This window comes from Flavobacterium wongokense (genome assembly GCF_021608265.1).
In the GTDB taxonomy this organism is placed as follows: domain Bacteria; phylum Bacteroidota; class Bacteroidia; order Flavobacteriales; family Flavobacteriaceae; genus Flavobacterium; species Flavobacterium wongokense.
Window position 1 is genome coordinate 576,714 of record NZ_JAKIHP010000001.1, and the last position, 57,671, is coordinate 634,384.

Annotated in this window: 52 protein-coding genes and 2 tRNA genes (2 of these 54 cut by a window edge); 27 read left to right on the forward strand and 27 right to left on the reverse strand. The window is 37.7% G+C overall.

The annotated features are described in order from the left end of the window. The 10 genes from L1S31_RS02325 to L1S31_RS02370 form a co-directional block, all read left to right on the forward strand. A protein-coding gene (locus tag L1S31_RS02325) for a hypothetical protein (RefSeq protein WP_236461539.1) crosses the window boundary here: on the forward strand, positions 1-531 show its 3' portion. Its footprint begins 486 nt before the window's first position; only the last 531 of its 1,017 coding nucleotides appear in the window; the start codon falls outside the window, past its left edge; the stop codon is at positions 529-531. Between the two features lie 73 nt (positions 532-604). Continuing rightward, the gene (locus tag L1S31_RS02330) at positions 605-3,643 is read left to right on the forward strand and encodes an Eco57I restriction-modification methylase domain-containing protein (RefSeq protein ID WP_236461543.1); all 3,039 of its coding nucleotides are present in this window, start codon (positions 605-607) and stop codon (positions 3,641-3,643) included. A gap of 2 nt (positions 3,644-3,645) precedes the next feature. Next, positions 3,646-4,461: a hypothetical protein gene (locus L1S31_RS02335; RefSeq protein WP_236461546.1), complete on the forward strand. Its 816-nt coding sequence runs from the start codon at positions 3,646-3,648 to the stop codon at positions 4,459-4,461. Between the two features lie 10 nt (positions 4,462-4,471). After that, a complete protein-coding gene (locus L1S31_RS02340) occupies positions 4,472-5,344 on the forward strand; it encodes a phospholipase D-like domain-containing protein (RefSeq protein WP_236461549.1) in 873 nt (290 codons plus the stop codon). Positions 5,345-5,350: 6 nt separating this feature from the next. Then, complete coding sequence (locus L1S31_RS02345) at positions 5,351-5,656, forward strand: hypothetical protein (RefSeq protein ID WP_236461552.1); 306 nt, start codon at positions 5,351-5,353, stop codon at positions 5,654-5,656. Between the two features lie 4 nt (positions 5,657-5,660). Then, a complete protein-coding gene (locus tag L1S31_RS02350) occupies positions 5,661-6,071 on the forward strand; it encodes a hypothetical protein (RefSeq protein WP_236461554.1) in 411 nt (136 codons plus the stop codon). Next, positions 6,034-6,450 (forward strand): hypothetical protein, encoded by a 417-nt coding sequence (locus L1S31_RS02355; RefSeq protein WP_236461557.1) that lies wholly within the window; start codon positions 6,034-6,036, stop codon positions 6,448-6,450. The genes L1S31_RS02350 and L1S31_RS02355 overlap by 38 nt, the downstream gene beginning before the upstream one ends. Positions 6,451-6,647: 197 nt before the next feature. Then, the gene (locus L1S31_RS02360) at positions 6,648-8,093 is read left to right on the forward strand and encodes a competence protein CoiA family protein (RefSeq protein ID WP_236461560.1); all 1,446 of its coding nucleotides are present in this window, start codon (positions 6,648-6,650) and stop codon (positions 8,091-8,093) included. 4 nt (positions 8,094-8,097) lie between these two features. After that, positions 8,098-8,868 carry a hypothetical protein gene (locus tag L1S31_RS02365; RefSeq protein WP_236461563.1) on the forward strand — a complete coding sequence of 257 codons (771 nt, stop codon included), beginning with the start codon at positions 8,098-8,100 and terminating at the stop codon, positions 8,866-8,868. Then, the gene (locus L1S31_RS02370) at positions 8,852-10,627 is read left to right on the forward strand and encodes a hypothetical protein (protein ID WP_236461565.1); all 1,776 of its coding nucleotides are present in this window, start codon (positions 8,852-8,854) and stop codon (positions 10,625-10,627) included. The genes L1S31_RS02365 and L1S31_RS02370 overlap by 17 nt, the downstream gene beginning before the upstream one ends. A 168-nt stretch (positions 10,628-10,795) precedes the next feature. Here L1S31_RS02370 and L1S31_RS02375 read toward each other — a convergent pair. After that, positions 10,796-10,877: transfer RNA gene (locus L1S31_RS02375), tRNA-Leu, on the reverse strand. A 139-nt stretch (positions 10,878-11,016) separates the two neighbouring features. Between L1S31_RS02375 and L1S31_RS02380 the strand changes: the two genes are divergently transcribed. After that, a complete protein-coding gene (locus L1S31_RS02380; protein ID WP_236461569.1) occupies positions 11,017-12,405 on the forward strand; it encodes a dipeptidase in 1,389 nt (462 codons plus the stop codon). A gap of 32 nt (positions 12,406-12,437) precedes the next feature. Here the strand turns inward: L1S31_RS02380 and L1S31_RS02385 are convergent, their stop codons facing one another. Continuing rightward, entirely contained in the window at positions 12,438-13,733 is a 1,296-nt protein-coding gene (locus tag L1S31_RS02385; RefSeq protein ID WP_236461572.1) for a T9SS type A sorting domain-containing protein, read from the reverse strand. 136 nt (positions 13,734-13,869) lie between these two features. Here L1S31_RS02385 and L1S31_RS02390 point away from each other — a divergent pair, with 136 nt between their 5' ends. Next, complete coding sequence (locus L1S31_RS02390; RefSeq protein ID WP_236461575.1) at positions 13,870-14,970, forward strand: DUF4407 domain-containing protein; 1,101 nt, start codon at positions 13,870-13,872, stop codon at positions 14,968-14,970. 12 nt (positions 14,971-14,982) lie between these two features. Here the strand turns inward: L1S31_RS02390 and L1S31_RS02395 are convergent, their stop codons facing one another. The 5 genes from L1S31_RS02395 to ruvC are packed head-to-tail and all read right to left on the reverse strand — an operon-like array spanning position 14,983 to position 18,263. Further along, on the reverse strand, positions 14,983-15,354 hold the full coding sequence (locus L1S31_RS02395) for an MmcQ/YjbR family DNA-binding protein (RefSeq protein WP_236461578.1): 372 nt from the start codon (positions 15,352-15,354) through the stop codon (positions 14,983-14,985). A 2-nt stretch (positions 15,355-15,356) separates the two neighbouring features. Further along, positions 15,357-15,758: a GNAT family N-acetyltransferase gene (locus L1S31_RS02400; RefSeq protein ID WP_236461581.1), complete on the reverse strand. Its 402-nt coding sequence runs from the start codon at positions 15,756-15,758 to the stop codon at positions 15,357-15,359. 50 nt (positions 15,759-15,808) lie between these two features. Then, positions 15,809-16,576, reverse strand: a complete 768-nt coding sequence (locus tag L1S31_RS02405) for a cyclase family protein (protein WP_236461584.1) — start codon at positions 16,574-16,576, stop codon at positions 15,809-15,811. Then, positions 16,576-17,709, reverse strand: coding sequence for a radical SAM family heme chaperone HemW (gene hemW, locus L1S31_RS02410; RefSeq protein WP_236461586.1), 1,134 nt, complete (start codon positions 17,707-17,709; stop codon positions 16,576-16,578). Before hemW ends, L1S31_RS02405 begins: the two co-directional genes overlap by 1 nt. Further along, positions 17,709-18,263 (reverse strand): crossover junction endodeoxyribonuclease RuvC, encoded by a 555-nt coding sequence (ruvC, locus tag L1S31_RS02415; protein ID WP_236461591.1) that lies wholly within the window; start codon positions 18,261-18,263, stop codon positions 17,709-17,711. Before ruvC ends, hemW begins: the two co-directional genes overlap by 1 nt. A 25-nt stretch (positions 18,264-18,288) precedes the next feature. Between ruvC and L1S31_RS02420 the strand changes: the two genes are divergently transcribed. Together L1S31_RS02420 and L1S31_RS02425 are read left to right on the forward strand one after the other, a co-directional pair. After that, positions 18,289-19,212 (forward strand): hypothetical protein, encoded by a 924-nt coding sequence (locus L1S31_RS02420; RefSeq protein ID WP_236461595.1) that lies wholly within the window; start codon positions 18,289-18,291, stop codon positions 19,210-19,212. Continuing rightward, positions 19,203-20,336, forward strand: coding sequence for a glycosyltransferase (locus L1S31_RS02425; protein ID WP_236461597.1), 1,134 nt, complete (start codon positions 19,203-19,205; stop codon positions 20,334-20,336). The genes L1S31_RS02420 and L1S31_RS02425 overlap by 10 nt, the downstream gene beginning before the upstream one ends. Positions 20,337-20,393: 57 nt before the next feature. On the opposite strand, the gene L1S31_RS02430 is transcribed toward L1S31_RS02425, so the two are convergent. From L1S31_RS02430 to L1S31_RS02455, 6 genes are all read right to left on the reverse strand, one after another. Further along, on the reverse strand, positions 20,394-20,870 hold the full coding sequence (locus L1S31_RS02430; RefSeq protein WP_236461600.1) for a hypothetical protein: 477 nt from the start codon (positions 20,868-20,870) through the stop codon (positions 20,394-20,396). 4 nt (positions 20,871-20,874) lie between these two features. Continuing rightward, positions 20,875-21,252 (reverse strand): hypothetical protein, encoded by a 378-nt coding sequence (locus L1S31_RS02435; RefSeq protein WP_236461603.1) that lies wholly within the window; start codon positions 21,250-21,252, stop codon positions 20,875-20,877. 22 nt (positions 21,253-21,274) lie between these two features. After that, positions 21,275-22,651 carry an alpha/beta hydrolase-fold protein gene (locus tag L1S31_RS02440; protein WP_236461606.1) on the reverse strand — a complete coding sequence of 459 codons (1,377 nt, stop codon included), beginning with the start codon at positions 22,649-22,651 and terminating at the stop codon, positions 21,275-21,277. Between the two features lie 328 nt (positions 22,652-22,979). Beyond that, positions 22,980-23,053 (reverse strand) — tRNA-Asp (locus L1S31_RS02445). 85 nt (positions 23,054-23,138) lie between these two features. Next, positions 23,139-24,065 carry a DUF58 domain-containing protein gene (locus L1S31_RS02450; protein WP_236461608.1) on the reverse strand — a complete coding sequence of 309 codons (927 nt, stop codon included), beginning with the start codon at positions 24,063-24,065 and terminating at the stop codon, positions 23,139-23,141. A gap of 228 nt (positions 24,066-24,293) precedes the next feature. Next, positions 24,294-27,524 (reverse strand): tail fiber domain-containing protein, encoded by a 3,231-nt coding sequence (locus L1S31_RS02455; protein WP_236461611.1) that lies wholly within the window; start codon positions 27,522-27,524, stop codon positions 24,294-24,296. Positions 27,525-27,667: 143 nt separating this feature from the next. On the opposite strand from L1S31_RS02455, the gene L1S31_RS02460 reads away from it, so the two are divergent. After that, positions 27,668-28,372 carry a LytR/AlgR family response regulator transcription factor gene (locus L1S31_RS02460; protein WP_236461614.1) on the forward strand — a complete coding sequence of 235 codons (705 nt, stop codon included), beginning with the start codon at positions 27,668-27,670 and terminating at the stop codon, positions 28,370-28,372. Continuing rightward, positions 28,369-30,366, forward strand: coding sequence for a sensor histidine kinase (locus tag L1S31_RS02465; protein WP_236461617.1), 1,998 nt, complete (start codon positions 28,369-28,371; stop codon positions 30,364-30,366). Before L1S31_RS02460 ends, L1S31_RS02465 begins: the two co-directional genes overlap by 4 nt. A 56-nt stretch (positions 30,367-30,422) precedes the next feature. Here the strand turns inward: L1S31_RS02465 and trxA are convergent, their stop codons facing one another. Then, positions 30,423-30,743, reverse strand: coding sequence for a thioredoxin (gene trxA, locus L1S31_RS02470; protein ID WP_236461620.1), 321 nt, complete (start codon positions 30,741-30,743; stop codon positions 30,423-30,425). A 186-nt stretch (positions 30,744-30,929) separates the two neighbouring features. Between trxA and L1S31_RS02475 the strand changes: the two genes are divergently transcribed. Further along, positions 30,930-32,270: an O-antigen ligase family protein gene (locus tag L1S31_RS02475; protein ID WP_236461622.1), complete on the forward strand. Its 1,341-nt coding sequence runs from the start codon at positions 30,930-30,932 to the stop codon at positions 32,268-32,270. On the opposite strand, the gene dnaE is transcribed toward L1S31_RS02475, so the two are convergent. From dnaE to L1S31_RS02490, 3 genes are all read right to left on the reverse strand, one after another. Then, positions 32,257-36,768 (reverse strand): DNA polymerase III subunit alpha, encoded by a 4,512-nt coding sequence (dnaE, locus tag L1S31_RS02480; RefSeq protein WP_236461625.1) that lies wholly within the window; start codon positions 36,766-36,768, stop codon positions 32,257-32,259. The two genes, L1S31_RS02475 and dnaE, sit on opposite strands and share 14 nt — an antisense overlap. Positions 36,769-36,924: 156 nt before the next feature. After that, complete coding sequence (rbp, locus tag L1S31_RS02485) at positions 36,925-37,263, reverse strand: RNA-binding regulator (protein ID WP_236461628.1); 339 nt, start codon at positions 37,261-37,263, stop codon at positions 36,925-36,927. A 133-nt stretch (positions 37,264-37,396) separates the two neighbouring features. After that, entirely contained in the window at positions 37,397-38,113 is a 717-nt protein-coding gene (locus L1S31_RS02490; RefSeq protein WP_236461631.1) for a DUF6252 domain-containing protein, read from the reverse strand. Between the two features lie 198 nt (positions 38,114-38,311). Here L1S31_RS02490 and L1S31_RS02495 point away from each other — a divergent pair, with 198 nt between their 5' ends. The 3 genes from L1S31_RS02495 to L1S31_RS02505 all read left to right on the forward strand — a co-directional run bounded on the left by L1S31_RS02495 (position 38,312) and on the right by L1S31_RS02505 (position 40,332). Next, on the forward strand, positions 38,312-39,007 hold the full coding sequence (locus tag L1S31_RS02495; protein ID WP_236461634.1) for a 30S ribosomal protein S16: 696 nt from the start codon (positions 38,312-38,314) through the stop codon (positions 39,005-39,007). A gap of 15 nt (positions 39,008-39,022) precedes the next feature. Next, positions 39,023-39,547 (forward strand): ribosome maturation factor RimM, encoded by a 525-nt coding sequence (gene rimM, locus L1S31_RS02500; protein ID WP_236461636.1) that lies wholly within the window; start codon positions 39,023-39,025, stop codon positions 39,545-39,547. A 122-nt stretch (positions 39,548-39,669) separates the two neighbouring features. Then, positions 39,670-40,332, forward strand: coding sequence for a tRNA1(Val) (adenine(37)-N6)-methyltransferase (locus L1S31_RS02505; RefSeq protein ID WP_236461639.1), 663 nt, complete (start codon positions 39,670-39,672; stop codon positions 40,330-40,332). Here the strand turns inward: L1S31_RS02505 and L1S31_RS02510 are convergent, their stop codons facing one another. From L1S31_RS02510 to L1S31_RS02520, 3 genes are all read right to left on the reverse strand, one after another. Beyond that, on the reverse strand, positions 40,333-43,758 hold the full coding sequence (locus L1S31_RS02510; protein ID WP_236461641.1) for a tail fiber domain-containing protein: 3,426 nt from the start codon (positions 43,756-43,758) through the stop codon (positions 40,333-40,335). It abuts the gene before it with no gap. A gap of 168 nt (positions 43,759-43,926) precedes the next feature. After that, positions 43,927-45,684 carry an ATP-binding protein gene (locus L1S31_RS02515; protein ID WP_236461644.1) on the reverse strand — a complete coding sequence of 586 codons (1,758 nt, stop codon included), beginning with the start codon at positions 45,682-45,684 and terminating at the stop codon, positions 43,927-43,929. Further along, positions 45,681-46,307 (reverse strand): response regulator transcription factor, encoded by a 627-nt coding sequence (locus L1S31_RS02520; RefSeq protein ID WP_236461647.1) that lies wholly within the window; start codon positions 46,305-46,307, stop codon positions 45,681-45,683. Before L1S31_RS02520 ends, L1S31_RS02515 begins: the two co-directional genes overlap by 4 nt. Before the next feature lie 156 nt (positions 46,308-46,463). Here L1S31_RS02520 and L1S31_RS02525 point away from each other — a divergent pair, with 156 nt between their 5' ends. The 7 genes from L1S31_RS02525 (at position 46,464) to L1S31_RS02555 (ending at position 53,139) form a co-directional block, all read left to right on the forward strand. Beyond that, the gene (locus tag L1S31_RS02525; protein ID WP_236461650.1) at positions 46,464-47,192 is read left to right on the forward strand and encodes a BamP family beta-assembly machinery protein; all 729 of its coding nucleotides are present in this window, start codon (positions 46,464-46,466) and stop codon (positions 47,190-47,192) included. 210 nt (positions 47,193-47,402) lie between these two features. Continuing rightward, the gene (locus L1S31_RS02530; protein WP_236461653.1) at positions 47,403-48,581 is read left to right on the forward strand and encodes an acyl-CoA dehydrogenase family protein; all 1,179 of its coding nucleotides are present in this window, start codon (positions 47,403-47,405) and stop codon (positions 48,579-48,581) included. A 115-nt stretch (positions 48,582-48,696) separates the two neighbouring features. Beyond that, positions 48,697-49,479, forward strand: a complete 783-nt coding sequence (locus tag L1S31_RS02535; RefSeq protein WP_236461656.1) for a DUF3050 domain-containing protein — start codon at positions 48,697-48,699, stop codon at positions 49,477-49,479. A 78-nt stretch (positions 49,480-49,557) separates the two neighbouring features. Next, positions 49,558-50,250, forward strand: coding sequence for an SGNH/GDSL hydrolase family protein (locus L1S31_RS02540; RefSeq protein ID WP_236461659.1), 693 nt, complete (start codon positions 49,558-49,560; stop codon positions 50,248-50,250). A gap of 124 nt (positions 50,251-50,374) precedes the next feature. Next, positions 50,375-51,364 (forward strand): sensor histidine kinase, encoded by a 990-nt coding sequence (locus tag L1S31_RS02545; protein ID WP_236461662.1) that lies wholly within the window; start codon positions 50,375-50,377, stop codon positions 51,362-51,364. After that, the gene (locus tag L1S31_RS02550) at positions 51,361-52,044 is read left to right on the forward strand and encodes a LytR/AlgR family response regulator transcription factor (protein WP_236461664.1); all 684 of its coding nucleotides are present in this window, start codon (positions 51,361-51,363) and stop codon (positions 52,042-52,044) included. The genes L1S31_RS02545 and L1S31_RS02550 overlap by 4 nt, the downstream gene beginning before the upstream one ends. Positions 52,045-52,131: 87 nt before the next feature. Continuing rightward, positions 52,132-53,139 (forward strand): T9SS type A sorting domain-containing protein, encoded by a 1,008-nt coding sequence (locus L1S31_RS02555; protein WP_236461668.1) that lies wholly within the window; start codon positions 52,132-52,134, stop codon positions 53,137-53,139. Between the two features lie 240 nt (positions 53,140-53,379). Here the strand turns inward: L1S31_RS02555 and L1S31_RS02560 are convergent, their stop codons facing one another. The 7 genes from L1S31_RS02560 to L1S31_RS02590 all read right to left on the reverse strand — a co-directional run. Next, entirely contained in the window at positions 53,380-53,709 is a 330-nt protein-coding gene (locus L1S31_RS02560; protein WP_236461671.1) for a 2Fe-2S iron-sulfur cluster-binding family protein, read from the reverse strand. Further along, positions 53,710-54,273 carry a ferritin family protein gene (locus L1S31_RS02565; protein WP_236461674.1) on the reverse strand — a complete coding sequence of 188 codons (564 nt, stop codon included), beginning with the start codon at positions 54,271-54,273 and terminating at the stop codon, positions 53,710-53,712. Beyond that, positions 54,273-55,325, reverse strand: a complete 1,053-nt coding sequence (locus L1S31_RS02570) for an NAD(P)/FAD-dependent oxidoreductase (RefSeq protein WP_236461676.1) — start codon at positions 55,323-55,325, stop codon at positions 54,273-54,275. Before L1S31_RS02570 ends, L1S31_RS02565 begins: the two co-directional genes overlap by 1 nt. Positions 55,326-55,474: 149 nt before the next feature. Next, on the reverse strand, positions 55,475-55,714 hold the full coding sequence (locus tag L1S31_RS02575; RefSeq protein ID WP_236461679.1) for a NifU family protein: 240 nt from the start codon (positions 55,712-55,714) through the stop codon (positions 55,475-55,477). A gap of 1 nt (position 55,715) precedes the next feature. Beyond that, positions 55,716-56,852, reverse strand: a complete 1,137-nt coding sequence (locus L1S31_RS02580) for an Mrp/NBP35 family ATP-binding protein (protein ID WP_236461682.1) — start codon at positions 56,850-56,852, stop codon at positions 55,716-55,718. A 130-nt stretch (positions 56,853-56,982) separates the two neighbouring features. Continuing rightward, positions 56,983-57,309 carry an MGMT family protein gene (locus L1S31_RS02585; RefSeq protein WP_236463494.1) on the reverse strand — a complete coding sequence of 109 codons (327 nt, stop codon included), beginning with the start codon at positions 57,307-57,309 and terminating at the stop codon, positions 56,983-56,985. Beyond that, on the reverse strand, positions 57,306-57,671 hold the 3' portion of the coding sequence (locus tag L1S31_RS02590; protein ID WP_236461684.1) for a lysine transporter LysE. It continues 186 nt past the right edge of the window; only the last 366 of its 552 coding nucleotides appear in the window; its start codon lies off the right edge, out of view; its stop codon occupies positions 57,306-57,308. Before L1S31_RS02590 ends, L1S31_RS02585 begins: the two co-directional genes overlap by 4 nt.

Genomic DNA, 57,671 nt, shown 5'->3' on the forward strand with positions numbered 1-57,671 from the left:
GTACAACATCAAAACACAATTTTCAAGATTTATAATAAGTCCTACCAGTTCAAAATGAACGAAAACGTTTTGAGGGTTGAACTAAAGATTATGAAAATGATTGAGTTGAAATTTTTAGACATTAGAACCTTTTCCGATATCGATGAAATCATTTTGGCAAATGTTCAAAAAATGCTTTTAAAACGATTTGATGAGGTTATGCACTATGATTATTCAATTGACAAAAAGAAGCTCACAAAAAGAGAATTAGAGGCCATAAAAAGCTATTCAAATCCCCGTTATTGGATTGAAGACTTAAAACCGATTCATAGAGATCGACACAAAAAGAAATTAGGCAAAATAACCCAACTCTATTCAAAACAATTACATCAAAAAATCAAGACAGAAATTCTCGAAAAGTGTGTAATGATTAACCAACTATCTCAAAAAGCAAAGTGTGTAACGGTTAACCGTTCAAGTATAGTGATAAACATTACACAAAAGCAACCCTATAATTCACTCACATTGAATTCAATATTAGTACAAGGTTAGTACAAGGATAAATACTACTTTTCATTCAACTTTCTTTTTTACTATCTTGGTACTTTCAAAACCGTTTCCTCTTATGCCATTATTCCAAAATTCAGTTGTTGCAAAGCAGTTACAAAGTCAGGACAAGCCAAAAATGGTTGCTCAATGGAACGTCTTTAAAAATCATTTTCATAATTCAACTATTCAGGACAATATTCGCAACAGCAAAGAGGAACAATATCAAGGCGAATTCCTAATTGATTTATTTGTGAATGTTTTGGGATATACAAAAAACCCAACTCCAAATTTCAATATCACAACAGAATACAAGAATGTAAAGGACAGCAAAAAGGCCGACGGAGCTATTTTAATAAATGACAAGGTTAAAGCCGTTATAGAGCTAAAAGGAACAAAAACAACCGATCTAAACAAGATTGAGGCTCAAGCTTTCGGATATAAAAACAATCAACCGGAGTGTGTTTATGTTATTACCTCAAACTTTGAGAAATTACACTTCTATATTGACAACGCAACGGAATATTTAGAATTCAATCTTTTCAAACTTACCGAAAAGGAATTTGAATTGTTGTATTTGTGTTTGGCCTATGATAACATTTCAAATGATATTCCTAAGAAAATAAAAGAACAGTCTATTAGTCAGGAAAAAGAAATTACTAAAAAACTTTATTCTGATTACTCTATTTTCAAAAGAGAATTGCATCAAAATTTGGTTGCGCTCAATCCTGGTTTTGATGCTTTGGAACTATTCAGGAAATCTCAAAAACTGTTAGACCGCTTTTTGTTTATTTTCTTTGCTGAAGATAGAAACTTGTTACCAACCAATTTGATTTTTAGGATTAACAAGGAATGGCGACAGCTACAAGAAATGCGAATGGATGTTTCGCTTTATGACCGCTATAAAATCTATTTCAAAGACTTAAATCAAGGCGCAAAAGTGGTTTTACCCGCTTTTACAGAAACAATGTCTTCACAAAAAGAAGAACATCAAATATTTGCCTACAATGGTGGATTGTTTCAACCGGATAACGTTTTAGACAGCATCAAAATTGATGACGAGTTGTTATATAAATACACTCAAAAATTAAGTCATTATGATTTTCAGAGTGAGATTGACGTAAACATTCTTGGTCATATTTTTGAAAATTCCTTGAACGAATTGGATGAGGTCAAAGCGCAATTAGAGGGCGAAACAGTTAACAAACAAAGTACCAAAAGAAAAAAGGATGGTGTTTTTTACACTCCAAAATATATTACAAAATACATAGTTGACAACACCATTGGAAAGCTTTGCACCGATAAGAAGACAGAGCTTAAAATTGTAGAGGAAGATTATTTTACGGATAAGAAAAGAACAAAAACCACTAAACAACCGCTATTAGAGAAACTAACGATTTATCGAAATTGGTTACTACACATTACAATTTGTGATCCGGCTTGTGGTAGTGGTGCATTTCTTAATCAAGCTTTGGAATTTTTAATTGATGAGCATAGATATATTGATGAGCTTCAGGCCAAACTTTTTGGCGATGCCTTAATTCTAAGCGATGTTGAAAAGAGCATTTTAGAAAACAATCTTTACGGTGTTGACTTGAATGAGGAAAGTGTTGAAATTGCTAAATTGTCTTTATGGCTAAGAACAGCACAACCAAACCGGAAACTAAATGACCTCAACAACAATATTAAATGCGGAAACTCATTAATTGATGATAGTAGCATTGCCGGAGAAAGTGCTTTTAACTGGAAAAATGAATTTCCTAAAGTATTTGAAAAGGGTGGTTTTGATGTGGTAATTGGAAACCCGCCTTATGTATTAATTCAACCTAACAATACTACAAATCAAGAGCTGTTATATTATAAAAATAAGTTTGCTTTTGCTGACTTTAAGATTGACTTATTTCATTTGTTTTTTCAGTTAGGAGTCAACATTTTAAAAGATGAGTCTTATCTAAGCTACATAACACCAAGTACCCTTTTATATAATTTCTATGCTGAAAATTTGAGAGGTTGGATCAACAAAAAGTGTGAAATACTAAAAATTGCAGTAGCGAAAGAAAAGGTTTTTGAAGATGCTGACGTTCACACCGCTATTTATATTTTAAAGAAAACTTCAGATCAGAAAAGAAGCAATTATACAGAGTTCACAACAGAGCTTGAAAATGTTTTAAATAATGGTGTGAAGTATAATCGAATATCTCAGTCGGATTTAGATTTAACACCGGGCAAAGTTTGGAATTTGCTCATTGAAGAAAAAAACATAAAAGTTTTACGCAAAATTGGTTCAAAGCCAAACTTGGGAACGCTTTCAAAAATTAATCGTGGATTGATAACTGGAGATAGAACTAAATATTTTAGCACTACTAAGATTTCAGATAAATATATTCCAATATTAACCGGAAGTGATGTTGGTAGATATAGTTCAAACACTCCCATTGAATATGTTCTCTTTGAAAAACCTAAAACCGCTGGTGGTTGTTGGGATGCAGAAGTTCATTTAGCAAAGCACAAACTATGTATTAGACAAATTGGCTTTCAACCAACGGCAAGTTTAATTCTTAAGCCTTATGCAATAACTGGAAATTTGTTTTCAATCATTGGTAATAGTTTAGAGTTTGATAAATATTTACTCGCTTTAATCAATTCAAAGGCTATAAAATACTATTGGCAGATAATGTTCAATGATTTTAAAACGAGCTTTCCACAAGTTACATTGTTTAATTTGAGTAATATCCCAATACCAAAAGCCAACACTAAGCAACAAAAACCTTTATCAGTTCTAACCGATAAAATGTTGTCGTTAAATAATGATTTGCAACAACTATCTCAAAGATTTCAAAGAACGTTAGAACGTAAATTTGACTTAACTGATTTACCAAAAAAACTACAAGATTGGTATTTACTAACCTATTCCGATTTTATAAAGGAACTGGGCAAACTAAAAATCAAATTAACGCTATCACAAGAGGCCGAGTGGGAAGACTATTTTAATGATGAAAAATCCAAATTGATCGCACTTAAAACACAAATTGAAGATACTGACAAAGAAATTGATAGATTGGTTTATCAATTATATGGTCTGACAAATGCAGAAATTGAAATAGTTGAGAATAGTTAATTATGGGTTGTGATATTACCATTTTAAGTAAACACAATTTAGACATTACCAATGTTGAAACATTGGCCGTTGATATATCCAATAAGTTTGGATTTTCCATTGAGTTTGGATATAATGCCTTTAAGGAATATAATGACCTTTTGGGAAACGATTTAGATGAAGATTTTATTTCTTTAGGAGTGATTGATAAAAAACCGTACATCAAGAAATATAAGCTCATTGATGAGAAGTTTCAGCAAAAGCAATTATATCAAAAATATGGCGATGAGGTTTTTGGAATGAGAGATTATTGGTACTGGTTTGATTTTGACAGATACAATAACGAAATGCCGAATAGTAAACAGATTGAGCAAGAGAAAAAGGATCTTCAGATTGCTGAATTTTTTTTAGATAATCATTCCGAAACTGGAGAAAGTAGTTATATGTACATTCATAACGAAATAGCGGTAAATGATTTACATTATTATACAAGGTGGTGGAGTTTTTGCGATACGATACAAAAGAAGCATAATTTCAACGATGAGTATTTTCAGAAATATCGATTGGCAGTAATGAAAGATACTCTTTTACTTGGTGGAGATAAGGCTTATTTTGTTAACGATCAATGTAAACATCTTAAAGGCGTTGGTCAGGGAAACGAAATGTATTTCAATTGGCAACAGCTCGAAAGTTATATTAATGATTGTGCCGGCCTTGAAGTAATTTCAATTTCAAAAACGGTTTTAAATAAAGAATATCAACGAGAAGTAGAAAATAAAAAATCAGATACACTCGCCTTTTATGATGACTTTCAAGATTTAAAAGGAATTGAGAATTAAAAAGTGAATTATGGAATTTATAGCTCCTTTAGAGATTTCGTCTAAGATAATGACATTGATTGAACAAGCGGATAAAGAGTTAATAATCGTTTCGCCCTATGTTGATGTTTCCAAATGGGAAAAGATGCGGAAATGCCTTGAAAGAGCGGTTAAACGAGGTGTTAAAATCAAATTCATTGCAAGAAAAAATGCAAAGCAAGATTTATCATTTTTAACCAGTATTAATATCCGGCCAATTCTGATTGATGATTTACACGCTAAATTTTATGTAAATGAAAATTATGGAATTGTAACCTCTCAAAATATGGTTCACTATTCAGATGTAAACTCTATTGATATAGGTTATATAACAGAAACAAAAGATGAGAAAAAAGAGCTTATTCACTTTGCAAACAATTATATTTTAAAAGGGATTGAAAACACCCGGATTTCTTTTACTAAGGTTGAAAAAAGGTATTATGATGATAAAAACCAATTCAAAGACCGTCAAATTCAAAAGCTACTGGACGGCCTAAATTCAAAATATAGAAATGCTTCTTTCACTTTGGCAACTTCAAATTATATTTTTACTGGAGATCTTTTCCCTTTTGCCGATGTAATGTTTGATACTTACCTCACAATCAAAATTGATAAATCAACTCCCAATTGTGAAAAGATTATAGAAACTATTGAGAATACTGATTTTGATTTAACTTATAAATACAAAGTTTACTTACTTACAACACATAAAACTCATTATTACATTGAGTTTGTCCCGGCAGAAAGATTTCAGGATGACAAGTTATTTGTTGATTATTATGCTATTTCAGACAGCATTTTAAACATCGATACAAAAACAGACCTGAAAATCGAAAAGAAATTTAAATGGTGGAAATCTAATTAAAAAGTTATGGATGATAAGATAAAAGAGCTTTCAGACAAGCTTGACAAGGTTTTAGAAAATCAAGAGCTTATTTTAAAACAATTAGCTCAAAGCACAATACTCACAAAAGAGCCGGTTCAAATTCCGAAAAAGAAGACCTCTAAAAAAGAATTGGTCAGTCAAAAAATCGAGGAGTTCAAACTTACCATTGAACACGGCCATAGATTACAAGCTAAATATAATTTGGCGGTTGTTCCTCACACCAATAGAATCTTAGCTTATTTGAGAACTAATGATGACAGCGTTTTTGACGGTTTAAAAAGAAATAATTAAAGATATGGAACCACAGCAAACACAATCAATTTTAAATTATAAAAGAAACGGAATTTCAATTGTTGAAGTTGAAGTTGATACCATTTTAGTAAAACAAGAAAGCTTGGTAATTGGATACATTTTAAATCAAAAACAGCTGGTTAGAATTGGTAAGCACATTTTCCCTAAAAGTAAAGTAAAACCAGTTGCTTACAGCCTCAACCTTGATACCATTACCATTGAATGGATTAATGATAAAATAAAAGAATTGGGAATAAAAACAAATGATTTAATAAAACAATTAGCAATAGACAAAGCTACTTTGAGTTTAATCTTAAACAGTAAAAAAGAACTCCCAAAAATTGTAAAGCCATTGTTTTATTATTATTTCCTCTCTTATGAAATCAATAAAGATTTTAGGAAATTTTCTTTGTAAATTATTTTCAACATTTAAAGGAAAGTTTTTTCAAAAAGGAGATTTACAGTTTAATGTATCATTTGCAATTTGTTTAATAATAAGTTGCCTGATTTTCTTAAATCCTAAAGCTGTAAAAGTATTTTTTGACCTTGGGGTTATCTTGGGGTTGTTTTTGACCTTGATTACCATTTTTGGCGTTGCCGTTTTCTTAACTTTTGCAACAATCATAGGGTTTTTATCGATAAAATTTCTGATTGAAGAAATTAAAGAAACCATAGCTAAAAAAGAATATTTGATGCTCATTGCAATTGCTTTTGGCACAACACTTTTTATTCTGATGATTAGACCTTTTTTAGAATTATTTGGGAAGTTATTTTATTTCTATCTATTGAAATGATAGCGGGTATTTTATGGTAATTTAAGTCCTGTAAGAAAATCTATTAAGGATTTTATTAAATCATTACGCACACACGACATCGAGATTTTTCCTTAGTCATTACAGCTGTAATGACGGGTAGGTAACGGTAAGGTAAAAAGTAAATGGTTGAGGTTTTGCGAGTCCATAAAAAAGAACTAATTTCATAGCTTAGTATTATGCTAACAGCGGTAAATATACACGGAAAGAGAATAACACCTTACTCAGATGAGCAAGGCTATTGTCCTTTGTGTAGAAGCGAGGTTATAAATATACTTGGAGAAATTAATATTGCACATTTCAGACATAGAGCTTTAAAAGATTGCGATTCCTGGAGTGAGGGAGAAACGGAATGGCATTACAATTGGAAACAAAAATTCCCCCTCAGTTGGCAAGAAAATACAATTGACAAATTTGGAGAAATACATAGAGCTGATATTCAAACGCCTAACGGTTTGGTTTTAGAGTTGCAAAACTCATCTATTTCAACCACAACAATTAAAATCAGAGAGCAGTTTTATGGGAATATGATTTGGTTAGTCAACGCTCAAGGCTTTAAAGATAATTTCAAAATTATAAGTATTGTAAATGCAAAACTTAGAGATTCTAATAGCGATTATTATCGATATTCAAATTCAATTTCTGACGGTAAAAGCAAAAAAATAACCAAACTTGAGGGAAAGTTAAGTGATTGTGAATTTAGTTACAAGCAGACTTCAAGGGAAATAGAGTATTTGCTAAACGATCTAAAGTCATTGGTAAAAGATGAGGATGATTTTGAAAATACATTTTCAAATTATTTAGAGTGGAGTTATGTCTCTTCAATGTTTTTCGATTTCAAATCAGAAGAACGAAAATCGATTAAGTCCTTAAAAGAAAAGATTGTGGATTCTGAAAAAGAGTTGGAGAAAAGTCATAAACTTGTTGACTATATCAACGCACTTCCAAACTGTTCAATCAAAGAATTTGCTAATTGGAAAATTGTAGATTTTGGGTTAATCAATCCGGCAAATCACACCAATTGCAAAGTAATTTTTAGAGACAGTATTGATACATTTTTTCCTGAAATAATAGACATTCATACCTCAACACAGTTTTCGAGTTATAGTAGAACGCCGGATAAATACGTTTTGATTATTGATTTGACTAAAAGAGTTAGTGATGAAGAAAAAAAAATAAAAGATATTGAAAACGGAATCGAGGCAAATGAAGGAGAAATTGAAAATCTAACTAAAGTTATTGGTAAAAAACTTTTTAATTGGATAACCGAAAAAAAACAAGAAATCCTATCCAAAATTGAAAAGAAAAAACAAACGCAAAACGAATTGGAAAATAGTATTTTGTTTTTCGGAAATGAAATTGACAAGGAAACTGAGATTGAGAACAATCGACAGATTGAAGAATCTAAAAGTGCTTTTCAATCCTATGAAAAAGAGCAAATCAGGATTAAATCTCAACACAAAGGAAAATACGCTTATTATTGGAAAAATAAACGCAAAACTTGGGATTTTGCTGAGAAACCAATTTACTTTGACTTTGGAGATTGTATTTTTAAAATTACGGGAGATTACGATTTAATTAAAATGAAAACGGAAGATTTTATAAAATTTGTAAAAAGCAATTGAAAATATGGAACTAAATCATTTTTCTTTCGAAAGTAAGTTTTGGTTTAGTTTTAAACCTCATCTAATAACTTTTGGTTTTGAGTCACTCCCAAAAGATATTCATTTTACATTGGTCTTTGACGAAAGGCAACCGGACATTAATTTTCACGTTACAAAAAACGCATCTAATCCAAAGAACAAACCACAAATTAAAATTGCAATTATTGATAAAAAAGTTTTTGAAGAAGTAATTTCAGAAATTGGAATAGAGATAATTAAATCTGTACTTGAACCCATATCATTTGAGCAAATAAATATGGAGGAAACTGGATATCTCTCTTTTGACAGATTAGAGGAAATTGAAGAATATTCACTTAGTAATCTACACGAAATATTCAAAGAGATAATTCATATCAAAAGAAAAAAGCGTTTAAAAATACAAGGCGATATTGATAGTAATGTAATAAAATTTACCTCATCAAAATTTATGGAAACAGTTGTTTACAATAACATTATAGATTTTCCAATAGAATATGATAAACCAGTTGACGGGGGATTAATGATAACAAATGAAAATGTAATTCAAGTAATTAGAATCAATGAAAATTGGTATAAATTTAATCTCAATTCAAACCCACTTGAAGCGTTGAAATCTTTTGTCGAACCTGAGCTCATTAACCATTTAATTAAAACAACAAAAGACTCAATTGAAATATTAACTTCTTGTGAAACTTTTTCAGATTCACAAATTCATAACAACCCCGTTAGATTAATTTGGGATGAAAAAACAAAATAAAACAACAGCAAAAGTTCTTTTTAACTTAGATGATTACAAAAAAAGCGTTTGGGATTTAGACAGATTTAGAAAAGATTTCTTAGCACATTTAGGCAATAATAAACTTTTTGAATACGATAATTTAGACGAAATAATTTATCACTCGTTAGAGATGTTGCACCCTATCAATAAAAAATTAAAGAATACCGAAAAATCTATTGAACAAATGGCGGGAGTTGTCCTTGATCATTTTAGACACAAAAACATAAAAGAGGCCTCAATTTATAGGATTGGCGATGGAGTTAAAGAACTTGTTAGCACATCTAAAGATATAATGGCGCAACCGTATAAAAAACGCTATTTAGAGCATATTCTAAGGTTGAAAAAAGTTCCTAAACCAATATATGAAGACTTAAAAAATGATGCTGAAACTCATTTACTGAATATTAATCAAAATATTCAATACTATACTAATCTAAAGTTTATCAAAGAGTTCAAGGAAAAAGATAAAAAGCCGTCCAATCATTCGGAAAGAACTTGTTTAGATTATTACTTCAGATGCAATGAAGAACAACAAAAAATTATTGATTTTATTTTTGGAGGAGGCTTAAAGGAAAGAGCAATTGCTAAGTCAACCCTTTATCCCATATCAATTCCTACCAGTTTTATATTGGGGCATTATGATTTTCCCTATTATTCAGCGTATGAATATAGTAGAGGTTACTTTAATCACAATTTAATTGATAAATGTGGACATAGGCTAACCGAGTTTCCGATGGACAACGAAAATTCGATGGAAAAATTATATGAAAGTGATAAGAGGAAGTTTTATAAGTTGTATTTTAGGAAATACGACAAAAATGAAGTCTTTAGGGAAATTGATTATCATTTAAGCTTACTGCCTTTATCAACAGATAGAAAAGCAATTATAGAAGAACTAAAGTATTTAATAAATAGAAAAAGATGGATTAGCTTTTATGGTTTAGCATTATCTCAAATTGAGGGTATCTTTTCCGAAATGCTGAAATACATAAACTCAAATAAAATAAGTGAAAAGTCTTTATTTTACAAAGTAAATAGCTTGAGAGATTTCTATAATTTAAGCACCTATTATTTCGATTACTTTCAATATCATATTCCTGAATTAAGAAATAAATATAGTCACGGTGTATTAGATGGCGGAGAAAAGGAAAACCTAAATTCATTTGACTTACTATTAGATATTAAATTTTTACTGAAAGTATTTACCGAATTGGAAAGCCCTTATATCCGTTTGTCAAATATTGTTTTAAAACAAGATTATCAAATCAATACAATTGATGACGTTTCAATAATGTTTGATTTAATTAATGCCTTAAAGCCGGAACACAGAAAAGAGTTAAAAGAAAAGCTGGACGCTTTTTTTAAAATGCAATTAATTGAGAACTGCCATTTAGAATATTTGCTTTATAGTGTTAGTGAAGACATTAATAATAGGGCTAATTCATTAAAAGAAGCTTTTGATAAGACTTTCGCCGGAAAAGTAAGCCTTTCAGAAAGCTCATATATCGAAATGAAAGAATACTTTAATGATGAAAAAAATATCGAAATCCTAAATGATGAAATGAGAATGTATGACACCCAGTTTGAAAACTATCATCTGTTCAATGTTTTTTATAAGAACTACAATAAGAAATTGCCTAAATTAAATGTAGAGCTGAGAAAGTTGATTGAAAAAGTTTTCAAAACAGATTTTGATCTCTTAAATAAATCTTCATTGTTATTCAGCCTTATGAAATAATTTTAAAAGCAAAAATAACGGCAAGGTAACGGCAAGGAGAAAAATAAATAGTTGAGGTTTCCTGAGTTCAAAAAACAAAGTTTTTTTAAATGGTTGGGCAATGGTTGGGCAACTTCGAAAATCAAAAAACGCAAACCCTTATAAATTAAAGATTTGCGTTTCTAAAAGTGCGGGTAATAGGACTCGAACCTACACGCCTTGCGGCACCAGATCCTAAGTCTGGCACGTCTACCAATTTCGCCATACCCGCAAAATTGTGAGTGCAAATATAGCCATATTTTTCAAATACCAAATCGCAACAAGTTTATTTTTCTAAAAATTTTGGGTTTTGTAATTTCTGATAATGGATTTTCAATTTGTATATTTGACATTATCTTTATCAAACAACAATGGACAACATAAAAAACTACGTTCAGGAAAACAAGGAACGTTTTATCAATGAGCTTATTGAACTATTAAAAATTCCCTCGGTAAGTGCCGACAGTGCTTATGCCCACGATGTAATTGCTACCGCAGATGCTGTAAAGGCAGCGCTTGAAAAAGCGGGTTGCAAACATGTTGAGATTTGCGAAACTCCGGGTTACCCAATTGTTTTTGGCGAACATATCATCGACAAGAATTTACCAACGGTTTTGGTTTACGGGCATTACGATGTGCAGCCACCAGATCCAATGGATTTATGGACTTCTCCACCTTTCGAACCCGTAATCAAAAAAACGGAAATACATCCGGAAGGCGCTATTTTCGCTCGTGGTTCGTGCGATGACAAAGGCCAGATGTACATGCATGTCAAAGCATTTGAATATATGATTGCCAACAACAATCTGCCTTGCAACGTAAAGTTTATGATTGAAGGTGAAGAGGAAGTTGGTTCCAAAAGCTTGAGTTGGTTTGTCGAAAGAAACCAGCAAAAATTGAGTTGTGATGTGATTCTGATTTCAGACACCGGAATGATTTCCAATCAGCAACCGTCTATTACGACCGGTTTACGTGGCCTGAGCTATGTTGAAGTGGAAGTTACCGGGCCAAACCGCGACCTGCATTCAGGGTTGTATGGTGGTGCAGTAGCCAATCCGATTAATGTACTGACCAAAATGATTGCGTCGCTTCATGACGAAAACAACCACATTACCATTCCGGGATTTTATGATAAGGTAGAAGAATTAACTGCTGCCGAAAGAGCCGAAATGGCAAAAGCACCATTCAGTTTGGACAATTATAAAAAAGCTTTGGATATTGAGGATATTTATGGAGAAGCGGGTTATGTTACCAATGAAAGAAACTCAATCCGTCCGACATTAGACGTAAACGGGATTTGGGGTGGCTATACTGGTGAAGGTGCAAAAACTGTAATTGCGAGCAAGGCTTACGCCAAAATCTCAATGCGATTGGTTCCAAATCAGGATTGGGAAGAAATCACGGAATTGTTCTCCAAACATTTTGAAAGCATTGCGCCAAAAGCCGTAAAGGTAAAAGTGACGCCTCATCACGGTGGACAGGGTTATGTTACACCGATTGACAGCATTGGATACAAAGCAGCCAACAAAGCGTATACTGAAACTTTCGGCGTTCCGGCAATTCCGGTTCGTTCAGGAGGAAGCATTCCAATTGTAGCGCTATTTGAAAAGGAATTAAAATCAAAAACCATCCTGATGGGATTTGGCTTGGATTCGGATGCGATCCATTCACCAAACGAACATTTCGGAATTTTCAATTATCTGAAAGGGATTGAAACAATTCCGTTGTTCTATAAGTATTTTGTGGAATTGAGCAAATAAAAAATCCGCCTCGAAAGGGCGGATTTTCTTTTCTATTCTTTTAAAAATTGTTTAATAGAAGTTAGGCTGTCTGTTTTGATTTTCAAATAATAAGCTCCTTTTGCGAGTCTTGAAACATCAATTTCGTGTTGATTCCCAATTTCCATTTGAACCATCTGACCTAAGTTGTTGTAGATTGTGATTCCTTTGATTTCAAGACTATCGTTCGAATGGATTTGTAAAATATCTTTAGTCGGCACAGGGAATATGGTGAATTGCTCTAATACTAATTCTTCAGTCGCCATAGTTGGAGAACAATTGGGATTGACTGTAATTTGATTTTGAAGACCTAATAAATCCACCCAAAATTGAAAAGTATCTTTCTCTAATTGGTCAGTACAGATTGTCGTTAAATTTGGGCATGTACCTATTTGTAAACTTATTGAAGGATTTTGAAAAATATCTCCACCCTCATCACAGGTAATAAACATATGGTTGTAACCATTCTTAAAATTGATAGTTTCGAGATTTGGGCAAGAATTGATATAAACCCTGCCTCCAGCTTCCGGATCGCAGGAAGTGGTTCCGCGATAATCCCCTAAATCAAAAAAAGTATTGTTTGAAGTATAATATATTTCGCCTCCTAACAGATTTCGAATCCTGTCCTGAATATTATTTCCTAAAATAACGTTACATTCATAATCAATATTTGCTCCTGCCAAATCGAGCATAGTAAATTGATTGTATGTGAAATTTGCATATCCTCCTATCGAATTATTCCCGGTAAAATTGATAGCTGACAGGTTATTTTGAGCTACAGAAAAACCTCCCAGATGGCAATTATTGATAGTTAGACTGGTAAGTTGATTGTTATTGATAAAGAAGCCATCATGCATAATTACATTACTAAGTGAAAATGTTGCGAGGTTATTATAGCTTAAATCCAGTCCTGGATCATAATCCTGGTTAAAGTTTCCAAAATTCACATTAACAGAAGTCAAAGCGTTGTGGCTCGCGTTCAGGTTCATTATGATTATCGAATTATCAACCGTGATGTTTGTCAACGAATTATAGCTGCAATCCAATGCCCATAAATTGGTGAAATGATTAATCCCTGTTAAATCTGAAATATTCCCATGTGAAACATTTAGGAAAATTACACCCTGAACCTCACTAACTTCAATATTGCCATTATTATTGGCATCTAAAGTTATTGGTATGTAATTACTATCAAAAGCAACATCCTGTTGCATCAATTTGGTTTTAAAATTCGCATCCGGAAAATTGATTACCTGTGCGTTAACGAATATTGAAAATATCAAACAAAAAATAAAGTAGCCTTTTTTCATAAATCAATAATTTACATAAATGTAATATTTTATTTTCAATAAAACATTGATACCAAATTAACTTTCAACATCTTACAATAAACCTAAAGTTTTGGCGTTATATTTGTATAATCATCAAATCAAAAAAATCATCATCATGTTAAAACGTTTTTTCCTCCTGTGTTCCGGTGTCGATAGCGACATTGTGGACTCTTGTTCCAACGGCGAACAAAACAAATACGCTGGCATTGGCGCCACCGTTTTCTTTACAGCAGTTATGGCTTTCATTGCCAGCAGTTATGCACTCTACACCGTTTTTGATAATCCCTACATAGCCATTGCGTTTGGTTTGGTTTGGGGATTTTTAATTTTCAACCTCGACCGCTTTATTGTTTCGACCATCAAAAAAAGGGATAGTTTCATGGATGAATTGATCCAGGCTTCACCCCGAATCGTATTGGCGATCATCATTGCTATTGTAATTTCAAAGCCATTGGAAATCAAAATTTTTGAAAAGGAAATCAATACCGTTTTATTAAAGGAAAAAAATGAAATGGCTATTGCCAATAAAAATCAGGTTGCCAATTATTTTAAAAATGATGTCGATAAAAACAAGGCGGAAATCGACAGCCTGAAATCGGGCATCGCGAAAAAAGAGAAAGAGGTTGCCGATTTATACCAATCCTATATCACCGAAGCGGAAGGTTCCGCCGGAACCAAAAAAATGGGAAAAGGGCCTATTTACAAAGAGAAAAGAATTGCCCACGATTTGGCCGCAAAACAATTGGATTCGCTAAAGATTGCCAGTGCTGCAGCGATTACCGATAAAGAATCCAGAGCCAAAACACTACAATCCGATTTGGACAAAAAAGTCACCGAAACCCAACCTATCATTGAAGGTTTTGACGGTCTTATGGCGCGAATCAATGCTTTGGGAAAATTGCCGGCACTACCATCGATATTCATTATGCTATTGTTTTTAGCCATTGAAACCTCGCCGATTATTGCCAAATTGTTATCCCCAAAAGGGGAATACGATTTCAAACAGGAAGATTTGGAAATGGGAATTAAAAACGTCATTTCGCAAAACCGTTATCAAAGCGAACTGCAGAAGAAAACCGACGCTGACATTTATGATAAGGTTTATGCCGATATCAAGGATGATAAGGAATTATACAACTACAAACGAAAAGGTGCTTTAGAACTGCTCAAACTCCAGGCTGATGGTTTTGTAGAGAAACAGAAAAAATCAATGTAACAATAAAGGAAGCTAATCAGCTTCCTTTTCTATTTCTTCTCGCACCTTTTTGGTCAATCCTTTGTAAACCAGATCATACGACTGATTGATTAATTGAAGCATCATTTTATCGGGAACATCGCTGTTGAAATCCACTGTATTCCAAATGCTTTTGTTCATGTGGAATCCTGGATTTATGGCTTCGTATTCGGCGCGGAGTTCCTCGTTTTTTTCAGGGTCGCCTTTTAAATTTAAAGCCGGAGTTCCTTTTTCCCACTCCTTCAGCGAAGTCAGGCAGAACATTTTGCCGCCAACCTTAAATACCAAAGTATCTTCATCAAACGGAAAGTGCTCAGTTACTGCTTTTTTGGAAAGGCAGAATTCGTAAAGCTGCTGAATGTCCATCTCTATTTTATTACTTTCTCCATCATTTTTTCCGGATGTGCCAAGGCGGAAAAGCCGAATTTGTTATACAAAAAATGCGCATCCGAAGTGGCAAGACGCCAAATCTTGACTTGCTGCAATTGTGGCTCCTTCATCATAGCGTCAATCAAAATGGAAGAATAGCCTTTCCCGCGATGCTTTTCATCAATAAAAACATCCATCAGATAAGCAAAAACCACATAATCGGTTACGACACGCGCGAAGCCAATTTGTTCCTCATCCAAATAAATTCCAAAACAAAACGAGGCATCAATCGTGGTTTGGACTTCATCAATGGTTCTGCCTGCAGCCCAATAAATATCCTTCAAAAAGTTCTGGACAAACGGGACATTCAGCTTGCTTTTATCAGTGGAAACTTCAATCATAAAAATTATTTTAAATTATAAATTTTGAATTAAAAGAAATCATTTAAAATTTAGAATTCAAAATTCATAATAGAATACAAAACAGGTTTACTTGGTGAGGCATCGTTTTCAAACGAAGCAATCTGTAAATTCAGTACGTAGCTTCCATCCTTGACTTTGTCCTCGACAAAAATCATTTCGGTAATCGTGCAGTCCAATCGCGCATCAGCATTGAGGTTATTGACATCTTTTACATTCCAGAACGCTTTGTGTGACAATAGTTTTCCTTCATCATTTTCACGGTCAACGCTTGGCAAATCTATCAGTAAATGTTTGATGCCGCTTTCGCGGATGAAGGTTGCCGCTTCTTCAAGCAGATAAGGCGGATTAGTGTTTGAATAATTTTTGTGTGTTTTACTTTCAGCATTTGGCAAAGTCCTGATTACAATGGCTTCGGGAGTTTTGCCATTCAAAGCCTGCTGAATCTGTGCTTTGGTAATGATTAAATCTTCATTCATTTCCTTGGGCTGGATTGAAATCAATTCGGACGAAAAGAAAAACTGTTTCAAACATTGATTGATGCTGTAAAAATCTTTTGTAATATGACCAAGGCATTCAGTGTGAGTTCCATGTCCGTGTGGGTTGAAGAAAATATTATTGAAATTGGTAGAGCTTCCTTCTGAAACCTTTCCAATCCAATCGCCAAAACGAACCGGTTCAATTTGTGGTTTTTCGATATACCACGCAATCGGGTTTGCTTCGGTATTGGTCAGCGGAATCGAAATGTCAATAGGTTGTGACAGGTCGATTTCGAATGTATTGTTGATTAGTGCTTTCATTAATCCAAATTTAGCAAAAACAAATCACTTGCAATTCCGTCTGCCAAAAACTTCCCTCTTTTGGTTGCCCTTAAGATATTATCATCTACAAAAAGCAGATGATCTTCGATATATTTTTCGGCATGCTCATTCAGGTGATTCAAATAATAAGTACCAAATTCGGATTCAATACGGTCTAAGGAAATTCCCCAAACAGTGCGCAAACCGGTCATTATGTATTCGTTGTAACGGTCGGTTTTGGTTAAGGTTTCTGTTTCTGAAGGCAGTTGATTTTCGGCAATCGATTTAAGGTATTGTGTATTATTTGAAATATTCCAGCTTCTTGAAATTCCATCATAACTATGCGCTGAAGGCCCAATTCCAAGGTATTTTTTCCCCAGCCAATAACTCGAATTGTTTTTTGAAAAATAATTTTCCTTGCCAAAATTGGACAATTCATAATGAATGAAATCCTGATCTTCGAGCTTGTCCACCAACAGCTGAAAATGTTCCTGAGCCACTTCATCATCGGGTTGCGGAATGATTCCCTTTTGAATAAAAGTATGCAAAGCGGTTTTAGGTTCAACGGTCAAAGCGTAACTCGAGATGTGGGGAATATTGAAACTTAAAGCTGTTTCCACATTCTGGAGCCATTTCGCGTTGCTCATCTGGGGAATTCCATAAATCAGGTCGATGGAAATATTATCAAAGTATTTTGTTGCTGTTTCGAGGCATTTTTTAGCTTCTTCCGAATTGTGCGCACGGTTCATCAGCTTTAAATCATCTTCAAAAAACGACTGGATTCCGATGCTCAAACGGTTGACTTTGCTTTTCGATAATTCGATGATGCGTTCTTCCGATAAATCATCGGGATTGGCTTCTACGGTGATTTCCGGATTTTCAGCTACAGCATAATTTTGGTAAACCGCATCAATCAGCAATTGAATATCTGTGATTCCCAATATGCTTGGCGTTCCTCCACCGAAATAAATTGTTTCTACAACTTCATCTTTAAACTCACTTTTGCGCAGTGCAATTTCTTTCGCTAAAGCGTAAACCATTTCATCTTTCTTCTTCAGTGAAGTTGAAAAATGGAAGTCGCAGTAATGGCAAGCCTGCCTGCAGAAAGGTATATGAATATAAATGCCAGACATTATTTTTTAACTCTTTCTTCGTTCTGTTTGACAAACGCATCCCAGCCTGTATAACTTTTGCTTCCGGTTACTTTTCCGGAATTAAAGAAATGACAAACCGCGGCTGCCAAACCATCAGTGGAATCAAGGTTTTTGGGAAGCTCCTTTAAACCTAAAAGTTGTTGGAGCATTTTGGCTACCTGTTCTTTGCTTGCATTTCCGTTTCCGGTAATTGCCATTTTGATTTTCTTCGGTTCGTATTCGGTGATGGGGATTTGGCGTGACAAACCCGCGGCCATTGCAACTCCCTGTGCCCTTCCGAGTTTTAACATCGATTGGACATTCTTGCCGAAAAACGGAGCCTCAATTGCAATTTCATCCGGATGATGGGTTTCAATCAATTCGATGGTGCGTTCAAAAATGACTTTGAGTTTGGTATAATGGTCATCATACTTGCTCAGGATCAATTCGTTTAACTGAATGAATTCCATTTTCTTGTTTACAACCTTGATTAACCCAAATCCCATGATGGTTGTTCCTGGGTCAATTCCTAATATGATGCGCTCGTTTGCCAAGTTTTATTTTCGTTAATTTGTAACAATGATTACAATTCCACACAAAGCTAAGCAATTCATCGTTTTTCTGATCAAACTTTTGATTGTAACTGCTGCTTTTTATTTCATCTACGACCAATTGGCCCATAACGAAAAATTGGACTGGGTCAAATTCCACAGTCTGCTTTATGATAACCAGTCGTTCTCGGGAGCTTTGTTCCTGCTTTCCTTTAGTTTTGTCAATCGGTTCCTCGAAATCCTGAAATGGCAAAACCTGGTTTCCTTCCTAAAACCTATTTCTGTTGGAGAATCTACCAAACAGGTTCTGGGATCTTTAACTGCCGGGATTTTTACTCCGAACGGACTTGGGGAATACGCCGGAAAAGCCTTGTATTTTGACAAAAAGAAAACCAGGAAAATCATTTTCCTAAACCTTATCTGCAACGGAGCCCAAATGCTGCTGACAGTTGTTTTTGGGACAATTGGACTGATGGTTTTGGGTTATTGGAACTGGGCGTTGGCGATTACCGTCTTGGTTTTTGCGCTTTCTCTTGTAGCACTTTTTACAAAAACAATAACGGTAAAGGGATATTCCATCGAAAAATTGCTTCGCAAAATCAACGAAATCCCAAAACGAATCCATCAAAAGAATAACCTTTTGGCGCTTTGCCGTTATTTGGTTTTTTCGCATCAATACTATTTTTTATTTCTGGCTTTTGATGTAGATTTACCTTATCTAACGATGATGGCAACCATTGCTGTTGTTTATTTTTTGGCTTCGTCCTTACCAAGTTTTCAATTTTTGGACTTTGCCGTAAAAGGAAGCGTTGCTGTTTTTTTCTTTGGAAAACTGGGTGTAAACGAATGGATTGTGGTTTTTATTTCCACATTGATGTGGTTCCTGAATGTGGTTTTGCCCGTCGTCATCGGAAGTTATTATGTACTTAAATTCAAACCAAAATGGGAATAGTTTCGATTGCATTGCTGCTTGTTTTAGTGATTTATGTGGTTTTCATTGCTCAGTTGATTCTGGGTTTTGCCAAAATAAAATATTTTGAAACAACCAATCTGACCCCTAAAACCGCTTTTACGATTGTGGTCCCTTTTCGCAATGAAGAAAAGAACCTCAACAAACTTTTGGAGTCATTTTCACAGCTCAATTATCCAATTTCACTGATTCAGATTGTGATGGTGGATGATTTTTCCAAAGACAATTCGGTTAAAATTTACAACCAATGGCGCTTGAATCACGAAGCCGTTGATACCACGCTTTTGGAAAATTTGGAATTGTCGTATTCACCTAAAAAGGACGCCTTAACCAGAGCCATTCCGATTGCTAAACACGATTGGATTGTAACCACGGATGCAGACTGCCTTGTTGACGCTAACTGGCTGCTGACTTTGGATAATTACATCCAGGAAAATAACCCCGAAATGATTATTGGCGCCGTAATTTATAAAACCAAGAACAACTGGTTCCATCACTTCCAGCAATTGGATTTGATGAGCCTACAGGGAACTACGATTGGCAGTTTCGGCATTGGAAAACCGTTTATGTGCAATGGAGCCAATTTTGCTTACACCAAAAGATTCTTTAATGAAATTGGCGGTTTTGGTGGAATTAGCGACAAAGCCAGTGGCGATGATGTTTTGTTGTTGCAAAAGGCGGTCAAATCAAATCTTGAAAAAGTACATTACCTTAAAAACAATGATGTGATTGTAAAAACCAAACCCGAAAACGATTTGTTCAAACTCTTTATGCAGCGCGTTCGTTGGGCCGGAAAAACTACATCTTACGACAGCAGTTATGCAAAAATGCTTGCCGTTTTTGTATTGCTGATGAACCTTGGTTTGGTTTGCGGTCTGTGGTTTGCAGTTTGTGATTATTTGGATTGGAAAATTTTCCAGAGCATATTTTTAGTAAAATATGTTGTCGATTATATCCTGCTTTATCAATCCAATAGTTATTTAAGAAAAGGGAAGTTTTTTGTCCCGATAGCAAGCAGCCTAATCTATCCATTTTTCTCAAGTCTTGTTGGGATTTATTCGCTTTTTGGAAGCTTTAGGTGGAAAGGAAGGAAGTTTAAAAAATAGCCCGGATTGGAGCAAGCTACCGTGTAGCGCGGAAAGCCGGAAACAGCTCCTAAAAAATTACTCAGACTTTATGATTACCGGAAGCACGAATTGGGTTTTGACCGGAATTCCTCTTTTGATTGCCGGGTTTACCTTTGGGAAGTCGATTAACCTTGCGTGCAGGATGCTGTCGATTTTTATCGTGTCGTAAGCAACAGAATCCTTCGGGAACTGAGGTTCAAATTGCATCGAGGCATTTGGAAGCACGGTTACTTTTACTTCAATAGTATCTAGTTTTGGGAATAGGACTGAAAGCGTGTCCACATTTAATTTCTGCTGGATTTCTGCGGTCAGGAATTCGAAAAAACATTGTTTGCGCTGATTGGCGTCGGTTAATTTTTCGCAATCGCCAACCGATGGATATTCATCAACTTCATTCCAATTGATTTCCTTCAGTTCCTGGTCCAGCAACTCTTTTTCATTGGGAACCTGTTTTTCAAAATACTGGCAGGATTGAAGAAGGATCAACAATGATATGGGCAAAAGTTTTTTCAATTTTTTACTTTTTGGAATTTAGGTAATCTGTATAACTTTTGTCAAACCATTCTTGTTTGGTGCGGTCTGCTGTTTCTTTTTGGTCTTTGTACAACAAGCCCAATTTTTCTGAGTAAGCCGCAATTTTAATGGTGTAGGTATAGAATTCTTCTTTGGTTAAAGTCAGGGTTTTGTCTTTGGTTTTTTTAAAAAACTCAAAAAAAAGCGCATCGAATTCCTTCTTGTCATAAGATTGCACTTCTTTTTTGAACTTTTTATACAGGGTTTCCTTTAGCTGTGCATCTTCAGTATTTGAAGTTTTTTCCTGAGCCTGCAATGTGTTGGTCGCAGCCAAAAACAAAAAGCTAAAAAAAAGTATCCGGGTTAATTTCTTAATAATCATGCTCAAAAATAAGTAAAAAAACTTATTTAATAAACTTGGTTGTAAATTCAGTGCTTTTGAGGATGTAGATTCCGTTTGAAAGCGAAAGATCAATATCGTTTGTTCCGTTTTGAAGAGTGAGGCTTCCCATTTTCTGCCCGTGAACCGAATAAACATCTACATTCAAATCATGTTGCAAACCCGAACAATAAACCTGGTTGGAATTCATTTGGAAAATTTCAATTTTTGGAATGGAAATATCAGCGTTGCTTAAGTTCACATTTTGAAACAGCCATTGATAAGCCGCAGGGAATTCACGTCTCCAATAGGATTGGTGGTGAATTCCGTCGGCATCAACCTTGGTAAATGTATTTGACGCAGAAACGCCATTGGCTACCAGTATATTTTGGACCGTATTCATATCCGAAACCATAGCGGCTGACTCATTCTGTCCACAAACAAAATAGAGCCGTAGGCCGGAAAGATCATTCGTTGTATTATTAATATAACTGTTTAGCTGGACGGGTGCAAACCAAAACGAAGGGCTGAAAACACCTACCTTAGAAAAAAGGTTGGGGTATTTTACCGCTCCATAAGTAGAAATTAAAGCTCCCATTGAACTCCCGATTATGGCGTTAAATTGCGCCTGTGGCCTTGTCCTGAAATTGGCATCAATGTAAGGTTTCAATGTTTCTCCTAAGAACCGCATATAAGCATCACCATCGCCACCGCCATAATTTGGATTTACCCACGGAGAATATTCATTTAGCCTAAAGTCTCCACCATTATCAATCCCGACAACAATCGCTCCGTAATTTCCTTGGGAATGCAAGGTATTCAAAGATTCGTCTATTCCCCATTCTCCGGAAAATGAAGTGCTTTCATCAAACAAGCTCTGCCCGTCCTGCATGTATAAAACCGGATAGGTTTTGGTTGTGGTATAGTAATCTGGTGGCAGATAAATCCAAATTCTCCTGTTCCGATTCAACTGCGGCATAAAAAAAGCGTTACTCAAAATCTGGACATTCGCAGCAGCAGTGCTGTTGCTTCCGGAACCGGCAATGTCTTCCCAGGATTGTATGGTTAAATTAATCGTTTGCGGGCTTCCGGTAAAAGTAAAGGAACGGTCAGGCAGGAAACCGCCACTGGCATTCCCTTCAACGGTTGACCAGCTTCCTCCGCGTGTGAATTTATAGCCAACAGTTCCTGTGCCTTCAGGAATTGTAATTGTCCTTGCTCCCAAGCCGTCTGGTTGCAAAAGATATTGCGTGTTGGCTGCATCCCAGGCATTGATGCTTCCGATTAAATAAATGTTGGTTCCGACAGGCGTATTGGCTGGAATCGAAGTTATCCTCAAGGTTACCTGAGCCTGAATGGATAATACCAAGAAAAGCGAAATTAAAAAGTAGATTTTTTTCATAGCTCTATGTTTTAACAGACAATCAAAATTGTTTTGTTTTGAATTAAAAAAGTATTTGATATATCAAATAAAACATAAAATTACAAAAAGAAAGTTTATAAAAGCAAAAAAGCCATCCCTAAAAAAGGGAAAGCTTTTCATTGGTCTAACTACTAAACCGCGCTACGAGTTACAAAGTCGTAGCAAAACAACACAACTAATTTTGAATGACTCACTTACGATATTGAGTGCATTTCATTTGCTTTTTTGGGAGCCTAAAACGGAGTTTTAAAAATTCCTTTTTTGGGCAAAAAAGCACTTTGTTTCCAAAGTGCTTTCCCAATTTTCGCGGTCTGGACGGGACTCGAACCCGCGACCCCATGCGTGACAGGCATGTATTCTAACCAACTGAACTACCAAACCTCTGCGTTATTGCGGTTGCAAATATACAATGGTTTTTGATATCTGCAAGTGTTTTTCGTTAAAAAAATTGCCGTTCAAAAAAAAATTATCCAAACATTTGTTTTTCAACCAAGTAAGTCGTCAAAATCTTTTCAAAACTTTCTTCGACTGCAACAGGAACATACTTGATTTTATTCTGAGCACACGTCATCGCCAGGGTTTTGAAGTAATCATTGACTTTTTCTTCGTAAACCTCCTTGATTGTATCGGCAAAAATATTGATTTGTTCCCCTGTTTCAAGGTCGATGAACTTTCGCGGTGCGTTATCAAAGTTAAAATTGACTTCGGTTTTCCTATCAATGACATGAAATACAACCACTTTATGCTTATTGTGTTTCAAATGTTGTAATGCATTAAAAAGAGCTTCATTGTTGGAGGTCTGGAACATATCGGTAAACAGGACAATCATCGAACGGCGGTGGATTTTTTCGGCTATCTGATGCAGAAAGGTAACAGTGTCTGTGTTTTTGGAAACTTTCGGATGCTCGAGCAAGTCTTCCAGTTTGTTCAAAATCATCCGATGATGACGGTCACTTCCTTTTTCGGGAGCATAATATTCGTAATGATCGGAATAAACACTTAATCCGACGGCATCACGCTGTTTTTTCAGTAAATTCATCAAAACGGCTGAAGCCAAAACCGAAAACCCAATCTTATTGTGATAAAATGGTTCGTCATTTTTAAGTTTTGGATAATGCATCGAGGAAGAATTGTCGAGAATCAAATGACAGCGAAGATTGGTTTCCTCTTCATATTTCTTGGTGTAAAGCCTGTCTGTTTTGGCAAACAATTTCCAATCGATATGCTTGGTGCTTTCGCCTGAATTATAGACTTTATGCTCGGCAAATTCTGCAGAAAAACCATGGAAAGGCGATTTGTGCATTCCTGAAATAAACCCTTCCACAACCTGGTTGGCGAGTAATTCGAGGTGCTTGAATCCGGAAACGAGTTCTTTTTGTTCTTCAATCTTCATAAATCAAATATAGATAAAGAATAGACATTAAAAAATTAAAAATATCATAAAACAAAGCACGTCTCAAATAGCCCCGATTGCAGCAAGTACCGTGTACTGCGGAAAGCGGGTGGAAACTTCCCGACAAGGACAAATGTTGTGCTCTTAAAAAGGAAAAAGGCCCAACTCGCGTCGGACCTCTTCCAAGTTAACCAAAACTACTTACTTAACTATTCTAAACTATGCTAATTACTGTTTTTCAAGCTTTTCCAATCGTTTTAAAATTTCTTCATTGGCCTTTTGCAATAGCTCAATTTTCTTATTTTGATTTTCAATCATTTCCTGCTGTTCCTGAACTGCCTTTACCAACGGCATGACAAATTGGGTATAGTTCACCGTATACAAATCCGAAGGATTCTCGGGAATGCTGACTCCGTTAAAATCATAATTTGCTGCTTTAGCAGCTTCTGCAACTTCCTGGGCGATGAAACCTGTTTGGGTTATTTTTTCGATGTCGTATTTTCCCTGCCAGTCGGCATTTGCATCTTTTTTATTGCGGTACAGGATTTCATTTTGCTTGTGGATATCGAGATTGTACGTTACCGGACGAAGTCTTGTAATGAAATTCAATCCGGGAACATTTTCCTGGATATTGTTTTTGATGCGTCGGTCGCTATACGCCGTGATGCCTGTAACCTGTGCCTTGATGGCTGTAATGCTTGTATTGCCGAGTTCAATCGTATTCCCAAAGGAGGCAATAGTACCAACATTATATCCTATACCTATATAATTGGAAACTGCTATTGATGATGTAGGGTAAGCATAACTCCCTATACAGACATTATTACTGCCGGAAACCTGGAAATTGCAGGCGCTGCGGCCTAGTGCGACATTATCGGTTCCAAAAGTTATGGAATTCATCGACTCAAAACCTATGGCTGTATTGGCAGAACCCGTTGTGTTACTCCTTAACGAAAGAGACCCGACCGCTGTGTTATTGATTCCGTTTGAAGACGTAGTGGGATTATTGGTAAACAAGGCCTCAAATCCTACAGCTACATTATTGGAGTCGTAAAGAGCCAATCCATTTGAAAAACCATGTGTAAATAATGCCCTGTTACCCATTGCTACATTATTGCTGCTTGTTGTATTGGCATTTAAGGCTCCAAAACCAAAAGCATTATTATAGTTTCCCGTATGATTATTAAGCAAGGCATAATTGCCAACGGCGTTATTGTTCATTGCTGTTGAAGCCTGCTGTAAAGCCGATGTCCCAAAAGCATTGTTCCCTGTACCACTCGGCCCTACAAGTAAAGAGTTTACACCCAAAGACGTATTCAGCGTGCTGATTCTGCCTGAAAGCGTACTGAATCTCTTGAAAACAAAATCGACATTGTCGGTTGTTCCTATAAAGTTGGTTGCCGGATTTGTGGATGCATTTCCTACGGTTGACCAACCTGTTAAGACCGCCGGTGTTTGCCAGGTAGCATTCCCCGCTGCATCAGAAGTCAGGATTTTACCTGTTCCTGCTCCAGTAGTAACCTGCAAATCGGTAGTTTTGGTTTTCCCGGCTACTTCGAGTTTTTCTGCCGGAATAGGAACACCAATTCCAATTTTACCAGCAGTAGGCGAAGTCATCGATACGCCATAAATCACATTTCCAATAGATAATTGATTGCTGCCGGTAGTGGAAGGCACCGATGCAGATCTTCCGATAGCAATATTATGAGATCCTGCAGTTTGAAGGTTCATCGCACTTGCCCCGATGGCAATATTCTCATCACCTGATGCAAGCTGCCTCATCACATTGTGCCCCATGGCCACATTAAAATTACCATCATCAAGCAATAGCAATGCACCAGCTCCTATGGCTGTGTTGCTACCTCCATCTGTATTGGTATATAAGGCATTATTACCTACGGCAGTGTTGCTATCACCATCTGCGTTGTTAATCATTGCGGAACTACCAATTGCAGTATTAAAGTGCCCCGAATTAGTATTTTGCAGGGTTTGATAACCAACGGCGGTATTCTCATTCCCTGTATTACTTGCTGCTATTGGCGAACCTCGATAGGCTTCAAAGCCGATAGCCACGTTTTTATTTTCAAATGGTGTTGCGCTATCATTAGCATAAAACATGGCATCCCTTCCTATCGCAACGGCTTTTGATCCCGCAACATTGGAGCTTAGTGCCCGGATACCCATAGCGACATTCTGACTACCTGTTTTGTTATCCTGCATGGCTGCGTTTCCAACAACAGTATTTGTACTTCCTGAAGTATTGAGATTAAGTGATGCATACCCAACAGCCACATTCGAACTTCCATTGTTATTGAGTGTAAGGGCCGCATATCCTATGGCTGTATTGGAATTCCCTATAGTATTATTATAAAGCGCAATAGAGCCATTGGCAACATTAGTACCTCCTGAAGAATTTGTATACAATGCACCGTAACCCGTTGCTGTATTACTACCACCATTTTCATTATTAGTCATAGCCTGGTAACCTATAGCAGTATTAGAGTTTCCTGTATTATTTGCTGGTGTTAACGAACCTCTGTAGGCTTCAAAGCCGATAGCCACGTTTTTATTTTCAAATGGTGTTGCAGTATCATTTGCATAAAACATGGCTCTATTTCCTAGGGCTGTTGCGTTTGAACCAGCTTTGTTCGAATACAATGAATTGGTCCCTATGGATGTATTATTATTTCCTATGATGTTGGCTCTTGATGCATTAACCCCCATTGCTACGTTTTCATCACCTGTTGTATTAAAATGCAAAGCATAATTTCCGTAACCGGAATTATAATTCCCATCTATATTTTGTTCTAAGGTTTGAGTTCCAAAAGCATTATTGAAATATCCTTCAGTGTTTTTCCAAAGCGCATTAGAACCAAGTGCACTATTGTAATATCCAGTTGTATTAAACTCCAATGCCCAATCCCCAATAGCTGTATTTTGAACGCCCGACGTGTTGTTTTTCAATGTATTGACTCCAAAAGAGTTGTTAGCTGTCCCTGTAGTCAAGGGGTTTAGGGAATTTAGACCAAGAGCCGTATTTGTTAAGGCAATTGTGCCCGAATTGATGTCATTACGTCTGAACTTAAGGTCATTATCATCTGTAGTACCTATGAAGTTAGTCGTTGGACTGGTTCCGCTGTTCCCTGTCAGGCTCCAGCCAAAATCGCTTCCAAAACCTTTCCAACTTGTGGTCGGATTATTCCAATAATAAAACCCAGGTGGTTTTCCTGCCGAAGTAGTGGTCAGATAAACCATCATGCTGTTTTGTGCAACAGTGGGATTGGTTATCGGAAAGGCATCGATTTTCGGAATCAATATTCCATCAGTGTTTGAGGGAGTTACCTGATTGGTTGATTTAATATCAAGCTGTGCATTGGGTGAAGTAGTATTGATTCCAACCTGGGAAAAACCAAATTGGGATATACTAATCAAGGCCGAAATTAGTAGTAACTTTTTCATTGTGTGATTAAATAAGTAGTAGTTGACGGCAAAGTTGACTCATTATCAGAGGCAGAAAAACCCAAAAAGGACGAACGACATTTTAAATACACAAACGACAATCTTTAGCCGGAAATTCTTTATATTTGATAAAAACCTACTGGATGAAGCAATTTGGCTGCATAATTGTTGACGATGATGAAATGGATCGCCTGGTTGTGCTCTCTTATGCAAAAAGGTTTCCCCTCCTGAATATTGTGGGTGTTTTTGACTCGGCAGAAAAGGCGCTTTCATTTATAGATAAGAACTCGATTGACGTTGCTTTCCTTGATATCGAACTGGAAGGAGCTTCGGGTTTGGAATTACGCCGAAAAGCTTTAGAAATCCCAGTTTGCGTCTTTATCTCATCCCATTCTGAAAGCGCTGCAGAAACCTTTGAACTACAAACCCTTGATTTTATTGTAAAACCCTTCAAGTTTCCTCGTTTTGAACAAATGATGAAACGTCTTGAGGAGTTTATGGAAGTGCGCACCAAGGCAAGTTTGTTTGAGTCGAGCCTGGGCGGCGATATTGTTTATGTAAAAACCGGCCATGATCAGGTAAAAGTCAAATTGCATGAAATCCTGTATTTGGAAGCGCTGAAGAACTACACAATTTTAGTTACTGAAAATAAAAGGCACTGCGTTTTATCCAATCTTGGTGAAATCCTAAATGAAGAAAAATTCAATTCCTTTTTAAGGGTTCACCGAAGTTATGCAGTGCAGAAACAGTACATTCAAAAAATTGGAAGCCAGGAAATTCAGCTCAGTAACGGAAATTTGATTCCGGTAGGAAGAAGTTATAAGAACAGCATAAACATCGGGCAATGAGAAAATACGTCTTACTCCTGTTGTTGTGTTTCTCCTTGAGCAATGCCCAGAATCTGAAGATTGAAAAAATTGAAAGACTCAAAAGGGAGACTACCCAAAGCGCTTCTGCATTGGAAAAAATAAACAAGGAGATTGAAATCTCTACTACATACCGATATTATAATCTTGATAGTACTTATTATTTTGCAAGCCAGGCATTGCATCAATCCCGAAAAAAAGGTTACAAAAAGGAAGAGGCAAAAGCGCTGACCTGCTTGGTGATTTATTGCATCGAAAAAAACAAATCCCAGGAAGCCTTAGCACTGAACAAGGTTTCCCTTAAAACAAACATATCCATAAATAACAAGAAAGGAATAGGCTTTAATTACGCTCTTTTAGGCCGCATTTACCAACTTCAGTCTGATTTTGTCAATGCCAGCAAATATTATTTTAAGGCTGAAAAAATCGCAGCAAATTCTAAAGATGAGGAAACAAAAATGTGGATTTACAAGAATCTCTCATTTCTTTTTTTAGATCAGCAAAACTTTGCCAAAGCGCTCGATTTTGGCTATAAATCAAAGGCGATTACACTCAAAATGAAGGATTATGAAGAAACCGCTTTCTGTAATGGTGTATTGGGAGAGGTTTACAGGGTAAAAAAAGATTTTGCCAACTCTGAAAAATATTTCACGGAATCGCATGCTTATTTCAAAAAGCACAATAATTATTATGGCATTGCATGGGTTTTGACCAACTGGTCGATATTGTATCAGGCTGATTTGAAAAAATGTGCCGCAATGGAATTTGAAGCTCAGGAAATTTGGGATAAAATCTCCCCTAACAACGTCATGTCAATGGCTAACCAGTACAATATTGGCTATACCTATTTTGACATGTACACGCAATGGGCAAATGCTGTAGGCAAACACAATCTACAATCGAAAGAGCTGCTGACTGCTGAAAAATATTTTATAAAAACGATGGATTTGGCAAAAGCCAATAAAAACAAAAACTGGGAAATGTATTGCTACTCAACGCTTAGCTCGGTTGAGTATATTAAAAATAATATTCGTGGTTATGGGCAATATGTAGCCAACTACAATCAGCTTAAAGACTCAATTTTTTCACAGAAAAACAAAAACAAAATAGCCGAGCTTGAAGTCGCTAAAACCATAGACTTAAAAAACAAGGAGATTCAGTTAAATAAGATGATGCTGGCAACCAAAGAAAAGCAAAAGTGGTATTTGATTGGGGGAATTTTATCGCTTTTCATTATCGGAAGCCTGCTCTTTTATCAAAGCCGCAGCCGTAAAAGGAATAACGAAAAATTACAACTTTTAAATGCGGAACTCGACGAAGCCAACAAAACCAAAACACGCTTTTTCAGCATACTAAATCACGATTTGCGCGGTCCGGTTTCCAACCTGGTTTTCTTTTTACAGCTTCAAAAGGAAAGCCCCGAAATGCTTGATGAGGAAAGCAAAAAACGCATGCAGGACAAAACCATGTCTGGTGCAGAAAACCTTTTGGCTTCAATGGAAGACATCCTGCAATGGAGCAAAAGCCAGATGGAAAACTTTAAGCCACAGCCTAAAAAAGTCTTTATTTCCTCTTTGTTTGAAGATACTAAAAGTCATTTTTTGAGTGAGGAAAAAATTAAAATATCGTTTGAAAATCCCGAAAATTTACAATTGACTACCGATGAAAATTACCTAAAAACCATCATCCGTAATTTGACCGGCAATGCCATAAAAGCTTTAAATGAAGTTGATAATCCCACTGTAACCTGGAAAGCCTGGAAAGAAAATGACAAAACCTATCTGTCGGTTACCGATAATGGATCTGGTGCCAGTAAAGACCAATTCAAAGCCCTGTATGATGACAAAGAGGTTGTGGGCATAAAAAGTGGTTTGGGCTTACACCTAATTCGGGATTTGGCAAAAGCAATAGATTGCAGGATTGAAGTAGAAACCAAATTAAAATTAGGCACTACCATCACATTAATACTAAAATAAAAAAGGCCCAACTTTCGTTGAGCCTTAGATTTCCCGTTATCGGGATTACAATATCGTTACGACAACAAAGCGTCAATTGCGTCTGTGTAGGTTTTCTTTGGAGCAACTCCAACCTGACGTCCAACTACTTCTCCGTTTTGGAAAACCAAAACTGTTGGGATATTACGAACACCGTATTTAGCAGCGAATTCCTGATTAGCATCTACGTCAACTTTACCAACGGTTGCTTTCCCTTCATATTCTGTTGCGATTTCGTCGATAACCGGCCCAACCATTCTACATGGTCCACACCAAGCTGCCCAAAAATCTACTACTACCGGTTTGTTTGATTTCAATACTACTTCGTCAAAAGTAGCATCTGTTATTGCTAAAGCCATATTTTATATTTTAAAAATTAGTGTATTTATTTCATCACAAAATTAGGCATTTTATTTCAGAAGGTTTGTTAAAAAAATCACATTTGACTATGCCGATATTTAAAAATCTGATTATTGATTTTAATTTTATGATGAAACATTTTTCCCTTCTGTTTTAAATTCTATTTTTGCTCATTACTTATTGCTATGCGCGACAAAAACTACATAAATCTGATATTGGCACATTTGGGCATTGGAACACTTATTTTCCTTTTTCCCTTTTTTGCAAAGGTTTATGCCGGTGCCATTGTAGTGACCGGTTTGTATTTTGTCATTACCAATAAGAACAAGAACAACGAAGCGTTGTATGCTGCGGCTTATATACTGGGCAGCGAAGTATTCCTGAGGGCAACTTCAGGAAATCCGTTTCATGAATACGGAAAATACTTCGTACTGCTTTTTGTAATCCTGGGGATTTTATACGACAGCATTCCGAAAAAGAACAATCCTTATTGGATTTACCTACTCCTTTTGATTCCTGGGATTATAACGGCAATGATAAACTTAAAATTGGCCATGAGACCAAATATTTTATTCAATATTTCAGGGCCAATTTGTTTGGGAATTTGCTCTTTATATACCTACAAAAGAAAAATTAGCTTTAATGACATCAATACCATTTTGTTGTGTATTGGCGCACCGATAATATCTTTTACAGCTTATCTTTTCTTTAAATGCCCGATGAATAACTTTATCATTGGCTCTACCGAATCCAATTACGTTCTATCGGGAGGTTATGCGCCAAATCAAACGGCTACCATACTTGGATTGGGAATGTTTGTGTTTACCTCAAGGCTTTTCCTGGTTCGTTCGTCGAGGACAATCATGATCATAAACACGCTACTGCTGCTTTATATTTATTACCGCACTTTATTAACTTTTTCAAGAGGTGGCACCATTACCGGATTGGCACTTATACTTATTTTGATTTTTGCGTTGTTAATTTATTACAATCAGTACAGAAGGCTTCAGATAAAAATTGTTGGTTTTCTATTTGTTTTAATAGGTGTGTTTTGGCTGACTTCCTATCAAACCGATGGGCTTTTACTGATGCGTTATAGGGACCAAAATCCAAATGGACTGCAAAAAGCACCAAAAAATAATGGACGGCAGGCCATTGCCATGAATGAAATACAGCTTTTCGAAAAAAATCCAATGCTGGGTGTTGGTGTTGGTGAAGCGAAAGTGATTCGGGAATCAAAATTCGGTAAACTGATAAACTCTCATAGTGAACTAACCCGTATGCTTGCCGAGCATGGAATATTGGGAATTATATCTATTTTCATACTATTCATGACCCCATTGCTACTTTTCCTAAAGAACAAGCAAAACCTTTATAAGGACAAACAAAACATCTACCTTATTTGCTTTTTTGTCTTTTGGCTGCTAACGATCAATCATTCGGCAATGCGGGTTGCTGCACCTTCATTCATTTATGCCTTGGTACTTTTGAGCATCAAAAAGGATGACGAGGTTAGTTCAGTTTAAAATTCAGTCCCAGCTTTTCCAAATCCTGTAAAAGGTCTTTTGAAATGTTAATCTTCAGCTTGCGGCTTGGAAGCGTAACTTTAGTAATCGTTAGTTTTTCCACTTCAATATTGGGGATTTCTATTTCAATACCTTCCAGGTTTTCGGCATCAAAATTTTCCGCATCTACAGCTTCGATTTTCGGAACAATTTCGGGGATTTTCTTGATTTTGTCGTATTCCACAATTTCAAAAGTTACTGTATTATCTCCTTTGTTGGATTGGAAAATGGCATTCAGCTCCTGAATCGAGTTTTGTTGCAAATCATCAATATCCATCTGGATGCTTAGTTTTTTGGCAAATTGCGACATCACGTCCTGCAGTTGTTTTACATCAGTAAATTGTATTCTTGGGTCCGATTTTTTACCGGTTTCGCGATTAACCCAGCCTTCTTTTACCAGCACTTTGAAATAAACAAATTGATTGTTCACAAGGAAATGTCGGAATTTGAGGTATTCTTCATCAAAAATCCTAAACTCATGGCTTTCATCATAACCTTCCAAGGTGAACATTGCCCAATCCTTTCCGTTTTTGGCAGTGCGATATTGAACATTGGTTACAATTCCGGCAAAAGTCAATGATTTTCCGATGTAGTTTTCAAGGTTTTTCAGATTTTCGAGTTTGCTGTTGCAGAAGTATTTCATTTCAAAACGATAATCATCCAATGGATGACCCGAAATGTAAATTCCGACCACCTCTTTTTCTTTGGCTAACTTTTCCATAGTGCTCCATTCCTCGCATGGCGGAACAACCGGCTCTGCAATCTGGACTTCACTCGCATCGCCAAAAAGGCTGACCTGTGAAGAATTTTCATTCTCCTGGAATTTCGATCCGTAGCGGATTGCCTTTTCCAAAAAAGTAATCCCTTCACCTTCTATATGGAAATATTGCGCCCGATGCGTATTTTGAAAACAATCAAATCCACCAGCAAGGGCAAGGCTTTCGAAAGCCTTTTTATTCGCGGCACGCAGGTCTATTTTCTTGGCTAAATCAAATATCGATTTATAGGTTTCCTCTTTCCTATTCTGAACAATGGTGTCAACGGCGTTTGCTCCAACGCCTTTAACGGCACCTATCCCAAAACGTACAGCGTAATTGTCGTTTACGGTAAATTTATAAAACGACTCGTTCACATCCGGACCCAAAACTTCCAACCCCATTCGTTTGCATTCCTCCATAAAGAAAGAAACCTGCTTGATGTCATTCATGTTATTGGACAGAACTGCAGCCATATATTCCGCAGGATAATTGGCTTTTAAATAAGCCGTTTGGTACGCAATCCAGGCATAACAGGTCGAGTGCGATTTGTTGAAGGCATACTCCGCGAAAGCTTCCCAGTCCTTCCAGATTTTTTCCAGCTTTTCAGCCGAATGTCCATTGGTTACAGCCTGTGAAATGAATTTTGGCTTCATCTTATCAAGGACATCCTTCTGTTTTTTTCCCATAGCCTTACGCAAAACATCGGCATCACCTTTTGAGAAATTCGCCAGTTTTTGGGACAAAAGCATTACCTGTTCCTGGTAAACTGTAATTCCATATGTATCGCTCAACAATTCTTCACAGGCGTCAAGGTCGTAAACGATTTCCTCTTCACCATTCTTACGTTTGATAAAACTCGGGATATACGCAATTGGCCCAGGGCGATATAGCGCATTCATCGCAATCAAATCTCCAAAAACCGTTGGCTTGAGTTCCTTCATGTATTTCTGCATTCCGGCACTCTCATATTGGAAAATTCCAACCGTTTCACCACGCTGGAAAAGCTCGTAGGTCTTCACGTCGTCAATAGGGAATTCATCGGGATTGAGGTCTTTCCCTGTTCTGTATTTTATCAGTTTTACTGTGTCCTTAATCAATGTTAGGGTTTTCAAACCCAGGAAGTCCATTTTCAATAATCCGGCGCTTTCAACGACTGAGTTATCAAATTGCGTAACAAACAAATCGGAATCTTTGGCAGTAGCAACCGGGACGAAATTGGTAATATCGTCGGGCGTTATAATCACACCGCAAGCGTGGATTCCGGTATTCCTTAAATTTCCTTCAAGGAATTTTGCCTGGTTTATCGTATCAGCACATAAATTTCCTTCTCGCGAAAGCGAAATCAGTTCTTTTACCTTGTCGAATTCTTCGGGACGCAGTGTTTTTTTGATTAAGGCTTCATCTTCCGATAAGAGCCGCGCCAAATTCCATTTTGACGGCATCATTCCCGGAATCAGTTTGGCGACCTTATCGGCTTCAAAAAGTGGCAAATCCATAACCCTTGCGGTATCACGGATACTCGATTTTGTTGCCATCGTTCCATAGGTAATGATTTGGGCAACCTGTTTCGAGCCATATTTTTGGATTACATAATCCATGACCTTGCTTCGTCCTTCGTCATCAAAATCGATATCAATATCGGGAAGGGAAACCCTGTCCGGATTCAGGAAACGCTCAAAAAGCAGGTTATACATCAATGGATCGATATTAGTAATCCCAAGGCAGTACGCCACAACAGAACCTGCTGCGGATCCACGGCCCGGCCCAACGGAAACTCCCATTTTTCGGGCTTCTGCAATGAAATCCTGTACAATCAAAAAGTAACCCGGATAACCTGAGTTTTCAATAGTCAGCAATTCAAAATCGATGCGCTCCTTAATTTCTGCCGTAATTTCGGCATAACGTCTTTCTGCTCCTTTGTAAGTCAAATGATGCAGGAATTTATTTTCTCCGCGTTTGCCTTTATCGGCCTCATCTTCGGGAACTAAAAATTCTGTTGGAATGTCAAATTTTGGCAGCAGCACTTCACGTGCCAAATCGTAAATTTCAATTTTACTGACAATTTCTTCGGTGTTGGCAATGGCTTCGGGCAAATCGTGGAAAAGCTTTTTCATGGCTTCACCCGATTTGAAATAATATTCCTGATTATCCAATCCGTAGCGGTAACCGCGGCCACGGCCTATAGGCGTAGATTGTTTTTCACCATCTCGTACGCACAGCAAAATGTCGTGTGCATTCGCATCTTGTTTATCAATATAGAAAACATTGTTTGTTGCAACCGTTTTGACATTGTGCTTTTTGGCCAAGGCAAGCAGGGAACTATTTACGCGGTTTTCATCTTCCTGGTTGTGGCGCATCAATTCCAAATAGAAATCGTCTCCAAATTCCTGCTTCCACCAGGTTAGGGCTTCTTCGGCCTGGTTTTCACCAATATTTAAAATCTTGCTCGGAATTTCGCCATATAAATTTCCCGACAAAACGATTAAGTCTTCTTTGTATTGTTGGATTACTTTTCGGTCAATTCGGGGCACATAATAAAATCCCTCGGTGTAAGCGATGGATGATAATTTTGCCAGATTGTGGTAACCCTTTTTATTTTTGGCCAGGAAAACGATTTGGTAACCATTGTCCTTCCTTGATTTATCATTCAAATCATCACATACAAAAAATTCACAACCTACAATTGGCTTAATGATAGTTTCTGTTGGATTTTCTCCGTTTTCCTCTGCCTGTTTGTTTTTGGCTGCAGCCGATTTATTATGGTATAAAATATCACGTACAAATTGAAAGGCACCCATTAAATTAGCATGATCGGTCATCGCAACTGCCGGCATTTTGTTTTGCGCAGCAGCTTTTACCAAATCGGCTACGCTGATTGTTGACTGAAGCACCGAAAACTGCGTGTGATTGTGCAGATGCACAAAATCGACATCGGCTAAATTGTGATGGATTTGCTTGTCGGAATCCGTTGAAATAACCTCTTCTTTCGGCTGGAATTGTTTTTTAATTGCATCCGAAGCTTGTTTGAGATTGATATGTTTCAATCCGATAAGCTTGATTTCCTGAGGATTATTTTCGTGGAATCTTTTGAAATAATCTGCAGGAACATCTAATTCTTCTTTGGTGAAAATCTCACGGTTAACCAACTCGAGGAAACAACGGGTTGTTGCTTCCACATCGGCAGTTGCGTTGTGCGCTTCCGCAAATGGTTCTCCAAAAAGATACTGATGCAGTTCGGTAAGGGTTGGCAGCTTAAATTTTCCGCCACGACCACCAGGCAGTTTCAAAAGTGAGGCTGTGACTTCGGTACAGGTATCCAAAACCGGCATCGAAACCATCGGTGAGGTTATTCCCATTCGGTGGAATTCACACCCCATGATATTTACATCAAAGCCAACATTCTGCCCAACTATGAATTTGGATTTTGATAAAGCGATGTTGAATTTTTCTAAAACTTCCTGTAATGAAACTCCTTCCTGTAGCGCTAATTCAGTTGAAATCCCATGAATCCTTTCGGCGTCAAATGGAATATTGAAGCCTTCGGGTTTTACTAAATAATCCTGATGTTCTATAAGGTTTCCGAGTTCGTCATGCAACTGCCAGGCAATCTGAATGCATCTTGGCCAATTATCCGTATCGGTAATTGGAGCCGACCAATTTCTTGGCAAACCAGTAGTTTCGGTATCGAAAATTAAATACATCTATTAGTAATTTTAGGAAAAAACAAACTTCAAAAAAGCGCTTTTGAATTGAAACAAAAATACATTTTAGGGTTCGAAAAATAAATTTTAGTTATCAACAAAGAATAAAAAAAGCCACCTCAATTGAGATGGCCTTAAAGTATATTTTATGTAAGACTAGTATCTTCCTCTGTCTCCACCACCGCGAGAATTTCCTCCTCCGTAACCACCACCGCCTGAACGGTTGTTGTTGAAAGATCTTCTTTCTCCTTCTGGTTTTGGCTCCGATTTGTTTACTACAATTGTACGCCCTTCCACTGTTGCTCCGTTTAATTCGTCGATAGCTTTTTGAGCTTCTTCGTCATTAGACATTTCAACAAAACCAAATCCTTTACTTCTTCCGGTAAATTTATCGGTAATAATTTTAACAGAGTCAACTGTTCCATAAGCCTCAAAAGACTCTCTTAAATCTGCTTCGTCAATACTGAACGGAAGACTTCCAACAAAAATGTTCATATTATATATTTAATGTTCAGTCACAAAGGTAATTTAAATAAAATGCAAACCGCTATAAATTTGGACTTTATTATATTATTAACATAAAAAAGCCATCTTCTCAGATGGCTTTGCTATTTTTTGTTTCCCAGGATTATATTGATGGGTAAATTCTGATTTTATGAAATACTCCGTGTTGGAAATTCAGGTATGGCCCTCCAAAAGTAGCTCCGTTGGATTTAGCGGCATTGAATTTAAAGGTTCCGGTAACGGTCATGCTTAAATTATCAAACTCCTCAATTACGATTTCACCACTGCTCGTTTGTACATTGATAACCCTAAACTTACAATTGTTGTTTCCTCCAACAACCGTTATCACATCTCCGGCAATATAACCTGCACCTCTTGAGGTAAGCGTTATTCCCGTCACGACTCCCGAAGCATTGGCAACAATGCTTAGTATCAAACCGGTTCCTGAGCCACCAGTTGTACCAACATTATCTCCACTAACATAACCCGTTCCTCCGGTTAACAAATTGATATTTGAAATTGGACCAGGTGCAGCAATAGTTCCGTACTCTAACTCCTGTTCGTTAAAATTTGAAAAATAAGAGGCTCCATTGTCTGTGTTTGGCGTCCCTAAAAGATAAGTGCCTTCGTTAGCACTTGCTGTGCTTAAAGTAAGCGTCTCATAGGATGTCATTGCTTCGATGGTTAATTTTCCATCGGTAGAAACATAAGCTCTGGCATCAGTTGCCTGCCAAAGAACATCGTCTTTTAGGGCCTGAAAACCAGGATTGCTGAATTTCACATCGTCCTGACAGGAAGAAAGTGCAATGGCAAGTATAAATAGGGGCAGAAATCTTTTCATTTTCATTGTATTTGTTCACAAAAATAACTTTTTAATGCAAAAAGCCAATTTATTTTTTAAAAATTTAATGTTAAAGTCAAAAGTTAAAGCGACTTATAATCAAAAACTTTCGCTGGAATTAGTTTGTTTTGAAAAAAAAGTTATCTTTGCACCCTTAAAAATAACGAGGTCGAGTACCTCAAATTAATCAAAAAGATTATGTCAGTAAAAATTAGATTACAAAGACACGGTAAAAAACAAAAACCTTTTTACTGGATCGTAGCAGCTGATGCTAGATCAAAAAGAGATGGTAGATACCTTGAAAAATTAGGAACTTACAATCCAAACACAAACCCTGCAACTATTGATTTAAACATTGACCAAGCGGTTCAATGGTTACACAATGGAGCACAGCCAACTGATACTGCAAGAGCTATCCTTTCTTACAAAGGAGCCTTAATGAAACACCACCTTGATGGAGGAGTTCGTAAAGGAGCTTTAACGCAAGAGCAGGCTGATGCAAAATTGGCTAAATGGTTAGAGGAAAAAGCAAACAAAGTAACTGCTAAAACCGAAGGCTTATCAAAAGCACAGGCAGATGCAAAAGCTAAAGCTTTGAAAGCTGAAAAAGCTGCAAGCGACAAACGTGCTGCTGCCGCTGTTGAAGCTGCAAAAGTAGAAGAGGAAGTTGCGGTTGAAGAGGCACCTGAAGTTGCTGTTGAGGAAACTGAAGCTCCGGAAGCTGTTGCTGAAGTAGCTGTTGAGGAAACTCCGGCTGTTGAAGAAACTGTTGCTGAAGTTGCTACAGAAGAAGCTCCTGCTGCAGAAGAAGTGGTTGCTGAAGAAACTCCGGCTGTTGAGGAAGCTCCAGAAGCTCCTGCTGCTGAAGAAACTAGTGAAGAAACTGAAGCTTAATACTTCAAGGCAGTTATGCGTAAAAAGGATTGTTTCTATTTAGGTAAAATTGCAAAAAAATTTAGTTTCAAAGGGGAAGTACTTATCTATTTAGATACCGACGAACCCGAGTTATATGAGAACATGGAATCAGTATTTGTTGAATTCAACAAAGATCTGATTCCATTTTTTATTGAAAACAGTTCGCTGCACAAAAATGATTTCCTTCGTGTCAAATTTGAAGACATGGAATCCGAAGAGGAAGCCGACAAAATGATTGGCTGCGAAGTCTATCTTCCTTTAAACATGCTTCCCAAACTGGAAGGCAACAAATTCTATTTCCACGAAGTCATCGGATTCGAAATTGAAGACAAGCGCCTTGGCATTTTCGGAAAAATTGTTTCCATCAATGACTCTACAGCCCAACCTTTATTTGAAGTCGAAAATGGTGCTGTACAAATCCTGGTTCCCATGATTGACCAGTTCCTCGTGAAAATCGACCGCGAAAACAAAAAAGTCATCATGGATTTACCGGAAGGCTTAATCGAAATGTATCTTTAGGAGCTTTATCCCGCTTTCCGCGCTACATGGTAGCTTGCTCCAATCGGGGCTAAAAATATCCTTATTCCCTCAACACTGTGTTCCAATTCAAACAATTTACTATCCAACAAGACCGCTGCGCGATGAAAGTCGGTACCGACGGTGTTTTGCTTGGTGCGTGGTGCCCTGTCGACAATAACCCTTTTTCTGTTTTGGACATTGGCGCCGGAACGGGAATATTATCCTTAATGCTTGCCCAAAGAAGCAACGCTGAACAGATTGATGCGATTGAAATTGACGAAAACGCTTACGAACAATGCGTCGAAAATTTTGAAAGCTCTAATTGGGGTGACCGCTTATTCTGTTTCCACGCGGGTTTGGATGAGTTTATGGAAGAACCCGAAGACGAGTATGACCTCATCATTTCAAACCCTCCATTTTACAGCGAAGACTATAAAACCGAAAGCGAACAACGCGATTTAGCACGATTTCAGGATGCTTTGCCTTTTGAGGATTTGGTTGAAGCCGCTCAATTATTGCTGTCTGAAAATGGCATTTTCGCAGTAATTATTCCGTTCAGGGAAGAGGAAAGGTTCCTTGCTTTGGCTCAGGATTTCGATTTGCATCCGTTTAAGATCACACGTGTAAAAGGCACTTCAACCACAGAAATCAAACGAAGCCTGCTCGCTTTTTCCTTTACCAAAAAAGAAAAAATCGAGGAAGACGAACTCGTCATTGAAACAGCCCGTCATCAATATACCGAAGATTACATCAATCTGACTAAGGATTTTTACCTTAAGATGTAGTTAATTTCTTTTCTCGAGTTCCAACAAGATTTTGGCTATTTGTTCATCATGTTGTTGCAGTTTAACCTTAAGCTTTTCGTTTTCTTCCTGTAACTGCTTGTTTTTTGCGTCCAATTCCTTGAGTGCATTGATTGAAGCAATCAGAACATCATGCATATTCAGACTTAAATAACCATCGTCATCAGTCGTAACGCAATTCGGAAATACTTTTTGAATATCCTGCGCCAGAAAACCGCTGAATTCAGTTTCAAGGACCTTTGGCTCGAAAATACGTTGACCCACATTTTTATAATGGTAACGAATGGGCTTGAGCTGCCTGATTTCATTTAAACCCATCGTAAAATCACCTTCCACATTTTTCAATCTCGCATCTGAAGTCAGTGTCCAAACCGTTGTTCCTGGTTTACGCCCTTCATCAAGCGAAAGCTCAAATTGTCCGCCAGGCGTATTACCAATGCCCACATCTCCAGCGCCGGTAATAATCATCCTATTGGTATTTCCGCCAGCCCTAAATTGCAATATATCGGTATTATTGCTATACAAAACGCCACCGCGTATCGAGCTTACATTGGAGCCAAACAACAGTCCGGTTTCATTGGTTGAAGGCGCCAGAAAATGCTGGTAAACAGCACCATTGCTCTCCAAAACAAAATCGGCGTTACCATTTGGAGTTCCACCACTTGAACCTGTAAAAACATGGAGCTTCCTTGAAGGAGCAGCAGTTCCAATACCCACAAAACCTGAGGTCTGTTTTATCCGTAGGCGCTCAATGTTATTGGTTCCCAAAACGTAATCATTGGCATCAGTCGTACCGCTCCAGTTTTCGGCTCCCCCAATAGTTGAAGTGCCATAAGTTGTTGGTACTGCCGGGTCATTGGTACTCGCATTTCCATTCAAACCCCAATAATTTGTGGAAAGGGTCTGCCAGCTTCCGGTTCCGTTGGCGTTGCTGGTCAGTACTTTCCCATTTCCCTGAGTCCCATCCACCATACGGATGCTTCCTGCCACATGCAATCGGTCTAAAGGTGACGTAGTTCCAATTCCGACATTGACAGTAGCTGTTGCCGAATTTACTCCGTTGACACTTCCCAAAACCAATGAATTACTGGTGCTTACAGTAGCGTCAGCCCCTATAGCTCCTGCATTTGTTAAACTATTGGTAGTAACATTAGTATTCGTGCCAAGAAGGGTGTTCCTTACTCCGGCAGTATTAACTGTTCCCGAAAACGCCCCTATAAAAGTATTCTGGCCTCCGCTACCATTTGTATTGTCTCCACTGGAATAACCAACAAAAGTATTATTGGGACCATTCATATTTCCATTTCCGGCAAAACCTCCCACAAAAGTATTCTGGTTTGCCGTATTTATTAATCCTGCAGCATTGCCAACAAAAACATTATCAGATCCTGAGGCACCACTTCCGCCAGCGAGCCTTCCTACCATTACATTTTCCTGCCCGGTTGTATTGGCATTACCAGCCAATCCCCCTATATAGGTATTATTACCACCCGTAGCTGCAATTCCACTCTGAAAACCAAAAAAAGTATTGCCGGTAAGTAAAGAGGTAATCCTCCCTGATTCGGTGCCAAATCGTTTAAAAATCAAATCGGCATCGTTGGTAGTCCCAATGAAATTTGTTGAACCAATTCCGGAATTCCCTGTTAAACTCCAGCCGCTTGACGGAGCGTTTGCCCAGGAAGCCGTCCCATTGGCATCACTGGTCAGGATTTTTCCTGCTCCCTGGTTTCCATCTACCATGCGGATATTGCCAACTACATGTAATCTATCCAGTGGTGCAATAACTCCTATCCCAACATTCGTATTGGAAAAAGAGGAATTAAAACCGTTGACGCTTCCCAAAACCAAAGAATTGCTTGATCCAACAGTAGCTAGTGCACCAATGGCGGTGGCATTGGTTAAACTACTACTGGCGACTGTAGATAAATAGCCCAAAGTGGTATTGAAATTCCCACCAGTATTGCCCTGCATTGAAAAGAATCCCACGGCAGTATTGCCCTGTCCACCTGAATTTTGTATCAATGCATTGGATCCCAAGGCCGTATTATAATTGGACGTGTTTACCACCAATGCGCTATTTCCAATAGCCGTATTATCTGTAGCGCTACTACTTGATGCTAAGGCGTTGAATCCCATTGCCGTATTGTTTGTCCCATTATTGTTTAGATTAAGGGCGTTGAATCCGAAAGCCGAATTCTGATTGGCATTACTATTCTGCAAAGCACCATGCCCTACTGCCGTATTGTTGCTCCCTCCAGTGTTTACATTTAAGGCATTGAAGCCAACTGCCGTGTTAAAACCTCCGGAATTATGCTGCAGGGCATTGGCTCCTACAGCCGTAGTTTCTGAAGCGGTGTTTCCTGACAATGAATTGTAACCCACCGCCACATTGTTGCTTCCGCCATTATTTGAAAATAAGGAGAGCGTTCCCAATGCTGTATTTCGGGTGCCCGATGAATTTGAAAAAGCCGCACTATGCCCTAAGGCTACATTAAAACTTCCTGTATTGTTGCGCATCGACTCGTATCCAACGGTAACATTGCCGGTACCCGTGCTATTGTTTCTCATTGTATTAAAACCAACTGCGGTATTATCTGAAGCGTTGTTGGAGAATAATGAATTGGCACCAATTGCCACATTATTATTGCCACTATTATTGCCATTGAGCGCACTATAACCTAAAGCTGAATTGAAGTTTCCTCCGCTTCCCAACTGCATGGCGCTGTGGCCAATTGCCACATTATTGCTTCCGGCTGTATTGGCATTAAGCGCTTTGAATCCGAAAGCCGAGTTAAAGCCACCCGGACTTTGCTGCAAGGCGTTTGAACCAACCGCTGTATTCTCAGAACCGGTATTTAAGGATAGTGCATTATAACCAACAGCAACATTGTCAGTTGCTGTGTTGGCCGTAAATGATGAAAGTGCACCTATTGCCGTATTGCGTGTTCCCGAAGTGCTGGAATTTGCTGCGAAGTTGCCAAATGCGGTGTTTGTAAATTCTATCGAGCCTGCTTTGGCATTGTTTCGTTTAAAAGTCAGGTCGATATTATCTGTCGTTCCGAGAAAATTGGTTGCAGGATTAGTATTAGCATTGCCTTTCAGTCCCCAGCTATTTAGGCTACTGGCTATGGCAATCCAGGTTAAAGTTGGATTATCCCAATAATAAAAACCCGGCGCATTGCCACTTACCAATGTCGTCAGGTAAACGATCATTCCCTGTTGGGCTGCCGATGGGGTGCTCGGGAAAAAATCAATTTTTGGAATCAGGATTCCGTCAGTAGTTGTTGGTGAAGCCTGGTTTGTTGAACGAATATCCAACTGCGCGTTGGGAGCTGTAGTATTGATTCCGACCTGTGCCCAAATCATTTGGCAGCAAAACAATACAATGGCTAAATAAAACTTTTTCATTTTACAATTGATTTAGCTGTTAAACAGTTTTTGAGGCAATGTAAAATTCAAGCTTATTTGATTGTGGCACAATACGATATTGGGAGTATGACATTGGGTTTTTATCTGTCAAAAATGGAGTTTGGTCTGCTTATCATAAAAACATACTCCAAAGCGCGTATAGGGAATTTATTCCGATAGCGGAATGATTATAGAAGTCGACAAACCGTTTTTGGTTTCCATTGTAATGGTTCCGTTCATTTCCTCAACCCTTTTTTGAAGGTTTTTCAATCCGTTGCCAAAATAATTCTGACCCGAAATTCCGCCTCCATTATCCTGTATCCTTATAAACAGGTTCTTTTTTTCAACAATGCTGACCATTATCGTAATCTTATCCGCATTGGAATGTTTCAAAGCATTATTAAAAATTTCCTTAATGCTGAAGAACAAATTTTTCCTGGTTTTCCCATCAAGCAAAAAATGTTTGTGGCTTTCTTCGTCCTCAATGAACTCCAACTCCAAAGGTGTTCCTTCAAATAAATTTTCGGCATACAGTTTCAGGTATTCCATAAAATCCCTCAAGGTATTGTTTTCGGCGTTGAGCGACCAGATAAAGGTGTTGATGCGTTGCGACACTTCCTGCGCTGTAAGACTGATTTTACTGAGCAGCAGCTTTTGCTTTTCATTGGTCTCTGCAGTTTTCTGCAACAAATCGGAATGGATTAGTATACTCGAAATTCCACTGCCAATGTCATCATGTAGATCTTTGCTGATTTCATTTTTCTGATCGAGTAAAGTGGAATTGATTTTGTTTTTCCTTCGGATGTACATAACGGCCAAAGCCAAAAGAATTACCACGAGAATGGCAATCAACAATTGAAAAATTACGATGTCTTTCTGCCTTTTTAATTTTTGTACTTCGAGCGAAAGGAGCTTTTTTTCATTGCGGATGTATTGGTCTGTGAAATTTTGGAAATACAAATTCCCGCGCGCCTGCGTTTTGGCATCCATTTCAATAATTTTTTGCTGGATTTCCATTGTTTTTTCTGCATCCAGGCCTTGATAAACATGAAGTGCCCTTGTAAAAAATAGTTTCCGGAATGTAGCATTTACGATATGGTGTTTCATCAAAATCAATCCATCGTTATAGTAGGATTTACGAAACGCAGGCTTGTCTTTGTAGCATTCCATCAAAAATGCATCATTAACCAAAACAATGTCATAATACTGACTTTTATACGCCGACAGCACACTTTTTTTGAAATAGAATGCCGCACTGTCATTCTTTTTTTGCATTAGGTAAATCTCACCGAAACTTTGCTCAACGTTTGGAATTCCCCTTCGGCTGTTGGCTTTTAGAGCAAACTGATAGGCCTTTTTGTTATACCAAAAAGCAGAATCAGACTGGTGCAGCCTGAGTTTTACCTGAGCCAGGTTATTATAGATGTGTTCATTTTGAATGATGGAACGCATCCTTTTCTTAAGCTTTCTTTTTGGATAAAAGTCCCTGCATGACCATAGGGCCTTTTGGGCATCCTGATGCTCTCCTAATTCCATTTGGTTGATGGCAAGGAAAAAATACGCGTCGGAAATCATGAGGCTGTCCTTAATTTTTTTGGCAAGGCCAATTTGCTTTCGGGCTTCATTTTTCCCGAATTGGAACAAGCCATTGTAATAAAACAACTCCGACTGCATGCTGTGCACATAGCAATGGGTTGAATCTATTTTCTCAGGATTCAAAAGGTCTTTGGTAATATTGAGCCATTTTTGCGAAGCATCAATATCATCGCTGTCAAGGTAATACTCTGAGGTGATAAAGGAATTCCTGATTTTACATTCGGATGTAGTGCAGGCTGCGAAATTGATTGCCGATGGAGGTTTTGAAACTGATTGCGCAAGTCCAAAATGACAGCAAATAATGAAGAATCCGAATAGCTGTAATTTCATCGTTTCAAGTAAAGATTAACGGCTTCAACACGCGTATTTACATGAAGTTTTTCATAAATATGCTGAATGTGTTTCCGAACGGTTCCAATACTGATTTCGAGTTCATTGGCAACTTCCTTGTTCATCCTGCCTCGGGCAAGCGAATCCAGGATTTCCTTTTCCCGAACCGTAAGCGTTTCTACATTGGCGTCATTTACATTCATTTTTGAAAAACTGGCAACTACCTTTCGGGCAATGCTGCTGGTCATTGGGCTTCCGCCTTCAAAGAGTTCGTCAAGTGCATTGATGATTTTGACCGGGCCATCGGTTTTTAGGATGTAACCGCTGGCTCCGGCTTTAAGGCTTTGGAATATTTTATCGTCGTCTTCGTAAGAAGTACACATCAGGAAAAGCATTTTTGGAAAAAGCGCTTTTAATTTTTTTACGCATTCTATTCCGCTGTAACCCGGAAGATTGATATCCATCAAAACCACATCGACATCCAGTTCCTGCAATTTTTCTATCGCCTCTTCGGCATTTTCAAAAGCACTGACCAGCTGATAATTCTCGGTGAATTGTATCATCAGGCTCATTGCTTCGCGCAAATCGCGGTCGTCCTCAACAATGCTAACTTTTCTTCTCATCCTGCAAAGGTTTAGAGTACAATGTTAAAGATACTATTTATTTTATGAAATACGTTATTGCGCGTAGCCTGTCCACTTTTAAAATAATTAACAGTTCCTTATTAGTAAAGAAGCAGGGAAATCGTTAATTTAGATGCTCTTTCTAAAATCCCAGCCATGAAATCATTTTTATTATTTGCCTGCTGCCTTTTTAGCTATGCAATCGCTTTTTCTCAAAATGGAAAAGTACTTCACGGAAAAATTTCCTATCAGGATAGTTACCAGAAAAATATTGACGTCATCAATTTTACCACCAAAAAATTCACGCAGACCAATAATTTGGGTGAGTTTGACATTGAAGCCAAAACCGATGATGTGCTTATCCTGATGTCTGAAAGTTTTGTGGACCAAAAGTATACTGTAACCGCTAAAGATTATCAGAACGGAACCCTGTTTATAAAACTGGTTGACAAACCTATTCTTCTAAAGGAAATTGAGATAACCCAACTAAAGGCGATTAAAGCAGAGATGTCCCAAACTGATATCAAAACGGCAAGAATTCAAAAAGACGCAAGGATGCCCAGAAACAAGGAAGTCTACACCGGAGAAATTGAAAACGGAATGGACTTTGTCATGATTGGCAAAATGATTGGCAAACTATTTAAAAGCAAAAAAGTAAAGGTTGCCGATAAAGGCGCTCCGTTATCCTTCACCGATTATGCCAAAGCCAATTTTGATGCATCACTTTACACCAAAACACTCAAATTAAAACCCGACCAGACTTCGCGATTCCTGGAATATTGTGAGGCCGATCCTAAATCGAAAATGGTCATTGAAAGCAATGATGAGTTGGCAATTTTGGAATTCCTGATGGTTAAAAAAGCGGAATTCGATAAACTGAAATAAACCCCTAGCCCAGATGGGAATGGCATCCTTTTTATCTTGTTGCCAGACAAGATAAAAAGATATAGTGGACAGCTGGACACGAGCTCCTAATAAGCAGCGAACTGGCGGAGCAAACAGCTTCAAAAAATTATAAATTCTTCATGGGAATTTAGTTAAAGATTCTTTAGCTTTGCAAACGTTTTCGTTAAAGATTTTAAAGAAGAAAGATATATGAAACCAGATTTATTTCAAGCTCCCGATTATTACAATTTAGATGATTTATTGACCGAAGAGCACAAATTAGTTCGTGATTCTGCCCGTGCGTGGGTAAAACGCGAAGTTTCCCCAATTATTGAAGAGTATGCACAACGCGCTGAATTCCCTAACCAGATTATCAAAGGATTGGGTGAAATTGGTGGTTTTGGGCCATACATTCCTGAAGAATATGGTGGTGCCGGTTTAGACCAGATTTCGTATGGTTTGATCATGCAGGAAATTGAAAGAGGAGATTCTGGTGTTCGTTCTACTTCGTCGGTACAATCTTCTTTGGTAATGTACCCTATCTGGAAATTTGGAACCGAAGAGCAGCGTAAAAAGTATCTGCCAAAATTGGCAACAGGAGAAATGATGGGATGTTTTGGATTGACCGAGCCTGATTTTGGTTCGAATCCAAGCGGAATGGTAACCAATTTCAAGGATATGGGCGACTATTATTTATTGAACGGTGCCAAAATGTGGATTTCAAATGCGCCGTTTGCAGATGTTGCCGTAGTTTGGGCAAAAGACGAATCGGGAAGAATCCACGGTTTGATTGTTGAAAGAGGAATGGAAGGATTTACAACTCCGGAAACCCACAACAAATGGTCACTTCGTGCTTCGGCAACGGGTGAATTGATTTTTGACAATGTAAAAGTCCCAAAGGAAAACCTAATGCCAGGAAAATCTGGTTTAGGCGCACCAATGATGTGTTTGGATTCGGCAAGATACGGAATCGCATGGGGAGCAATCGGAGCAGCAATGGACTGTTACGATACTGCCTTAAGATATTCAAAAGAAAGAATCCAATTTGGAAAACCAATTGGTGGATTCCAATTACAACAAAAGAAATTAGCCGAAATGATTACCGAAATCACCAAAGCGCAATTATTAACGTGGAGATTAGGCGTTTTAAGAAACGAAGGAAAAGCTACTACGGCTCAAATCTCGATGGCAAAAAGAAATAACGTAGACATGGCAATCAACATTGCTCGTGAAGCACGCCAGATGTTAGGTGGAATGGGGATCACTGGAGAATATTCTATCATGCGCCACAGCATGAACCTGGAATCGGTGATTACCTATGAAGGAACACACGACATCCACCTGTTGATTACCGGTGCAGACATTACCGGAATTCCGGCTTTTAAATAGCATCAAACAATAGATAAAATTTATATAAAATGCTTCTCTTTTTCGGGAAGCATTTTTACTTTTACGCCGATTCCAAACTTTGGGATTTTATAAATCGTATATATCCAAAAACGCTATGAATACCAGATTAATCAATCAAAAGATACAACCACAAAAAGACCTATTGCTCAATCATTCTCTTTACAAAAAAGTGAAGACTATGGATGACCTGCATCAGTTTTTGGAAAGCCATGTGTATGCTGTTTGGGACTTTATGTCATTACTAAAAGCATTGCAAAACAAATTAACCAGTACAACTACGCCTTGGTTTGCATCTGCAAATCCGGAAACACGATATTTGATTAATGAAATTGTTTTGGCAGAGGAAAGCGATTTGACTTTGGACGGAAAACGACTGAGCCATTTTGAAATGTATGTTGACACCATGAAAGATTGTGGCGCCCAAACATTGGAATTGGAAAGTTTCCTGCAAAACGTTATTGATACCAAAAATGTCTTTATTGCAATCAGGCAAAGTAATATGCATCCAAAAATTAAGGACTTTTTAGACTTTACTTTTCGTGTTATTGAAGAGGGGAAATCGCATAAAATTGCCGCAGCTTTCACTTTTGGAAGGGAAGATTTGATTCCGAATATGTTTACCGAAATCCTAAAAAGCTTCCAGCAGAATTTCCCTGAAACCGATTTATCAAAACTAATTTATTATTTTGAAAGGCATATCGAATTAGATGCCGATGAACATGGCCCAATGGCAATGCAGATGATCACAGAACTTTGCCAGCATGACGAACACAAATGGAAGGATGTAGAAGAAACATCAATCCTTGCACTTGAAAAAAGGATTGGGCTTTGGGATGCAATCGAAGAAAAAATAATTCAAAAACCGGAATTGGTTTAAATAAAAATGGAGTCACTTGACTCCTTTTTATTTTATTGGATTCTGAAACTCTTCCTGCTTTAATCTCGTATAAACTGTATGAAGCAACTAGTAAAAATAGCAACAATCTCTTTGAGCCTCTTCCTTTTTGGCTGCAGTGTTGAAAAAAATACAGCAAACAATCCAAAATATTATAAATATCTGGCTCTTGGCGACAGCTATACCATAGGAGAGAGTGTCTGTGCAACCTGTCGTTTCCCCGCTCAATTAAAAGACAGCATTTCCAATTACCTAAATGTGAATGACTCTTTCCAGCTTAAGATAATTGCAACTACAGGTTGGACTACATCCAATTTAAAAGCTGCTGTTGCGGTTGATGATTCCGGAGATGATTATGATTTGGTCACCCTGTTAATCGGCGTCAATAATCAATACCAGCATATGCCCTTTAGTGTGTACGAACAGGAATTTCCTGAACTGGTTACAAAAGCCATCCAAAAAGCCAAAGGCGATAAAAACAATGTGATGGTAATTTCAATTCCTGATTACGCGTACACACCTTTCGGAAATGGAAACACTACTATATCCACTGAAATTGACAACTATAATGCATTTGCCCAAAATTATTGCCAGGCCAACAGCATAACGTTTATGAACATCACTGATATTACCAGATTGGGCTTGACCCAACCCGAACTTGTAGCCGGTGACGGACTCCATCCTTCTGAAATTGCCTATACCCAATTTGTAGAGCGTATTTTACCTTTGGCAAAAATCAAAATCGCTGATTAACCTACAAATATTTAGAGTTCATCGCATTTGTTATCCGCTGAAAAATATTCTGCCTATATTTGATTGGAAGTATATTTTTATGAATAATTCAACGCGGTTTTTTTTAATTAACTTTTTGGGATGTTTGACTTTTTTGAGCCTTCCCGTTTTTTCTTCGCCCGATTTTGGCGAAGGTTGGGACTTAATTTACATCGCCCCGTTTCAGGAATCTTTTCTCCGATTTGTATTTCTTTTGGTGTTTTTTTATGCCTCTTACTATTTCTTTATCCCAAAACTTTATTTCAACAACAAGAAAACCCTTTTCATTATATCAGTATTAGGTTCTTATGGTATAATTATCGGGATTACCAGGGTTATTTTTGGCAATAGCTTCAGAGGTCCGATGCCGGGACCAATGCATAAAGGGGATTTTGGGCCTCCGCATTTTGAACATCCAATATTTTTTGATGCCCAGATACTCATTCCATTCCTTCTAGTAATTGCGTTGGCATTCCTGATAAAAATGAACAGCAGGCTGATGGAAATCCACGATGAGAAACTCAATGCCGAAGTTTCCTATTTAAAGGCACAAATCAATCCGCATTTTCTTTTTAACACCTTGAACAGCTTGTATGCGCTAACCCTGCAAAAGTCGAATGAAGCTCCGAATGCCGTACTGAAACTATCGGGTATCATGCGTTATGTAGTAACCGAAAGCTCTCAGGATTTTGTAGCACTGAACAAGGAAATCGATTATATTAAGGATTACATTGAACTGCAAAAACTACGACTGGATAAAAGTGTGGCGCTTTCCTTTGAAGTTCATGGCACTACTACCGGAAGGGCAATTGCTCCGTTGATTTTGATTCCGTTCATTGAAAATGCTTTCAAATACGGAATCAATCCTGATGAAAATTCTTTTATCAAAATTGACATTACCGTTGAAGACCAATTGCTCAATATGAATGTGCAAAACACCATGGTTGCCAGTGAAATTGATGAGGAATTCAAAACAGAAGAAGGTTTGAAAAACACCAAAAAAAGGTTAGATTTGATATACTCCGGAAAATACGATTTAGAAGTCCGCGAAGACGACAAAGTATATGACGTTAACCTAAAAATTGATTTATTATGATTCGGGCAATTGCCATTGATGACGAGCCATTAGCGTTGCAGATAATCACCCATTTCTGCGGACAGATCGATTTTGTTTCTCTGGAAAAAACATTTACCAAACAAAGCGAAGCGATAAAGCATTTGAATAAATATCCGGTTGATTTATTATTCCTGGATATCCAGATGCCCAATAAAAATGGAATCGATTTCTATAAATTGCTTGAGAGTGATGTGATGGTGATTTTCACGACAGCGCACAGCGAATTTGCCGTTGAAGGTTTTAATGTAAATGCAACCGACTATTTATTAAAGCCTTTTTCCTTTGAACGTTTTGAGGTTGCAGTTCAAAAAGCCAGAAACGAATTTCAATTCAAAAACAATACTGCAGTCCAGACACATTTGATGATTCGTGCCGATTACAAATTGCACCGCATCGAGTTTGAAGATATTTTGCTCATTGAGGGTTTGGATGATTATATCCAGATTCACCTAAAAAATAAATCAAAAATCGTTGCCCGCATTTCGATGAAGGGCCTTTTGGAAAAACTCCCTGAGACCAAGTTCATGCGTGTACACCGTTCCTATATCATCCCGATCAGCAAAGTAAAAACCATTCAGAATAAAGTCATTCAAATTGACGAATTTTCTGTGCCGATTGGAGAAACTTACAAGGATGAAATTCTAAAAAAATTTGATTAACCTCTATTTACCAATAGTTTACCTATTTTAATTTTCTCTGTGCATCCTTTACTTTAATTTTACTCGAGTAACCAAATTTAAAGTAAAATGAATAAGAGAGACTTTTTAAGATTATCCGGTTTAGCTGGTGCAGCAGCTATTGTACCAACAAGTATTTTTGCAAAAAACGAAAATGAAAAGGAAACTTTAGATCCGCAAATTTGTACGTTAATACCAAGTGAAACTGCAGGACCATTTCCTTTGGATTTAACTGAAAACACTTATTATTTCAGACAGGATATCAGAGAGGACAGAACTGGTGTCCCTTTTAAACTTAAATTAAAAATCAACGGAATTGGAAACTGTGGCGTTATGCAGAACGTCAGGGTCAACATTTGGCATTGCAGCAAAGATGGGCTATATTCAGGGTACAGCAACAGTATGAATCAAGGCCAGGCCGGACTTACTTATCTGCGTGGTTATCAATATACCGATGCCAATGGAGAAGTGGAATTCCTAACGATTTTTCCTGGTTGGTACAATGGAAGGATTTGCCACATCCATTTTCAGGTTCATGTCAGCAGTGCTTATTCGGCAATTTCACAACTGACTTTTAACATTGCTGCCAAAAATGCGATTTATGCCGCTAATCCAACGTTGTATACTCATGGCGCAGATCCTTTAACGTATGCCAGTGACAATATTTTTTCAGATGGTTATACCTATCAATTGGCAACACTAACGCCTAATGCAGGCATCGGCGGTTATGAAAGCTATCTTGAAGTAGGAGTTCAGGGAAGCGGAACTTTGGGTGTTGGGCACTACGAATCAGAAAATGCAAAACAATTTACTTTGGGTCAAAATTATCCAAATCCGTATTCAGAGCAGACTACCATTCCTTTAACCTTAAAAAATAGTTCAAAAGTCAGAATAGAATTATATGATTTGAACGGAAGGAATTTAGGCGCCATCTTCAATCAGGATTTAGGTGCAGGCGAACACGAAATCCCATTTAATGCAACGGGCAAATATTCGACAGGGAATTATATTTATCAATTAACACTTGAAAATGATTATGGAGTTTTCAAAGACAGTAAAATGATGACTTCCAAATAACAAAATGAAGTGTGCCTGGATTACGAAAAGTAGTACATAAAAATCTGTTCACCGCAATTTTTCCCTTGTTCTCCTCATTTATTATATACTTCGTCGACAATTACTACTTTTAGCCCAGTTGTTTTTTTTGAGTGAATGATTAGTAGTTGTAATCAAAAATAAGGGTGGGATTTTTTCCATCCTTTTTTTATTGTTGGTAGTTGTAATTTAAAAAAGGATGGAAAAAATTCCATCCTTTTTTTATTGTTCCGGAGCAATCTCAATTTCTAAACCATCAATTTCGGGAGTAATTGGTATTTGACAACCCAATCGGCTATTATCCTTTACATGATAAGCTTCCCAAAGCATTGCTTCCTCATCAGGATTGCGTTCCAATGAAATCACATCATTCAAAACATAACACTGACATGAAGCACACATTGCCATTCCGCCACAAATTCCAATAGTTCCTTCTTCGGCAAGCTCATAAGCACGGATTACCTCCATGACATTCATGTTCATGTCGGTTGGTGCCTGGACTTCATGGATAACACCATTCCTATCGGTAATTTTTAGGGTAACGTCAGACATTTATTTTTTACAATATTGGTTAGATTGTTCAACGGGATATTTTTGGTCCAAATCGATGTCATTGAATCCTTTTCCTGTTCCCCATGAAAATAATTTTTCAAAGAATGGAAGCATTTTATTGTCTTTGATTTTTTCCAAAAAATAAACTTCGTGTTCCTTTTCCTTGATGCCCATTTCATAAAGAACCTGGTTATATTTTGTGATTCCAAGATCATTAAAGAAATGCATCATCCTGAAATACTCACAAACATTGCCACTCTCCAGTCTTCCTGCAAAATAGAAGGGCATAAACCAGCCAATTACATAACAACTTGCTGAAATTACCTTGCCAATAACATGGAATTTGATTTCGTACCATTTCGAAATCGGAATATTGAAATCATTCATAATCTGCAAAACCTCAGCGCGGTGCTTCCATTCATCCAGTTCGATTTGCCGGATTGCTGCTTTTTGGATGGGGTCTTTAACCGAACCTGCATGACCCTGATAAGCAAAAGAAGCAGCTTTTTCTGCCGAATAAGCTTTCTTTAATAAATCTACTAGTTCAGGATGGTTGAGCTGCATTATTCTATGGCTTTTACTACGGCTTTTTCTGCCTCTTTCCGTGTTCCGTCAAATCCGTCGACTCCGGAAACTGTGGTGTATTTCAACACATACTTTTTTCCCGGATTGATTCGATTGTAAACACTTTGGCACATTAATGTCGCTTCATGGAAACCACACAAAATCAGTTTTAGTTTTCCAGGATACGTATTCACGTCGCCTATGGCATAAATTCCGTCAATATTGGTTTGATAATCCAACGCATTGTTGACTTTGATGGCATTCTTTTCTATTTCCAGTCCCCAATTAGCGATAGCGCCAAGTTTTGGCGTCAATCCAAAAAGCGGAATGAAATAATCGGTTTTTAGGTTGCGGTGTGCCCCATTCTCATCAATATCAATCGATTCCAGATGTTCAGCACCATTTAATCCTACCACTTCTGCCGGTGTAATTAATTTTATCTTACCGGAATGCTTTAATTCCTGTACTTTTTCTACTGAATCCAATGCGCCACGAAACTCATTCCTTCTGTGGATCAAGGTTACATCTGAAGCAACATCAGAAAGGAAAATACTCCAATCCAATGCTGAATCTCCTCCGCCTGCAATTACGATTTTTTTATCTCGGAACTGTTCTGGGTCTTTTACAAAATATTCAACGCCTTTTTCTTCGTAGAAGGCAATGTCTTCAATAACCGGTTTTCTGGGTTCAAAAGTCCCCAAACCACCAGCTATGGCAATCGCTTTTGCGTGATGTTTTGTTCCTTTATTTGTAGTAACGATAAATGTCCCGTCTGTTAATTTTTCGATTGTTTCGGCAGTTTCTGCCAAGGTAAAGCCAGGTTGGAACTGTTTGATCTGTTCCATCAGATTGTGCACCAAATCTCCAGCCAATACTTCGGGGAAACCCGGAATATCATAAATCGGTTTTTTAGGGTACAATTCTGATAACTGACCGCCAATTTGTGGCAAAGCGTCAATTATATGGCATTTTAGTTTTAATAATCCTGCTTCAAAAACAGCAAAAAGACCAGTTGGCCCGGCTCCGATTATTAATATATCTGTTTCAATCATTTTTTTTAAGTTGCAGAGTTGCAAAGTTGCAAAGTTACAAAGTCTTAACTCATGATGTTGTTTTGTAGAAAATCTGCGTTAGGGATGGGAGCTGGCTACCATGTAGCGCGTACAGCCCGACGCCGAACTTGTTTCGGCGGAACGCCCAACTAAGCTATGTTTTCTACAGTTTCTATTTGTGGCGCATATTTTTTGATAGTGGTTTCTACACCTGCTTTCATGGTGCTGATGCTTAAGCTGCATGATGTACAAGCTCCCTGAAGACGTACCTTTACGTGTTTTTCGTCCTCAATGGAAACCAAACTAATATCACCGCCATCTGAATTCAGAAATGGCCTGATTTCGTTTAGTGCTTTTTCGATGTTTAAAGTCAATTCTTCTGTGTTCATCTTATTTTCCTTTAACGGCTGAACATCCAGCCATAGTTGTTATTTTGATTGCTTCGGTTGGCGGCAGGCTTTCGTTTCTGTTTACGGTTTCCTGAACCACGTTTCGGGTAATATCTTCAAAAACCTTTTCGATTACCGAAGCGGTCTGCAATGCTGCAGGCCTTCCATAATCTCCGGCTTCACGAATGCTTTGCACCAATGGCACTTCTCCTAAAAACGGAACCTGCAAATCGTCTGCAAGATTTTTGGCACCTCCGTTTCCGAAGATATAATATTTGTTGTTTGGCAATTCTTCCGGAGTGAAATAGGCCATATTCTCTATGATTCCCAAAACCGGAACATTAATGCTGTCTGATAAGAACATCGAAACTCCTTTTTTGGCATCAGCCAAAGCTACTGCTTGAGGCGTACTTACAACAACAGCTCCTGTAATTGGAAGCGATTGCATGATGGACAAGTGGATATCACCGGTTCCTGGTGGCAAATCAATCAGCATAAAATCCAGTTGCCCCCAATCGGCATCAAAAATCATCTGGTTCAATGCTTTTGAAGCCATTGGCCCACGCCAAATTACAGCCTGGCTTGGTGAGGTAAAGAATCCTATAGAAAGGAGTTTGATTTCGTAGCTTTCGATTGGTTTCATTTTGGATTTTCCATCAACCTCAACCGAAATTGGTTTTTCATTTTCAACATCAAACATAATTGGCATGGATGGCCCATAAATATCGGCATCCAAAACACCAACCTTGAAACCCATTTTTGCTAGTGTCACAGCCAAATTTGCCGTCACGGTAGATTTTCCAACACCACCTTTTCCAGAAGCCACCGCAATGATATTGCTGATTCCCGGAATGGCTTTCCCTTTGATTTCGTTTGGATTTTGGGTTGGAGTTTCCACCTTTATGTTCACTTTCACTACAGCTTCGGGTGAAAATTTTTCGTGTATCAATTTTTTGATGTCGTCTTCGGCACGTTTTTTTATGTGCATCGCCGGAGTTGCAATTACCAGGTCAACCACAACTTCGTTGCCAAAAGTCAGTACGTTTTTTACCGCACCACTTTCAACCATATTTTTTCCCTCGCCAGCAATGGTAATGGTTTCCAAAGCTGAAAGGATTTCTTTTCTGTCTAATTTCATTTGTTGCTTATTGTTAGCTGTTTACAATCTTTTATTAAGACTGAATACAGATTGCAAAGATAATACGAAAAGTGTTGAAACTATCGTTAATGAATTGAAAATGTTTATCGGAATATAAGTTGTAATGGAACTATTTCTGGATTTTAGGCTGCCAGAAATGTTTTTCGAAATCGACAATTTGGTTATTGACCACTTCTATGCCTTCATTTTCGAGTAATTGCTGCATGAGGTTGGTTCCTTCAAAATGATGTTTGCCCGATAATAATCCAACCCGGTTAACCACGCGATGTGCCGGAACGTCATCGCGGCCACCGCAGGCATTCATTGCCCAGCCCACCATTCGTGCTGAACGCGCTGTTCCCAATGCCTTGGCAATGGCGCCATACGAAGTCACTTTCCCTTCGGGAATCTGCCTTGCGATTTCATATACTCTTTCAAAAAAATTGGCTTCCATTATTTATAAAGCAATTTAAGAAGGGTTACAACTGCCATAAAAGTAGTTACTGAACCAATGATGGTATTGATGTTACGCATCAGGAATTCGGTTTCCTTTTCAATCTTTTTGAAGGCAACGATGTAGATGTAAAAAACCGTAAACGAGCCTACAACAACTCCCATTACAAAAGACGAAACCGGAATCTTATCAAAACTAAAATAGCCCGAGGCCTGTAAACTCATGCTGGCAAAAACATAAAACGGAACCGGAAGCAGATTCAATGTTGACAACAACATTCCCAAAAAGAAACGATTGGATTTTCCTTTGACGGTTTTATCGGTTTTGATTTTCTTTGGTTTTTCGGCAATAAAGAAAAAGTAGAT

Bases quoted from the DNA above. Each gene is read 5' to 3' on its own strand.
- L1S31_RS02330 (WP_236461543.1), top strand. From the start codon at position 605: ATGCCATTATTCCAAAATTCAGTTGTTGCAAAGCAGTTACAAAGTCAG.
- L1S31_RS02335 (WP_236461546.1), top strand. From the start codon at position 3,646: ATGGGTTGTGATATTACCATTTTAAGTAAACACAATTTAGACATTACC.
- L1S31_RS02340 (WP_236461549.1), top strand. From the start codon at position 4,472: ATGGAATTTATAGCTCCTTTAGAGATTTCGTCTAAGATAATGACATTG.
- L1S31_RS02345 (WP_236461552.1), top strand. From the start codon at position 5,351: ATGGATGATAAGATAAAAGAGCTTTCAGACAAGCTTGACAAGGTTTTA.
- L1S31_RS02350 (WP_236461554.1), top strand. From the start codon at position 5,661: ATGGAACCACAGCAAACACAATCAATTTTAAATTATAAAAGAAACGGA.
- L1S31_RS02355 (WP_236461557.1), top strand. From the start codon at position 6,034: ATGAAATCAATAAAGATTTTAGGAAATTTTCTTTGTAAATTATTTTCA.
- L1S31_RS02360 (WP_236461560.1), top strand. From the start codon at position 6,648: ATGCTAACAGCGGTAAATATACACGGAAAGAGAATAACACCTTACTCA.
- L1S31_RS02365 (WP_236461563.1), top strand. From the start codon at position 8,098: ATGGAACTAAATCATTTTTCTTTCGAAAGTAAGTTTTGGTTTAGTTTT.
- L1S31_RS02370 (WP_236461565.1), top strand. From the start codon at position 8,852: ATGAAAAAACAAAATAAAACAACAGCAAAAGTTCTTTTTAACTTAGAT.
- L1S31_RS02380 (WP_236461569.1), top strand. From the start codon at position 11,017: ATGGACAACATAAAAAACTACGTTCAGGAAAACAAGGAACGTTTTATC.
- L1S31_RS02385 (WP_236461572.1), bottom strand. From the start codon at position 13,733: ATGAAAAAAGGCTACTTTATTTTTTGTTTGATATTTTCAATATTCGTT.
- L1S31_RS02390 (WP_236461575.1), top strand. From the start codon at position 13,870: ATGTTAAAACGTTTTTTCCTCCTGTGTTCCGGTGTCGATAGCGACATT.
- L1S31_RS02395 (WP_236461578.1), bottom strand. From the start codon at position 15,354: ATGGACATTCAGCAGCTTTACGAATTCTGCCTTTCCAAAAAAGCAGTA.
- L1S31_RS02400 (WP_236461581.1), bottom strand. From the start codon at position 15,758: ATGATTGAAGTTTCCACTGATAAAAGCAAGCTGAATGTCCCGTTTGTC.
- L1S31_RS02405 (WP_236461584.1), bottom strand. From the start codon at position 16,576: ATGAAAGCACTAATCAACAATACATTCGAAATCGACCTGTCACAACCT.
- hemW (WP_236461586.1), bottom strand. From the start codon at position 17,709: ATGTCTGGCATTTATATTCATATACCTTTCTGCAGGCAGGCTTGCCAT.
- L1S31_RS02420 (WP_236461595.1), top strand. From the start codon at position 18,289: ATGATTACAATTCCACACAAAGCTAAGCAATTCATCGTTTTTCTGATC.
- L1S31_RS02425 (WP_236461597.1), top strand. From the start codon at position 19,203: ATGGGAATAGTTTCGATTGCATTGCTGCTTGTTTTAGTGATTTATGTG.
- L1S31_RS02435 (WP_236461603.1), bottom strand. From the start codon at position 21,252: ATGATTATTAAGAAATTAACCCGGATACTTTTTTTTAGCTTTTTGTTT.
- L1S31_RS02440 (WP_236461606.1), bottom strand. From the start codon at position 22,651: ATGAAAAAAATCTACTTTTTAATTTCGCTTTTCTTGGTATTATCCATT.
- L1S31_RS02450 (WP_236461608.1), bottom strand. From the start codon at position 24,065: ATGAAGATTGAAGAACAAAAAGAACTCGTTTCCGGATTCAAGCACCTC.
- L1S31_RS02455 (WP_236461611.1), bottom strand. From the start codon at position 27,524: ATGAAAAAGTTACTACTAATTTCGGCCTTGATTAGTATATCCCAATTT.
- L1S31_RS02460 (WP_236461614.1), top strand. From the start codon at position 27,668: ATGAAGCAATTTGGCTGCATAATTGTTGACGATGATGAAATGGATCGC.
- L1S31_RS02465 (WP_236461617.1), top strand. From the start codon at position 28,369: ATGAGAAAATACGTCTTACTCCTGTTGTTGTGTTTCTCCTTGAGCAAT.
- trxA (WP_236461620.1), bottom strand. From the start codon at position 30,743: ATGGCTTTAGCAATAACAGATGCTACTTTTGACGAAGTAGTATTGAAA.
- L1S31_RS02475 (WP_236461622.1), top strand. From the start codon at position 30,930: ATGCGCGACAAAAACTACATAAATCTGATATTGGCACATTTGGGCATT.
- dnaE (WP_236461625.1), bottom strand. From the start codon at position 36,768: ATGTATTTAATTTTCGATACCGAAACTACTGGTTTGCCAAGAAATTGG.
- rbp (WP_236461628.1), bottom strand. From the start codon at position 37,263: ATGAACATTTTTGTTGGAAGTCTTCCGTTCAGTATTGACGAAGCAGAT.
- L1S31_RS02490 (WP_236461631.1), bottom strand. From the start codon at position 38,113: ATGAAAAGATTTCTGCCCCTATTTATACTTGCCATTGCACTTTCTTCC.
- L1S31_RS02495 (WP_236461634.1), top strand. From the start codon at position 38,312: ATGTCAGTAAAAATTAGATTACAAAGACACGGTAAAAAACAAAAACCT.
- rimM (WP_236461636.1), top strand. From the start codon at position 39,023: ATGCGTAAAAAGGATTGTTTCTATTTAGGTAAAATTGCAAAAAAATTT.
- L1S31_RS02505 (WP_236461639.1), top strand. From the start codon at position 39,670: ATGAAAGTCGGTACCGACGGTGTTTTGCTTGGTGCGTGGTGCCCTGTC.
- L1S31_RS02510 (WP_236461641.1), bottom strand. From the start codon at position 43,758: ATGAAAAAGTTTTATTTAGCCATTGTATTGTTTTGCTGCCAAATGATT.
- L1S31_RS02515 (WP_236461644.1), bottom strand. From the start codon at position 45,684: ATGAAATTACAGCTATTCGGATTCTTCATTATTTGCTGTCATTTTGGA.
- L1S31_RS02520 (WP_236461647.1), bottom strand. From the start codon at position 46,307: ATGAGAAGAAAAGTTAGCATTGTTGAGGACGACCGCGATTTGCGCGAA.
- L1S31_RS02525 (WP_236461650.1), top strand. From the start codon at position 46,464: ATGAAATCATTTTTATTATTTGCCTGCTGCCTTTTTAGCTATGCAATC.
- L1S31_RS02530 (WP_236461653.1), top strand. From the start codon at position 47,403: ATGAAACCAGATTTATTTCAAGCTCCCGATTATTACAATTTAGATGAT.
- L1S31_RS02535 (WP_236461656.1), top strand. From the start codon at position 48,697: ATGAATACCAGATTAATCAATCAAAAGATACAACCACAAAAAGACCTA.
- L1S31_RS02540 (WP_236461659.1), top strand. From the start codon at position 49,558: ATGAAGCAACTAGTAAAAATAGCAACAATCTCTTTGAGCCTCTTCCTT.
- L1S31_RS02550 (WP_236461664.1), top strand. From the start codon at position 51,361: ATGATTCGGGCAATTGCCATTGATGACGAGCCATTAGCGTTGCAGATA.
- L1S31_RS02555 (WP_236461668.1), top strand. From the start codon at position 52,132: ATGAATAAGAGAGACTTTTTAAGATTATCCGGTTTAGCTGGTGCAGCA.
- L1S31_RS02560 (WP_236461671.1), bottom strand. From the start codon at position 53,709: ATGTCTGACGTTACCCTAAAAATTACCGATAGGAATGGTGTTATCCAT.
- L1S31_RS02565 (WP_236461674.1), bottom strand. From the start codon at position 54,273: ATGCAGCTCAACCATCCTGAACTAGTAGATTTATTAAAGAAAGCTTAT.
- L1S31_RS02570 (WP_236461676.1), bottom strand. From the start codon at position 55,325: ATGATTGAAACAGATATATTAATAATCGGAGCCGGGCCAACTGGTCTT.
- L1S31_RS02575 (WP_236461679.1), bottom strand. From the start codon at position 55,714: ATGAACACAGAAGAATTGACTTTAAACATCGAAAAAGCACTAAACGAA.
- L1S31_RS02580 (WP_236461682.1), bottom strand. From the start codon at position 56,852: ATGAAATTAGACAGAAAAGAAATCCTTTCAGCTTTGGAAACCATTACC.